This is a genomic window from Lentzea cavernae (assembly GCF_014653695.1).
Classification (GTDB): domain Bacteria; phylum Actinomycetota; class Actinomycetes; order Mycobacteriales; family Pseudonocardiaceae; genus Lentzea; species Lentzea cavernae.
Window position 1 is genome coordinate 716,309 of the sequence record NZ_BNAR01000003.1, and the last position, 57,671, is coordinate 773,979.

51 protein-coding genes and 2 tRNA genes (2 of these 53 running past the window's edge) are annotated in these 57,671 nt (G+C 69.5%); 24 read left to right on the forward strand and 29 right to left on the reverse strand.

The genetic code is table 11. From position 1 onward, the window contains the following. Positions 1 to 381 carry the 3' portion of a phosphatase PAP2 family protein gene (locus tag IE307_RS13720; protein ID WP_308436359.1) on the forward strand. 201 nt of this gene lie to the left of the window's left edge, so only the last 381 of its 582 coding nucleotides appear in the window; its start codon lies beyond the left edge, outside the window; it ends in the stop codon at positions 379 to 381. Here the strand turns inward: IE307_RS13720 and IE307_RS13725 are convergent. From IE307_RS13725 to IE307_RS13735, 3 genes are all read right to left on the reverse strand, one after another. Then, complete coding sequence (locus tag IE307_RS13725) at positions 374 to 1,666, reverse strand: serine/threonine-protein kinase (RefSeq protein WP_229904663.1); 1,293 nt, start codon at positions 1,664 to 1,666, stop codon at positions 374 to 376. The two genes, IE307_RS13720 and IE307_RS13725, sit on opposite strands and share 8 nt — an antisense overlap. 217 nt (positions 1,667 to 1,883) lie before the next feature. Next, positions 1,884 to 2,303: an SsgA family sporulation/cell division regulator gene (locus tag IE307_RS13730; protein ID WP_191298252.1), complete on the reverse strand. Its 420-nt coding sequence runs from the start codon at positions 2,301 to 2,303 to the stop codon at positions 1,884 to 1,886. A 121-nt stretch (positions 2,304 to 2,424) separates the two neighbouring features. Next, on the reverse strand, positions 2,425 to 3,351 hold the full coding sequence (locus IE307_RS13735) for a DMT family transporter (protein WP_229904664.1): 927 nt from the start codon (positions 3,349 to 3,351) through the stop codon (positions 2,425 to 2,427). 81 nt (positions 3,352 to 3,432) lie between these two features. On the opposite strand from IE307_RS13735, the gene IE307_RS13740 reads away from it, so the two are divergent. Continuing rightward, positions 3,433 to 4,335: a LysR family transcriptional regulator gene (locus IE307_RS13740; RefSeq protein WP_191298253.1), complete on the forward strand. Its 903-nt coding sequence runs from the start codon at positions 3,433 to 3,435 to the stop codon at positions 4,333 to 4,335. A 12-nt stretch (positions 4,336 to 4,347) separates the two neighbouring features. On the opposite strand, the gene IE307_RS46715 is transcribed toward IE307_RS13740, so the two are convergent. From IE307_RS46715 to IE307_RS13770, 6 genes are all read right to left on the reverse strand, one after another. Next, the gene (locus tag IE307_RS46715; RefSeq protein WP_229904665.1) at positions 4,348 to 5,994 is read right to left on the reverse strand and encodes a serine/threonine-protein kinase; all 1,647 of its coding nucleotides are present in this window, start codon (positions 5,992 to 5,994) and stop codon (positions 4,348 to 4,350) included. A 126-nt stretch (positions 5,995 to 6,120) separates the two neighbouring features. Next, the gene (locus tag IE307_RS13750) at positions 6,121 to 7,449 is read right to left on the reverse strand and encodes a serine/threonine-protein kinase (protein ID WP_229904666.1); all 1,329 of its coding nucleotides are present in this window, start codon (positions 7,447 to 7,449) and stop codon (positions 6,121 to 6,123) included. Positions 7,450 to 7,596: 147 nt separating this feature from the next. Beyond that, positions 7,597 to 8,448 (reverse strand): hypothetical protein, encoded by an 852-nt coding sequence (locus tag IE307_RS13755; RefSeq protein WP_191298254.1) that lies wholly within the window; start codon positions 8,446 to 8,448, stop codon positions 7,597 to 7,599. Between the two features lie 206 nt (positions 8,449 to 8,654). Continuing rightward, positions 8,655 to 9,479, reverse strand: coding sequence for a hypothetical protein (locus IE307_RS13760; RefSeq protein ID WP_191298255.1), 825 nt, complete (start codon positions 9,477 to 9,479; stop codon positions 8,655 to 8,657). Between the two features lie 172 nt (positions 9,480 to 9,651). After that, complete coding sequence (locus IE307_RS13765; protein ID WP_191298256.1) at positions 9,652 to 10,509, reverse strand: hypothetical protein; 858 nt, start codon at positions 10,507 to 10,509, stop codon at positions 9,652 to 9,654. A gap of 104 nt (positions 10,510 to 10,613) precedes the next feature. After that, complete coding sequence (locus IE307_RS13770) at positions 10,614 to 10,940, reverse strand: hypothetical protein (protein WP_191298257.1); 327 nt, start codon at positions 10,938 to 10,940, stop codon at positions 10,614 to 10,616. Between the two features lie 70 nt (positions 10,941 to 11,010). On the opposite strand from IE307_RS13770, the gene IE307_RS13775 reads away from it, so the two are divergent. Further along, positions 11,011 to 12,063, forward strand: a complete 1,053-nt coding sequence (locus tag IE307_RS13775) for an arginase family protein (protein ID WP_191298389.1) — start codon at positions 11,011 to 11,013, stop codon at positions 12,061 to 12,063. 19 nt (positions 12,064 to 12,082) lie between these two features. On the opposite strand, the gene IE307_RS13780 is transcribed toward IE307_RS13775, so the two are convergent. Beyond that, positions 12,083 to 12,346, reverse strand: coding sequence for a chorismate mutase (locus IE307_RS13780; protein ID WP_191298258.1), 264 nt, complete (start codon positions 12,344 to 12,346; stop codon positions 12,083 to 12,085). Positions 12,347 to 12,565: 219 nt separating this feature from the next. Between IE307_RS13780 and IE307_RS13785 the strand changes: the two genes are divergently transcribed. Together IE307_RS13785 and pcrA are read left to right on the forward strand one after the other, a co-directional pair. After that, positions 12,566 to 13,051: a hypothetical protein gene (locus IE307_RS13785; RefSeq protein WP_191298259.1), complete on the forward strand. Its 486-nt coding sequence runs from the start codon at positions 12,566 to 12,568 to the stop codon at positions 13,049 to 13,051. A 60-nt stretch (positions 13,052 to 13,111) separates the two neighbouring features. Further along, positions 13,112 to 15,427, forward strand: a complete 2,316-nt coding sequence (gene pcrA, locus IE307_RS13790) for a DNA helicase PcrA (protein ID WP_191298260.1) — start codon at positions 13,112 to 13,114, stop codon at positions 15,425 to 15,427. Between the two features lie 1,914 nt (positions 15,428 to 17,341). On the opposite strand, the gene IE307_RS13795 is transcribed toward pcrA, so the two are convergent. Then, entirely contained in the window at positions 17,342 to 18,058 is a 717-nt protein-coding gene (locus IE307_RS13795) for a M23 family metallopeptidase (protein WP_229904668.1), read from the reverse strand. A gap of 281 nt (positions 18,059 to 18,339) precedes the next feature. Beyond that, complete coding sequence (locus tag IE307_RS13800) at positions 18,340 to 19,320, reverse strand: esterase/lipase family protein (RefSeq protein ID WP_229904669.1); 981 nt, start codon at positions 19,318 to 19,320, stop codon at positions 18,340 to 18,342. Between the two features lie 125 nt (positions 19,321 to 19,445). On the opposite strand from IE307_RS13800, the gene IE307_RS13805 reads away from it, so the two are divergent. From IE307_RS13805 to IE307_RS13850, 10 genes are all read left to right on the forward strand, one after another. Continuing rightward, a complete protein-coding gene (locus IE307_RS13805) occupies positions 19,446 to 21,125 on the forward strand; it encodes a hypothetical protein (protein ID WP_191298262.1) in 1,680 nt (559 codons plus the stop codon). A 212-nt stretch (positions 21,126 to 21,337) separates the two neighbouring features. After that, positions 21,338 to 22,504, forward strand: a complete 1,167-nt coding sequence (sucC, locus tag IE307_RS13810) for an ADP-forming succinate--CoA ligase subunit beta (RefSeq protein ID WP_089915033.1) — start codon at positions 21,338 to 21,340, stop codon at positions 22,502 to 22,504. A 5-nt stretch (positions 22,505 to 22,509) separates the two neighbouring features. Further along, on the forward strand, positions 22,510 to 23,397 hold the full coding sequence (sucD, locus tag IE307_RS13815) for a succinate--CoA ligase subunit alpha (protein WP_090005237.1): 888 nt from the start codon (positions 22,510 to 22,512) through the stop codon (positions 23,395 to 23,397). 239 nt (positions 23,398 to 23,636) lie between these two features. Beyond that, positions 23,637 to 24,365, forward strand: a complete 729-nt coding sequence (locus IE307_RS13820) for a DUF5336 domain-containing protein (protein WP_191298263.1) — start codon at positions 23,637 to 23,639, stop codon at positions 24,363 to 24,365. A gap of 118 nt (positions 24,366 to 24,483) precedes the next feature. After that, positions 24,484 to 26,034 carry a cell division protein PerM gene (locus IE307_RS13825; protein ID WP_191298264.1) on the forward strand — a complete coding sequence of 517 codons (1,551 nt, stop codon included), beginning with the start codon at positions 24,484 to 24,486 and terminating at the stop codon, positions 26,032 to 26,034. 45 nt (positions 26,035 to 26,079) lie between these two features. Next, the gene (purN, locus tag IE307_RS13830; RefSeq protein ID WP_268250371.1) at positions 26,080 to 26,697 is read left to right on the forward strand and encodes a phosphoribosylglycinamide formyltransferase; all 618 of its coding nucleotides are present in this window, start codon (positions 26,080 to 26,082) and stop codon (positions 26,695 to 26,697) included. Continuing rightward, the gene (purH, locus tag IE307_RS13835; RefSeq protein ID WP_229904670.1) at positions 26,694 to 28,277 is read left to right on the forward strand and encodes a bifunctional phosphoribosylaminoimidazolecarboxamide formyltransferase/IMP cyclohydrolase; all 1,584 of its coding nucleotides are present in this window, start codon (positions 26,694 to 26,696) and stop codon (positions 28,275 to 28,277) included. Before purN ends, purH begins: the two co-directional genes overlap by 4 nt. Before the next feature lie 402 nt (positions 28,278 to 28,679). Then, positions 28,680 to 29,450, forward strand: coding sequence for a DnaE2-dependent mutagenesis accessory factor ImuA' (imuA', locus tag IE307_RS13840; protein ID WP_229904671.1), 771 nt, complete (start codon positions 28,680 to 28,682; stop codon positions 29,448 to 29,450). After that, positions 29,447 to 30,949 (forward strand): DNA polymerase Y family protein, encoded by a 1,503-nt coding sequence (locus tag IE307_RS13845; protein WP_229904672.1) that lies wholly within the window; start codon positions 29,447 to 29,449, stop codon positions 30,947 to 30,949. Before imuA' ends, IE307_RS13845 begins: the two co-directional genes overlap by 4 nt. A 60-nt stretch (positions 30,950 to 31,009) precedes the next feature. Continuing rightward, positions 31,010 to 34,297 (forward strand): error-prone DNA polymerase, encoded by a 3,288-nt coding sequence (locus tag IE307_RS13850; RefSeq protein ID WP_191298266.1) that lies wholly within the window; start codon positions 31,010 to 31,012, stop codon positions 34,295 to 34,297. A 2-nt stretch (positions 34,298 to 34,299) separates the two neighbouring features. Here IE307_RS13850 and IE307_RS13855 read toward each other — a convergent pair whose 3' ends face one another. Next, the gene (locus tag IE307_RS13855) at positions 34,300 to 34,998 is read right to left on the reverse strand and encodes a hypothetical protein (protein ID WP_191298267.1); all 699 of its coding nucleotides are present in this window, start codon (positions 34,996 to 34,998) and stop codon (positions 34,300 to 34,302) included. Positions 34,999 to 35,189: 191 nt separating this feature from the next. On the opposite strand from IE307_RS13855, the gene IE307_RS13860 reads away from it, so the two are divergent. Together IE307_RS13860 and IE307_RS13865 are read left to right on the forward strand one after the other, a co-directional pair. Beyond that, positions 35,190 to 36,053 carry a Scr1 family TA system antitoxin-like transcriptional regulator gene (locus IE307_RS13860; RefSeq protein ID WP_191298268.1) on the forward strand — a complete coding sequence of 288 codons (864 nt, stop codon included), beginning with the start codon at positions 35,190 to 35,192 and terminating at the stop codon, positions 36,051 to 36,053. Then, on the forward strand, positions 36,032 to 36,247 hold the full coding sequence (locus IE307_RS13865) for a DUF397 domain-containing protein (protein ID WP_229904673.1): 216 nt from the start codon (positions 36,032 to 36,034) through the stop codon (positions 36,245 to 36,247). Before IE307_RS13860 ends, IE307_RS13865 begins: the two co-directional genes overlap by 22 nt. Before the next feature lie 197 nt (positions 36,248 to 36,444). On the opposite strand, the gene IE307_RS13870 is transcribed toward IE307_RS13865, so the two are convergent. The 3 genes from IE307_RS13870 to IE307_RS13880 form a co-directional block, all read right to left on the reverse strand. Continuing rightward, positions 36,445 to 38,370: a DUF8189 domain-containing protein gene (locus IE307_RS13870; RefSeq protein ID WP_191298269.1), complete on the reverse strand. Its 1,926-nt coding sequence runs from the start codon at positions 38,368 to 38,370 to the stop codon at positions 36,445 to 36,447. Positions 38,371 to 38,533: 163 nt separating this feature from the next. Further along, positions 38,534 to 38,605, reverse strand: a tRNA-Arg gene (locus tag IE307_RS13875). A 213-nt stretch (positions 38,606 to 38,818) separates the two neighbouring features. Continuing rightward, complete coding sequence (locus IE307_RS13880; RefSeq protein ID WP_229904674.1) at positions 38,819 to 39,391, reverse strand: dihydrofolate reductase family protein; 573 nt, start codon at positions 39,389 to 39,391, stop codon at positions 38,819 to 38,821. A gap of 63 nt (positions 39,392 to 39,454) precedes the next feature. Here IE307_RS13880 and IE307_RS13885 point away from each other — a divergent pair, with 63 nt between their 5' ends. Next, complete coding sequence (locus IE307_RS13885) at positions 39,455 to 40,024, forward strand: TetR/AcrR family transcriptional regulator (protein WP_191298270.1); 570 nt, start codon at positions 39,455 to 39,457, stop codon at positions 40,022 to 40,024. Here the strand turns inward: IE307_RS13885 and IE307_RS13890 are convergent. Genes IE307_RS13890 through IE307_RS13900 form a run of 3 tightly spaced genes read right to left on the reverse strand, consistent with a single transcriptional unit; the run spans position 40,014 to position 42,086 of the window. Continuing rightward, a complete protein-coding gene (locus IE307_RS13890) occupies positions 40,014 to 40,307 on the reverse strand; it encodes a DUF3017 domain-containing protein (RefSeq protein WP_191298395.1) in 294 nt (97 codons plus the stop codon). The genes IE307_RS13885 and IE307_RS13890 overlap by 11 nt on opposite strands. A 13-nt stretch (positions 40,308 to 40,320) precedes the next feature. Continuing rightward, complete coding sequence (locus IE307_RS13895; protein ID WP_191298271.1) at positions 40,321 to 41,169, reverse strand: bifunctional methylenetetrahydrofolate dehydrogenase/methenyltetrahydrofolate cyclohydrolase; 849 nt, start codon at positions 41,167 to 41,169, stop codon at positions 40,321 to 40,323. Next, positions 41,166 to 42,086 (reverse strand): DMT family transporter, encoded by a 921-nt coding sequence (locus tag IE307_RS13900; RefSeq protein WP_191298272.1) that lies wholly within the window; start codon positions 42,084 to 42,086, stop codon positions 41,166 to 41,168. The genes IE307_RS13895 and IE307_RS13900 overlap by 4 nt, the downstream gene beginning before the upstream one ends. A 138-nt stretch (positions 42,087 to 42,224) precedes the next feature. On the opposite strand from IE307_RS13900, the gene IE307_RS13905 reads away from it, so the two are divergent. Further along, the gene (locus IE307_RS13905) at positions 42,225 to 44,903 is read left to right on the forward strand and encodes a TNT domain-containing protein (protein WP_191298273.1); all 2,679 of its coding nucleotides are present in this window, start codon (positions 42,225 to 42,227) and stop codon (positions 44,901 to 44,903) included. 66 nt (positions 44,904 to 44,969) lie between these two features. On the opposite strand, the gene IE307_RS13910 is transcribed toward IE307_RS13905, so the two are convergent. Then, positions 44,970 to 45,569: a pentapeptide repeat-containing protein gene (locus IE307_RS13910; protein ID WP_229904675.1), complete on the reverse strand. Its 600-nt coding sequence runs from the start codon at positions 45,567 to 45,569 to the stop codon at positions 44,970 to 44,972. A gap of 95 nt (positions 45,570 to 45,664) precedes the next feature. Between IE307_RS13910 and IE307_RS13915 the strand changes: the two genes are divergently transcribed. Both IE307_RS13915 and IE307_RS13920 read left to right on the forward strand, forming a co-directional pair. Continuing rightward, positions 45,665 to 46,645: a malate dehydrogenase gene (locus IE307_RS13915; RefSeq protein WP_191298274.1), complete on the forward strand. Its 981-nt coding sequence runs from the start codon at positions 45,665 to 45,667 to the stop codon at positions 46,643 to 46,645. Between the two features lie 24 nt (positions 46,646 to 46,669). After that, positions 46,670 to 47,485, forward strand: a complete 816-nt coding sequence (locus IE307_RS13920; RefSeq protein WP_191298275.1) for an inositol monophosphatase family protein — start codon at positions 46,670 to 46,672, stop codon at positions 47,483 to 47,485. On the opposite strand, the gene IE307_RS13925 is transcribed toward IE307_RS13920, so the two are convergent. From IE307_RS13925 to IE307_RS13960, 8 genes are all read right to left on the reverse strand, one after another. Continuing rightward, a complete protein-coding gene (locus IE307_RS13925) occupies positions 47,482 to 47,673 on the reverse strand; it encodes a DUF1918 domain-containing protein (RefSeq protein ID WP_191298276.1) in 192 nt (63 codons plus the stop codon). The genes IE307_RS13920 and IE307_RS13925 overlap by 4 nt on opposite strands. A 95-nt stretch (positions 47,674 to 47,768) precedes the next feature. Next, complete coding sequence (locus tag IE307_RS13930) at positions 47,769 to 48,116, reverse strand: DUF8711 family protein (protein ID WP_191298277.1); 348 nt, start codon at positions 48,114 to 48,116, stop codon at positions 47,769 to 47,771. Between the two features lie 45 nt (positions 48,117 to 48,161). Continuing rightward, positions 48,162 to 49,133 carry an ABC transporter ATP-binding protein gene (locus IE307_RS13935; protein ID WP_191298278.1) on the reverse strand — a complete coding sequence of 324 codons (972 nt, stop codon included), beginning with the start codon at positions 49,131 to 49,133 and terminating at the stop codon, positions 48,162 to 48,164. Further along, the gene (locus tag IE307_RS13940; protein WP_191298279.1) at positions 49,130 to 49,927 is read right to left on the reverse strand and encodes an ABC transporter permease; all 798 of its coding nucleotides are present in this window, start codon (positions 49,925 to 49,927) and stop codon (positions 49,130 to 49,132) included. Before IE307_RS13940 ends, IE307_RS13935 begins: the two co-directional genes overlap by 4 nt. Beyond that, a complete protein-coding gene (locus IE307_RS13945) occupies positions 49,920 to 50,630 on the reverse strand; it encodes an ABC transporter permease (RefSeq protein WP_229904676.1) in 711 nt (236 codons plus the stop codon). The genes IE307_RS13940 and IE307_RS13945 overlap by 8 nt, the downstream gene beginning before the upstream one ends. A 112-nt stretch (positions 50,631 to 50,742) precedes the next feature. Next, entirely contained in the window at positions 50,743 to 52,119 is a 1,377-nt protein-coding gene (locus IE307_RS13950) for a serine/threonine-protein kinase (protein ID WP_229904677.1), read from the reverse strand. 38 nt (positions 52,120 to 52,157) lie between these two features. Next, entirely contained in the window at positions 52,158 to 53,063 is a 906-nt protein-coding gene (locus tag IE307_RS13955; protein WP_229904678.1) for a hypothetical protein, read from the reverse strand. A gap of 109 nt (positions 53,064 to 53,172) precedes the next feature. After that, on the reverse strand, positions 53,173 to 53,739 hold the full coding sequence (locus IE307_RS13960) for an HhH-GPD-type base excision DNA repair protein (RefSeq protein WP_191298282.1): 567 nt from the start codon (positions 53,737 to 53,739) through the stop codon (positions 53,173 to 53,175). A gap of 255 nt (positions 53,740 to 53,994) precedes the next feature. Here IE307_RS13960 and IE307_RS13965 point away from each other — a divergent pair, with 255 nt between their 5' ends. Continuing rightward, the gene (locus IE307_RS13965) at positions 53,995 to 56,097 is read left to right on the forward strand and encodes an ATP-binding protein (RefSeq protein WP_191298283.1); all 2,103 of its coding nucleotides are present in this window, start codon (positions 53,995 to 53,997) and stop codon (positions 56,095 to 56,097) included. 10 nt (positions 56,098 to 56,107) lie between these two features. Here the strand turns inward: IE307_RS13965 and IE307_RS13970 are convergent, their stop codons facing one another. Beyond that, the gene (locus IE307_RS13970) at positions 56,108 to 57,223 is read right to left on the reverse strand and encodes a J domain-containing protein (protein ID WP_191298284.1); all 1,116 of its coding nucleotides are present in this window, start codon (positions 57,221 to 57,223) and stop codon (positions 56,108 to 56,110) included. 106 nt (positions 57,224 to 57,329) lie between these two features. On the opposite strand from IE307_RS13970, the gene IE307_RS13975 reads away from it, so the two are divergent. Together IE307_RS13975 and IE307_RS13980 are read left to right on the forward strand one after the other, a co-directional pair. Further along, a tRNA-OTHER gene (locus IE307_RS13975) sits at positions 57,330 to 57,403 on the forward strand. 74 nt (positions 57,404 to 57,477) lie between these two features. Continuing rightward, on the forward strand, positions 57,478 to 57,671 hold the start of the coding sequence (locus tag IE307_RS13980) for an MmcQ/YjbR family DNA-binding protein (RefSeq protein WP_191298285.1). The gene runs 211 nt beyond the window's last position; the window shows 194 of its 405 coding nt (coding positions 1-194); its start codon is at positions 57,478 to 57,480; the stop codon falls past the right edge of the window.

A 57,671-nucleotide genomic window follows, 5' to 3' on the forward strand; every position in this document is an offset into this window, starting at 1 on the left:
CACGTCACGAACCGCGAGGGCAGGGTCGTTCCCCTGGTCACGGCGGGCGCGTCGCTGGCGGCCGGCACGGTGATCATGTTCCTGGGCGACGCGCCGCGGAACATGCTCGCGCTGGCGGGCAGCATGTTCGCCTCGCTGATCGTCAGCATGGCGATCACGTTCGGGCTGAAGTGGAAGATCTCGCTGCACGCCGCCGTGGCGTGGGCGGCCGTGGTGACGCTGGTGATCGTCTACGGGCCGTGGTGGCTGCTCCTCGCGCTGCCCGCCGCCCTGGTGGCGTGGTCCCGCGTCGAGCTGGGCGACCACACGACGGGCCAGGTGCTGGCCGGGTCGGTGATGGGCGTGGTCGTCGGCGGCGGCACGTTCTGGCTGCTCAGCTGATCTGCGTGATGCTGGTGATCTTCATTTCGTTGTTGACGGCGGCGACCTCGGCCTCGTAGACGCCGCTCTTCTGCTCGCCCAGGTCCGTCTGCAGCGCCAGGTTGAAGGTCACCACCCAGTTCGGGCCGTGCGAGCGGATGGGCACGCGGGACTCGGAGCACTGGACCGAGGTGTAGCCCTTCCAGCGCGCCACGTACTTCTCCTGCGGCTCGGTCGCCCGTTCGTAGAGGTTGTGCCACGCCACCTCGGGGTGGGCGGGGAGCTGGCTGTAGTGCCCGAGCACGAACCCGGAGGCCTCGGCCGCGGTGAAGTAGCGGGGCTGCTCCTGCGGCTGGAAGTTGCCCTGGTTGACCGGGTCGTCACCGTCTCCGGTGCCGCCCCAGTACGCGGCGGCCGCGCCACCACCGATCGCCAGCAACGCGATGACCGAGAGGATCACCAGGATCCGCTTGTTCGGCGCCTTGAGCCTGCGCTCCGGCTGCTGCGGGATCTGCAGGGGCTGCGACGGCTGCGGCTCCGAGGCCAGCAGGTCGGCGGCCTCCTGCGCGGTCGGCCTGTCCTTCGGGGCCTGCGAGAGCAGCCGCATGAGCAACGGGGTGAGCTCGCCCGCGTTCTTGGGATCGCGGAGCTGGCCGCTGGCCGCGCGGTAGATGAGGCCGAAGCTGTTGTCGCTGGGACCGAAGACCGACTCGCCCTCGATGGCCGTGTAGATCATGGCGCCGAGCGAGAACACGTCGGACGCCTCGTCGGGCTGCTCACCGCGCGCCACCTCGGGTGCGAGGTAGGCGGGGGTGCCCGAGATCATGCCGGTGTCGGTCATCGTGCCGTCGCCGGTCGCCTTGGAGATGCCGAAGTCGGTGAGCTTGACCGTGCCGTCGTGGCCGATCAGGACGTTGCCGGGCTTGACGTCGCGGTGGGCCAGTCCGGCGGCGTGCGCGGCTGCCAGCGCCGAGGCGACCTTGGCCCCGATGCTCGCCGCCTGGGCCGGCTTGAGCGGCCCGCGCTCGGCGATCAGTGCGGAAAGGCTGTGCGACGCCAGGTACTCCATGACGATCCACGGCTCTTCTTCGTCGCTGCCCACGACGTCGAACACCGCGATCGCGTGCTGGTGGTGCAGTCGCGCGGCGTTGCGGGCCTCCCGCATCGCGCGCTGGTGGTCACCGGTGATGAGCTGCTTGACCGCCACCTCGCGGGCCAGCACCTCGTCCCGTGCTCGCCACACCACTCCCATCGCACCGCTGCCGATGCGCTCGAGCAGCGTGTAGCGGCCCCCGATGGTTGTCACACCCTGAGACTAATCAATCGCGGAGACGAGCATCCGGCGTTCCCCTCTCGCGCTGTGGTGCGGATCGCGCCGAACGAAGTCACCGGTGGGGACTTGCGTCTGGAAACTCGTTCGGTTCTTCCCGGTGGTCTCCGGTGACGAGCTGGTCGGCCACGCTGCCCCGCGTGCCGGCACCTCGTCCCGCGCCCGTTCGACCACCCCGGACCTCACCCGCTGACTAGTCGATCGTCGAGACCAGCTTCTGCAGCTCGCGGTCGAAGTCGATCCACAGGTCCTCCTCGCCCGGCTGGACGACGTCGTAGGAGCTGTCCAGGAACTCCGCCACGTCCTCGGCGACGGCGCTGAGGATGGCGAAGCCGGTCGGCGCGTTCAGCTCGACCAGGACGCGCTCCGGGTCGTCGGACGCGGGCCGGACGAGGATGTCGCCCTCACCGGACGGCGTCAGCAGGCCGTCGGCCAGCAGGTCGCGGGCGAACATCCACTCCACGCGGCCGGAGCCCGTGAAGAAGTTGACGGCGACGGCGTAGGGGTCTTCCGGGTCGTAGACGAGCTCGGCCTCGACCGGCGCGGGAGCCACGCCGGGTGCGAGGAGCTGAAAAGTCGTCCGGGTGGTGACCTTCAGGTTCTCGTTGTTCATGTCGATGTCCTTTCCAGACTGGTCTCCATGTCCGCTCACAAAGAGGAGACGGCCAACCAGCTCGATAAGGACGCGATTCGTCTCGGAACCATCCTATTGGGGGAGACGTGCGTCTCACCCTTCAGCGTTTGACCAGGTCGCGCGTCTCGTTTGGTGAGACGGTCTGACCTGCCGAGACGGGCTTCCTCCGGGTCAGCGCGACGCCCACGAGCACCACCAGCATGCCGACGACGACCCTTGCGTTGAGTTGCTCCCCGAGGAAGATCGCTCCAAGGAGCACCGAGACCACGGGCAAGAGGTAACCGACGGTAGTCGCCGTCGTGGCGCCCTCGTCGGCGATGACGCGGTAGTTGAGGATGAACGCCGCCCCGGTGCCGAACACGCCGAGGATGATGACGGCGACGACGCCGACCCAGTGCAGGTGCAGCGGCTGCAGGCCGCCGAACGGCGTCGCCAGGACCAGCATCCCCATCGCGGTGGTCAGCTGCATCGCGGCGAGCTGCGTCGAGGTGGCACCCGTGTTGACCAGGTAGCGGCCCGCGTAGGAGTAGCCGATGGCGTAGCTCGCGGCGCCGATGAGGCACAGCAGCGCACCCCAGCTCGCGATGCTGTTGGCCGACTGCCACGGCGCGAAGATCAGCAGCACGCCCGCGAAGCCGAGCCCCAGACCGAGCATGCGCACGAAGTCGCTGATCTTCTCCGAACCGAGCACGAGGCCGATGGCCAGCGCGAACAGCGGTGTCGTGGAGTTGAGCACCCCGGAGACGCCCGAGTCGACCGTCTGGCCGCCGAACGCGAATAGCGTGAACGGGATGGCGCTGCCGAACAGCGCCACGAAGAGCATGTGCCCCCAGATCCGGCGGTCGCGCGGCAGGGACATCTTCGCCAGTGCGAGCACGACGAACAGCACGACCGCCCCGAAGAACGTCCGCACGAGCGAGATCTGCAGGGGCGCGAGACTGCCGAGCGCGAGCTTCATCCACAGGAAGCTGGATCCCCACAGCAGGGCGAGCACGCCCATCCTGATCAAAGTTCCGCGTTGGTTCACACGTCAACCATGCGCCCTCCAACACGTGAAAACAATTTAATTGTTGTGCTGAACCTTTAAGCGCAGCTGTAAGGTCGAGGCATGCTGGACGTGCGACGAATGCAGGTGCTCAGGGCCGTGGTGAGCACGGGTTCCATCACCGCCGCGGCGACGAACCTCGGCTACACCCCGTCCGCGATCTCGCAGCAGGTCGCGGGCCTGGAGAAGCAGGCGGGACTGCCGCTGCTGGAACGCGTCGGCAGGGGCATCAGGCCCACCGCGGCCGGCCGTCTGCTCACCGAGCACGCCGGCCGCCTCGCCGAACAGCTGGCCGAGGCCGAGAGCGCCCTCACGGCGTTGCGCAACGGCTGTGCCGGCACCCTGCGCGTGCGCTACTTCGCCACGGCCGGCGCGGCGCTGGTGCCCCCCGCCGTGGCGACGTTCCGGGCCGAGCGCTCGGGGGTCGAGCTCGACCTGAAGCTCACCGAACCGACCGACCCGATCGTCGAACTGGCGGCGGGCCGCGCGGACGTGGCGATCACCGTCCTGGAGCCCGACGCCCCCGCCTTCGAGGGCATGGTCACCCGGCACCTGCTCGCCGACCCGTTCTACGCCGTCCTGCCGCGCGGGCACGCCCTGGCCCGCAAGCGCGTGCTCGACCTCGGCGACCTGGCGGACGAGCCGTGGATCGACGCGGACTGCGGCGCGTCCGGACCGTGCGCGGACCTCGTGAGGAACGCGTGTGCGGGCGCCGGGTTCTCACCGCAGGTCGCCGTCGAGAGCGATGACTACGCGACGGCGCAGGGCTTCGTGGCGGCCGGGCTGGGCGTCACGATCATCCCGCGGCTCGGGCTGGGATTCGCGCACCCCGGCGTCGTCCTGCGCAAGGTGCGCAACCCCGAACCCGTCCGGCACATCCACGTCGTCTACCGCGAGGACGCCGCGTGGAACCCGGCAGTGTTGACGCTGGCGGAGGCTTTGGAAAAGGCCGCGCGGGCTAGCTGACCCGCGCGGTCGTCACGCGCTGCCGAACGGCTTGTCGTAGCTCAGCAGGAAGTTCGGCGAGCGCCACTCCAGCGACACCTGCCGCTGCATCGACGACTTCGACCCGTCCTTCTTCTCGACCTCGAGGGTCACGACGAAGTAGTAGGGCTGCCGTTCCTCGACGTTGGTGACCTTGGCCTTCTTGATGCCGCCCCAGAACGTCTTGAAGCCGTCCATGCCGCCTGGGTACTGGCCCTGGAAGTTGCCGTTGCCCATCGCCCAGGCGTCGTTCGGCTTGCTCGGGGCGAGCTGGAAGTAGTCCTCCAGCAACGTCTTCTTGTCGTCGTCGGTCGGCGTGTCGGTCCACTGACCGGCCTTGCCCGCCGACTTCGGCGGCGTCGACGCACCCGTCGTGTCGTTGCCCTGGGTCTGCTGGGTCGTCGTGTTCGCGCCCGCGTTGTTGTTGCCGTTCCCGTTGTCACCGGTGTCGGAGAACATGCTCGCGAACATGATGCCGACGACCGCGGCCGCCACGATCGCGAGTGCGGTGTAGACCGTCGACTTCTTGCTCTTCGCCGAGGACAGCGGCGACGGCCTCGAGGGCTTCGGGCGCTGCGAGTACTGGGGAGCGGCGGCCGGGCGGTGGTTCGACGGCCCCTGCTGCTGCGTGGACACGGCGCGCGGCGGCGTGTGCATGTCGACCCGCGTCGCGTTGGGCGGCGGCGGTGGCTTCTGCTGAGCCTGCGGGGGCGTCAGCGCCCTCGTGGCGGCCTGCTGCTGCGGCTGCTGCACCGGCGCGCCGCGCCACGACGGCGGGTGCGTCGGCGCGACCACGGCGGGCGTGAAGGCGGGAGCGGCCTGGCCGTTCGCGACGGCGGCGAGCGCGTCACGGGCCTCGGCCATCGTCGGGCGGTCTTCCGGCTCGGCGCGCAGCAGGCGCATCAGCAGCGCGGTCAGCGGGCCGGCGTTGCGCGGCGGGTTGACCTTGCCGGACGCGACCTTGTGCAGCAGCGCGATGGTGTTCTCGCTCAGACCGAACGGCGGTTCGCCCTCGATCGCGGCGTACAGCGTGGAGCCCAGGGAGAACACGTCGGACGGCGAACCGGGGTCGTAGCCCTTGGCCACCTCGGGAGCGAGGTAGGCGGGGGTGCCCGCGAGCATGCCCGTCGCGGTGACCGTGACGTCACCGGTCGCGCGGGAGATGCCGAAGTCCGTGATCTTGACCGTGCCGTCGTCGCCGAGCAGCACGTTGCCGGGCTTGATGTCGCGGTGCACGATGCCGGCGTTGTGCGCGGCGGCCAGCGCGGAGGCGACCTGCATGCCGATCGACGCCACGTCCCGCGGCGGGAGCGTGCCGCGCTCGGAGAGCACCGCGGACAGGCTCTTCGACGGCAGGTACTCCATGATCAGCCACGGCTGGCTGTCGTCCTCGGCCACGTCGTAGACGGCCACCGCGTGCGGGTGCTGCAGACGTGCCGCGATGCGGCCCTCCCGCATGGCCCGTCTCTTCGCCTCGTCCGTGTCGGCTTCAGCTAGTCCGGGCTGCAGGAGCAGTTGCTTGACCGCGACGGTGCGGTGAAGACGTTCGTCGTGTGCCGTCCAGACGACGCCCATGGCGCCGCTGCCGATCCGCTGGCTCAATCGGTAGCGACCAGCGACCAATCGGCCATCGTCGGTCACAGTTGCTCCCCGCTGTGCGGTCACTTGCTCTCTGTTCAACGGCTGATCACACCTTCGGGTTCACATCACCCCATTAGGTGCGGGTACCCACCTTACGAGATTTCTACGACGTGTTGACGCTTAGCCCTACGCGCCAGGGGGCGGCGGCGGTCCACTCGAGCTCGCCGGCGGCGAAGACGGCGGCTTTGTCGTGGTCGTTGTCGTGGTTGTCGTCGTCGTAGTGGTCGTAGTGGTGGTCGTGGTTGTGGTGGTCGTCGTCGTTGTAGACGTCGTTTGTTGCGTTGTCGTTGCCTCGGGCGTGGTCGTGGTCACCTCGGGAGCCGAAGTCGTCGGCTCCACCGTCTGCGACGAGCTCGCGGGCGGTGCCGAGGGCGTCTGGCGCTCCTTGTTGAACACCCCGAGTGCGACCATCAAACCACCGATGACCAGCAACAACGCCAGAACCACCGCGGCGATCACCAGCGGCCGGTTGTTCTCCGGACCCCTGGCCGGCGCCATCGGCGGAGCCGTGCGCTGCGGAGGGGTGCGGGGCACCGCCCGGACCACGCGGGTCCGTTCGGGCTCCACGATCGTCGTCGGGTCGGGACCCGCGACCACCGCCAGCCCGTTGAACGACGGCGAACGCCCGTGCGCGACGGCGTTGAGGATCTCGCGCGCCTGGGTCATCGTCGGCCGGTCGTCCGGTTCGAAGTTGAGCAGGTACAGCAGCGTGTCGGCGAGCGGGTGGTCGACGGTGGGCGGGTTGATCCGCCCGGCCGCGACCGCGTGGAGAACACCGAGAGTGTTCTCGCTCACTCCGTAGGGCGGCTCGCCCTCCATCGCGGCGAACAGCGTGGAGCCGAGCGAGTAGACGTCGGAGGCCGGCGTCGGGTCCTGGCCGCGCGCGATCTCCGGCGCGAGGTACGCGGGCGTGCCGGCGATCAGGCCGGTCTTGGTGACCGTGATGTCGTCGGACGCGCGCGAGATGCCGAAGTCGGTGATCTTGACGACGCCGTTCTCGGCGATCAGCACGTTGCCGGGCTTCACGTCGCGGTGCACGATCCCCGCCGCGTGGGCCGCGGCCAGCGCCGCCGCGCACTGGGAACCGATGCTGGCGACCTCGATCGGGTCCATCGGCCCGCCCTCGGCCAGCGCGTCCGCGAGGCTGTAGGACGGCAGGTACTCCATGACCAGGCACGGGACGCCGTCTTCCTCGACGACGTCGTACACGGCGATGGCGTTCGGGTGGTGCAGCTTGGCGGCGATGCGGCCCTCGCGCATGGCGCGCTGGATGGCCTCGTCCTGCTCGGCCTCGTCGAGGCCGGGCGCGAGCAGCAGCTGCTTGATCGCGACCTCGCGGCCGAGGCGTTCGTCGTGGGCGCGCCAGACGATGCCCATCGCACCGGAGCCGATGCGGTCGAGGAAGCGGTACCGGTCGGCGATCAGACGGCCGTCCGAGGTGCCGGACGTCGTCACAAGCCCACCTCGGGGGTGCTCGAAGGCGTGACTGCGGCTTCGGCAGCAGATCCCACGCTCGTGCTCCTCGTGCGGTAGTCAGCGGGTCGACCGGAATGCCCGCACAGGGTACCTGTCGAGGGGCGTCGCCGAGCTACCTGTCGTACGTCAGTTCGCCGGGGCGAAGAAGTCGAATCCGCCGACGGTGTCGCCCACGGTGTTCAGCACCGGGTCGAGCAGACCGAGGTCCACGCTCACGTCGACCGGGTTGGACGTCGTGGGCAGCGGGGTCTCGGACTTGGGCGGCGTCGAGGTCCCGCTGCTGGGCGGGGTGGTCGTCGACGAGCTCGGCGGCGGTGGAGGGGTCTCGCTCGACGGCGGCGTGCTCGGCTGGCTGGTCTCGGTGGACGTCGACGGGGTGGTCGGCGTCGAGGTCTCCGAGGTGGGCTGCTGCGTCGGCTGCTGCGTCTGGGTCTGCTGCGTCGGGCGCTGCGGCTGCTGGGTCTGGACGTACGGGGCGACGCGGGTGGTCTCCTCCGTCGTCGGCGCGGCCTGCTGGGTCTCGCTCGCGTCGGACTGCTGCGTCTTGTTCGACGGCAGCTTCACGACGCCTTCGGTGCCCGCGCTCGCGCCGCGGGCCTGGGCGCGCTCGTCGAACCGCACCTCGGCGAGCGGGCGCTCGTCGGGAGAGGACAGCCAGGAGGAGGCGGCGAAGGCCACGGAACCGCAGATGATCACGCCACCGCTGGCCGCGGCGGCCAGCTTGCCGACGGTGAACCCGCCGCGCTGGGTGTCGTCGGAGCGACCCTCCCTGCGCAGCAGCTCGGTGATGTGCAGCTCCTTCATGGGCTGCTTCTTCTTGCCGCCAGAAGCCTTGACCGGCTTGAACTTGACGGTTTCCTCGAACGCCTCGGGGGTGATGTCGTCGGTGATCACGGGGATCTCGACGGTCTCCGCCTCGCGGCGGGCGATCAGCTCGGCGACGGACAGCTGCCCGGTCGACTCAGCCGTACCGCTCAACCGCCGACGATGGTCCTCAATCGACACCGCTCGTTCACCCTTCCAAGTTCGCGTACGCGCACTGGCGGAGACATGGATACCGAATCGTGACCCGAGATGTAACCCCTATGGGGGAATTTTCACGATCGAAACCCGGTTTTCGCGACGAGCGGTCACCGTTCGACTGCGAACGGCGAAGCAGTTGGGCGCGACCTAACTTCCAGTGCCTAGCTGCGCTGCGCCGAAAGGACTTCAGTCGCGACGATGCGCGGCTGGCTCGTGCTCGTCAGCCGGAAGAGCTGCTCGATGCGCAGCCAGCTGCCGTCCGCCTCCTGCATCGACACGACCGCGAGCACCGAACCGTCCGGGCGCACCGACGTCTGGTCGACGTTCACCGTCCTGATGGCGCCCCAGGACTTCACGAACTCCGCGGGGTTCGCGCCGACCAGTTCCGGCGAGAGCAGCTTGGCCGCGGAGCTGGGCTTGGTCGTGAGCAGCTCGTAGAACTTCTTCACCACGTCGACCTGCGGCACCGGGCCGACCGAGACCTCGGGCGTCGGCGGTTCGCTGGTCTGCAGCAACAGCTCGGAGGGCTGGGGCATCGGGGCCGCCGCGGCGGCGGGGGTGGTCCGCGCCGGCGGGCGCTCGTTCGGCAGCTGGGCCGACAGGACGTCGGGGCGCAGCGCGCTCGACCCCGACAGCACCGCGGGGCGTTCGTACACGGGGACGCCGACGTTCGCCGGGCGGTTTCCGGCGAGGACCGCCGCTCCGGCGACGGAGGAGACGAGCACGATCGCGCCGGCGAGCAGACCCGCGGCCCTCGCGGTGCGGCTCGACCTCGTGCGGCGGCGACGGCCGGGGGTGACGGGGATCACCGCGGTGGTCGCGGTCATGTTCTCGGTCGGGCCGAGCAGTGAGGTGACCAGAGCGTCGGTGGCGGCTTCCTCCGTCGAGAGGATGCGCATCGGGCCAGGCTGCTGCTTGATCAGCTCAGCCACGCTGATCGAGCCGTCGCGGGTGTGTCTCCGCCCGGTCGTCGCGGGACGCTGCACTGCTCTGGTCCTCCGTACTGTCCGTGTACACCTGAAGACGTACCGTGGTCGCGCGGGCAGACGCCAGTGTCTTGGTGGACTTCACCCGTCCGTGGCGACCAGTGGTGTTCAGGATTCGCTCGATGGTGCTACTTACTACGTTCGGTAGCTCCGGCCCGGACCTTTAGCCGCTTCAGCCGCCGGTCTTCAACCGTTCACCGTTGATCAGCGGCAGGTCGCCGAGCGTGAAGCTCAGCTCGCGCTTCTCGGTGCTGACCGAGCCGTCCTTCTTCGTCACCTGCAGCAGGCTGACGGTGAGGCCCTTGCCCGGGTCGACGGCGATCTCCTTCACCTCGATCAGCGAGATGTCGGCGAGCCTGCCCTCGAGCAGCGCGTCGGCGTTCGAGCGCACGGTCTCGGTGGTCATGGCGAGCGCCGTGTCGGCGTTCGTCGCCATCGCTCGGTAGAAGTGCTCGGTCTGCTCGGCGATCTTGCCGCCGTCGACGACGGGGGCCTGGGTGACGGGCACGGTCGTGACGACCGGCGGGGCCGTCCCGGACGGCTTGGGGGCCGGCGCGGACGCCTGACCGCTGGTGCCGGGGGCGCTGCTCGACCCCGTGCTCCTGCCCGTGCCGGGTACCGGGGCGTTCTCGCCCGTCTTCGCGGCCGACGGCCTGGTGCCGGTGGCCGAGGGCGTCGTGACGCCCGTGGGCAGCTCGGAGATCATCGGCACGTCCGAGGGGTAGCCCGGCAGCCCGACCGTCTCGACCTCACCGCCCCCGCCGACGAGCTTGGCCGCGGCGACGCTCAGGCCGACCAGCACGAGCACCGACGAGACGACGGCGAACCAGGCCGCCCGCTTCCAGGTGCGCGGCGGCGTGACCGAGGCGGGCACGAGGCCGATGTTGAACTTGCGCAGCCCGTCGGTGTCCTGCAGCGGGTCGATCTGGCGGCGGCGCGGCAGGGGGATGCGGTCGCCCCCGACGACGGGCCGCGCTTCCAGCGGCTGCGGCCCGTCGTCCAGACGATGTTTGCCCGGCAGTTCGTCCATCCCCGACACCCCTCTGCGACGCAGTCAGAGTAGGGCCGTTCGGAGGTGTCGAACCAACCAGAAGGGGGCGTTCAGGACGAGTGACACTCTTTTGTGTGAAGTTCCTAGCGCGGCGGAAGTTGCGCTTGACCGCTGTTCAACTGCTTGCGCGTGCTCTGCACGCCGTTGAGGGCGGCCAGACCGCTGCCGCCCGCGATCAGCGCGCCGATCACGTCGGCGCCCAGCGAGTCGCCTCCCGTGATCAGCAGACCGATCACCGCGCCCGCGGTGGCCAGGATCGCGGTCTTCCAGCGGCTGCGGACGAACTGCGAGACGGGCGCTCCGGAGAGGCCCTTCTTGTTCGCGGCGGACCCGAGCAGGCCCAGGTATGCGTCGTGCGCCAAGGCGGCGAGCAGGCCGGCGATGGCGATCAGTGCTGCGATGAGGCCCATGCCTCCAGTGTGCCCCCAGAATTTTTCGGTGGACCATCCGTGATCGCCCTGATATCCGATTCGGGTGGACATGTTCTGGCACGACGACTGCCTCGAGCACGACGCGGGTGAGGGCCTGTGGGAGCTGCCCGGCTCCTGGCCGTGGCTGGACGTCGCCGAACCGCACCCGGAGAACGCGGCACGGCTGCGCACGTTCCGGCACGCGCTGACACATGGACCGGTGGCCCCGCACCTGAGGTGGCACGAGGGGCGGCATGCGTCCGTTGACGAGCTCCTGCGCGTGCACACGGCTGGGTACTTGGACTCGTTGCGCGTGTCGGAGCGTGTGGCGCTGGAGGTGAATACGGTCGTGGGACCGGAGACGTGGCGTGCGGCCTCAGCGGCGGCGGGCACGGCGTTGGCGGCGCTGGAGTCCGGTGCGTCGCTGGCATACGCGCTGGTACGGCCGCCGGGACACCACGCACAGCCGGACATGGCGGACGGCTACTGCTTCGTGAACAACGCGGCCCTGGTGGCGGAGACCGCACGGCGTGAGGGCAAGCGTGTCGCCGTCCTGGACTGGGACGTGCACCACGGCAACGGCACGCAAGAGGTGTTCTACGACCGGCCGGACGTGCTGACCATCTCGGTGCACATGCGGCACGGGGCGTGGGGCACGAACCACCCGCAGACGGGCGCGCCATCAGAAGTGGGCGCCAACGGCAGGAACGTGAACATCGAGCTGTCACTCGGTGCGGGCGACACGACGTACATGCGCGCGCTCGACGAGATCGCCTTCCCTCTGTTGCACGACTTCGAGCCGGACCTGCTGGTGTGCGCGTCCGGGTTCGACGGATCGGCGTTCGACCCCAACGGCCGTCACAACCTCACGGCGGACGGGTACCGCGAGATCGGCCGGCGGGTGGCGTCGTTCGGGCGGCGGGTCGTGCTCACCCAGGAGGGCGGCTACCTGCGCGGGTACTCGGCGCTGTGCCTGCACGCGCTGGTGGAGGGCCTGCTGGGGCTGCCGGAACCGTTGCTCGAGGACCCGCTGGCCTACGTGCCGGACGACTCGCAGCTCGCCGACGCGGACTTCGGCCACGTCCGCGCCGCACTGAAGCCTTTTTGGCCCGGCGTCCTGTGACGCCGGGCCTGGCTCTCCCCTACCTGCCGAGCGGGCCGCGGCCCATCTTGAGCAGGATCATCGCGAGGTCCTTGCCCTCGGGGCCGAGCGGCCGGTAGCGGTTGAGCACGTCGATCTCGCGGTTGTGCACGATCTTCGTGCCACCGGCGGCCATGCGCGCCGCGCCGATGACCTTGGACACCTCGACGCGCCGTTGCACGAGGCGGAGGATTTCCGCGTCGAGGTGGTCGATTTCCTCGCGCAGCTGGTTGATGTCGGGTTCGGTGGTGGTATCCATCGTCATGACCTCTCGAGTACTTCGAGTCCCGGCCCGGAAGCAGCGAAGCCCCGGTGTCCGAGGACTCCGGGGCTTCGCGGTGGCTTTGTCTGCGCTAGACGACCACGGGAGCCGGAGTCCGGATCCCGTAGAAAAACTCGAAGAACGTCGCGCGCACGGACCTAGTGTGCCACAAGAAGCCGACCTAGGCTGCTCCCGTCCCATCGACGACCGTTTGGGGTCACAGTGAAGCGCGTACTGGGTGTGGCTTCCGCACTGCTGCTGTCAGCGTCCGCCACTTCCGCCAGTGCGGCGGAGTCGAGGTGGGCCAGCGTCGAGATGACGCCGTCGGAGGGGTGGACGGTCCTGCAGACCGGCTACTGGTCGATGCGCGGCGGCTTTCAGGGCACGTTCGACGTCAACATCACCAACCGGTCCGACCGCGACGTCTCCGACCTCCACCTGCACATCTCGCTGCCGCCCGCCAAGCTGGCGGTCACCGGCTGGGAGGGCGACTACTGGAGGTGCTGGAACGTCGAGGGCGGCGCCGGCGCCGAAGGTGTGCACTGCGCGGCGGACTTCCTCGCCGTGCCGGGCGAGGCGTTCCCGACGCTGAAAGTTCACACCAAAGGGCTCGAGCACCACACCGACTCGATCGACCTCTACGCCGAGTCCCGCGGCGCGGAACCCGCCCACGCGGGGGTTCCCTACCGCATCGATCTGAGCACCTGATCGAACACATGGTCGGGCGGTACCGGATTCGTCGGTGCCGCCCGGTACCGTGGATGGACGATGAGCGCCTTGTTCGACTTGCCCTCAAGTCCCCCCGTTTCCCGCGCGGGTCACCTGCTCGACGATCTGAACCCCGCGCAGCGTCGTGCCGTCGAGCACGCCGGTTCACCCATGCTCGTGGTGGCCGGCGCGGGCTCCGGCAAGACGCGCGTCCTCACCCGGCGGATCGCGTACCTGCTCGCGGCACGTGACGTGCATCCCGGCGAGATCATGGCCATCACGTTCACGAACAAGGCCGCCGCCGAGATGAAGGAGCGCGTCGCCGACATGGTGGGCGCCCGCGCCCGCTCGATGTGGGTGTCGACGTTCCACTCCATGTGCGTGCGCGTGATGCGCCGCGACGCGAAGACCCTCGGCATGTCGTCGAACTTCTCGATCTACGACAGCGACGACACGCGCCGCCTCATCACCCTCGTCGCCAGGGACCTCGACCTGGACCCGAAGAAGTACGCGGCCCGCACCCTCGCCGTGCACATCTCGAACCTCAAGAACGAGCTGATCGACCCCGAGACCGCCACGGCCCAGGCCACGAACGACCTGGAACGCCGCGTCGCCGAGGTCTACACCGTCTACCAGCGCCGCCTGGGCGAGTCGAACTCGCTCGACTTCGACGACCTCATCATGAGGACCGTCGAACTGCTGCAGCGCTTCCCGGAGGTGGCGGAGCACTACCGCCGCCGCTTCCGCCACGTCCTGGTCGACGAGTACCAGGACACGAACCACGCGCAGTACACCCTCGTGCGCGAGCTCGTCGGCAAGGCGGGCGGCGAGATCCCCCCGGCAGAACTGTGCGTGGTGGGCGACGCGGACCAGTCCATCTACGCCTTCCGCGGCGCCACGATCCGCAACATCGTGGAGTTCGAGCGCGACTACCCGGACGCCACCACGATCCTGCTGGAGCAGAACTACCGCTCCACCCAGAACATCCTGACCGCCGCCAACGCGGTGATCTCCCGCAACCCGAACCGCCGCGACAAGTCGCTCTGGTCCGACCTCGGCGAGGGCGAGAAGATCGTCGGCTACGTCGCGGACAACGAGCACGACGAGGCCGCGTTCGTCGCGAACGAGATCGACCGCCTGGTGGACGGCGGCGAGGTCAACAACTCCGAGATCGCCGTCTTCTACCGCACCAACAACCAGTCGCGGGTCTTCGAGGAGATCTTCATCCGCCTCGGCCTCCCGTACCGCGTGGTCGGCGGCGTCCGCTTCTACGAGCGCCGCGAGGTCCGCGACGCCCTCGCCTACCTGCGCACCCTGGCCAACCCGGAGGACACGGTCTCGCTGCGCCGAATCCTCAACGTCCCCAAGCGGGGCATCGGCGAGAGGGCGGAAGCCTGCGTCTCGGCCTACGCCGAACGCGAACGCATCAGCTTCGCCGCAGCCCTCCGCGAGGCGGTCGTCGACCGAGTCCCGATGCTGAACCCGCGCTCCCGCAACGCCATCGCAGGCTTCGTCGAGATGATGGACCAACTCGGCGAAATGGTCGCCCGCGAGGACGACGTCGCCGACATCCTCGAAGCAGTACTCGAGAAGACCGGCTACCGCACCGAACTGGAAGCCAGCGAGGACCCCCAGGACCACACCAGGGTCGAGAACCTCAACGAACTGGTCACCGTCGCCCGCGAGTTCACCGAACTGGAACTCCCGGAAGGCGCAGACCCGGTCCCCTCCCTGCCGGCCTTCCTGGAACGCGTCTCCCTGGTGGCCGACGCCGACTCCATCCCGGACGCCGACTCCGACGGCGTGGTCACCCTCATGACCATCCACACGGCCAAGGGCCTCGAGTACCCCGTCGTCTTCAGCACGGGCTGGGAAGACGGCGTCTTCCCCCACATGCGAGCCCTAGGCGACCCAGCAGAACTCGCAGAAGAACGCCGCCTCGCCTACGTAGGCATCACCAGGGCCCAACGCCGCCTCTACCTCTCCAGGGCCCTCGTCCGCTCCGCCTGGGGCCAGCCCTCGGCCAACCCGGCCTCCCGCTTCCTGGACGAGATCCCCCAGGACCTCCTGGACTGGCGCCGAGTGGAACCCTCCCGCTCAGGCCCGGCAGCCGCCACCACCTGGGGCCGCTCAGCCTCAGGCGGCATAGCCTCCCGAGGCCTCTCCCGCCCGGCCCCGGGCAAGGCGGGCTGGAAGGACGCCCCAGCCCTCAAGCTGGAAGTGGGCGACCGCGTCACCCACGACAAGTACGGCCTCGGCCGCGTGGTGGCAGTCGACGGCGCGGGCGGCCTGCGGGCAACCGCGACCATCGACTTCGGCGGTGCCGGCACGGTCCGCCTGATGCTCATCGGCAGCGTCCCCATGACCAAGCTCTGACAATCCCACGCCGCCCGGCAGTTCGGACGGCGAAGCCTCGGGCTTCGGCGGCGGAGCTGCGCGGGGCCCGAGGTGGGAGGGTGAGACGGTTCGGCCAGGTGGTCCGGGGAGATGGTCCGGACCGAGCGACGCGGGCTGGGTGACGCGGGCTGGGTGACGCGGGCCGAGTGACGCAAACCGGGCGTGCAGCCGTGCGGTGCAGCCAGGTGGCGCGGACTTACCGCGGCAAGCCGGGCAGTCTCGGGCGATGTAGCCAGGTGGCGGTGCCCGGCGATGCCGAGCCGGGTGGCGGTGCTGGCCGACATGGAGTCGCGGGCAGTGCGGGCCGGGCAGTGCGGGCCGGGCAGTGCGGGCCGGGCAGTGCGGGCCGGGCAGTGCGGGCCGGGCAGTGCGGCCAGGCGCTGCGGAGCGACCGCACCCATGCCCACGCTCACGCAGGCGTCCTCTCCGACCCAGGACCCCCCGCGACCCAACATAGCGAGCAGGTCTGACACTCCCAGCGAAGCCGAAGGCGAGCAGTCAGACCACAAGCCCAAGAACCAGCACCCACCAGCCAGCGATGCCGCAGGCGAGCCGTCCTTACCAAGAGGTCCAGGTGGGGTGGTTTCGTCACGAGTCGTGCCACAGCACTTGCTGCATCAGAGGAGGGGTGTCAAACGGACACGCTCTTCGTCCGTTTGACACCCCTCCTCTGATGTGGCCCGCTCCTGGCACGGCTTGGGACGAAACCACCCCACCACCGCAACCAACCAAGCAACGCGCATCCGCCCAACGCAACAGGCGTGCCATCAACCCGCGCACGGCGCAGGCCCGGTTTCAGATCAGATCGGCGGGGTCTGGGGCAGAGCCCCAGGAATCAGCAGAAACGAACCGCCCGCAACCCAACCACCTACGAACAACAACCCGCCACCCGCCAACGCAACAGAGCAACGCCCCCAGCAACAAGCGCAACCAAACACGACGATTTACGGAACCCCACCGACTCACCATCCGGCCGAACCCCCACCCCCATCCCCACCCCCCTGACCAGCACTTCCCCGCCCCCCAAAAGATTCCAAAAAAATCCAGCAAAACCAGCGCAACGACCACCCACCACGTACGTCTATGTGGGTGTCGCAAGCAGCACAGCCAGGAAACGCTCGGGGCGAATCCAGGCACGAAGAGCAGCCTGCGGACGAAGGGGAGCGAAGGGACGGCGGGGGCCCAACTTCGCGGCGAAGTGCGGCCGGACCGAACGGGAGAGCGGTCCGGCCGCGCTGTCCACGCAGAACCATCAAGTCCGCCTCGGACAGTCGCTACAGGACCGCCGGCACGAGCCGAAGTCCCCACACGACCCGGACACACGGCCACAACCGCCGGGCACACGCGCAACCAGCCGACCACACACGGCTGAAACGAAGATCGACGCAGGTCAACCCCACTGCGTTCAAAAATTGTCAGACCCCCGGAGCATCATCTACCGCATGAGGTCACAACCCCAGCGGGAGAGCTCACGATGGATCACGTACTGGCCGGCGCCCTGCACGAACGTGTGTTCGCAATCCTCAACCAGCTGGAATCCCCGGAAACCACGAAGCTGGTCGAAGCCTGGCGCGCTGTGCTCAGCCACCACGCACCGACGGAGAGCGGGGCCTGCAGTGCATGCGGCCCGCGCTGGCGCAGGCACATGTGCTCGGTCTGGCGCGTAGCAGCCGCCTACTTCGCCCGCCCGGACCAAGAGCGCGGCTAGAGCGACGCTAGAGCCGCCTGAGGCGTTTCAAACACCCGAACCCACGCGAGGAGGTGGGCACGCCGTAGAACGCCCGTCAGAAAGCTGCTGAGCCGTAGTTCAGTAGAACCCGAACCAGATCCGGCAGTCCAAGACCGCATACAACCCGCCAGATCTGGCAACCCCAGACCTGGCAGCCGGGAAACTCAGACAGTCACACCGCGAGCGTTCAACCACGTGAGCGGGTTGATCTTCTGGCCGTCCGGGTTCCACACCTCGAAGTGCAGGTGGGGGCCGGTGGAGAAGCCGCGGTTGCCCATGCGGGCGATCTGCTGGCCCGCCTTGACCTGCTGGCCTTCGCGGACGCCGATGGTGTCCATGTGGCCGTAGACGGTGATGGTGCCGTCGGAGTGCTGCACGCGGACCCAGAGGCCGAAGCCGGAGGCGGGGCCTGCCTCGAGGATGACGCCGTCTGCGGCGGAGACGATTGGGGTGCCGATGGGGCCCGCGATGTCGATGCCGAGGTGCATGGTGCCCCAGCGGCCGCCGTAGCCGGAGGTGAACTCGCCGGCGGCGGGGCGGACGAACTTCGGGCGCTTCTTCTCGGCCTCGGCGACCTCGCGCTCGGTGGTGAGCTGCTGGCTGCGCAGGAGCTTGGCCGCTTCGGCGGAGCCCTCGGCCGTGGTCTTGGAGACCGCGAGGATCTGCGGGGCGGAGGCGGTGTCGCCGCCCATGCCGTCGAACGTGGCGGCGCCATCGGAGTGGTTCGCGAGTTGGACGTCCGCGCTGTCGTCAGCGGCGGCCTGTCCGATCTGGCCCGCGCCTGCTGCGGCGAAGGCGCCTACTGCGACGGCGGCGACGACGATGCGTCCGCGAAGCGCCGACGGTGGCGGGGGGAGCCGGTGAGAGCTGACCGGGCGCACTGATGCACGGTCGACTGCCTCTTCAAGCGCAGCACTGCGTTCATGGCCGCCGGGGGAGCGGTGGTGACTCAAAGCTTGCCCTTCCGCCTTCGGGGAGCCTGGTCGCATGGACTGCCGGGCGGGGGATTCCCGGTGAGTCAGGATTCGGGGTTCTGACTCGGTGTCCTTCTGTGATCAGACCGTGACAACGGACCGGGGGACTGTAACGACGGGAAGCCTCAGAGGGCAAACCCCAGTTCGTTACGTCCTCCCAATGGGCGGCCACCAGCGGGTTTTATCTGTCAACTGTGACGGTCGGTCATGCCGGACGGCGGAAACGCCTCACCGCCAGCGGCGATGGGGTGAGTTGACAAGTCATCCGATCGGGTGATGGCAGTCACAACGACGTGAAGAGTCCTCGTGTCAACAGGCAAAGAAAGGTGACCTGAATCACGTATCTGGTGCTCTTCGACGAGCAACGACGAGTGCTCCAGCCGGGCGTTGCGCTGGGGGACGATGACCTGATCCATCTCCGACCAGACCACGACGAAGCGCGTGCGGCACGGGCGGCAGGGCTCGGCGAGTTCGGCCAGGAGTTCGGAGCCCGGCCGCAGCTGCCGGGTCAGCGGAGTCGGCAGCAAATACGCGGCGAGCGTGCCGTTGTGAGGCGTTCCCAGTGTTACGAGTGTGCGAACGCGTGAGTCACCGTGCAGCCGTTGTACGTAGTACCTGGCAATGAGCCCGCCGAGCGAATGGCCGACCACGTGCACCTGATCGGAACCGGTCTGCTCGCAGATCCGCTCGATGTGCGCGCCCAGCAAGGCGGCCGAACGGCGGACGTCACCGGTCAACGCCGTCAGCACGCTGTAGTTGATGGCGTGAACCACCCCGAAGCCCCGCCTTCGCAGTGCCCCCGACAGCACCGCGAAGGCGGAGCGGTTGTCCCCGATGCCATGCACCAACACGATCGGGGTGCCCGCGGCCTCCATGGCCGAAACCACCAGGCCACGCTGCATCGGGGGCAGGCCGTCGGTGCGGTAGTGCCGGTACTGGCCGTCCGGGCGCAGCTGCTCGGTGATGGCGCCCCACGGGTAGAGCACCGCGTGGGCAGTCAGCCAGGCCGCCTCCATCGCGACCCCGCGCATCCCGCCGGGCGTGACCATCGCCCGCAGCGCCACCTTCACTTCCTCCGCGACGTCGCGGGCGGTGTGGACGCCCCATCCGGCGCGGTCGAGAGCAGCGTCGGTCAGACGCGTGATCCACGACCGGCCCGTGTCGCTCATGTGAGCGACGTTAAGTGATGAAGTCACGCACCAGGACTACCCGGCGGATGTTTTCCACATGCGAACGAAATTCATCTCAGTAGGCCCCACGTGACCCTTTCCCTCTATTGCTAGGTTCGCCCGCGATGACTCGCACCGAGCTCGAGAACCAGACCCCTGCGGCCGCCAGGCTGCGCACGTCGTGGGCCCTCGCCGCGGCAGGCTCCCTCCTGCTGGCCCTGGGCCCGCTGCTCGGCGTGGTCGACGGCGCGGAACCCGCCTTCACGTCGTGGCCGCTGCTCGCCCTGCTGGCGCTGTTGCCGCCGGTCGTCGCGGGCGTGCTGCTGATGCGCGGCCGCCCGTTCGTGGCGGCGGGGCTGATCGCCGCGGCCGGCGTCTTCGCGGTGGGCCGGCTGCTGAGCGACCTGCTGATCGTCTTCGACGCGATGGAGGTGGCGCGGCCGGAGCTGTTCCGGCCGACGACCCTCGTCGCCGTCACCCCGTCCACGGGCGTGTGGCTGCTGGTCGCCGGGCACGTGCTGGTCATCGCCGGTGGTGCGCTCGCCGCGGGCCGGGCAGGCATGCCCGCGGACGAGTCGGAGCCCCCGACCCTGGTGGCCCTGCCCGTGCTCATCGCCGCGGTGGCCACCGTCGGGCTGCTGGGCAAGCCGTTCGTCTCCGCGGACCCGTTCCAGCTCGACCGCGGGCCGTGGGACCTGCCGGTGCTCGGCCTGGTCGGCGGACTGCTGATCGCCCTGGCCGCGCCCCTGGCCACCGCTCTCGCCGCCAGCTCGCCCGACCCGGACACCCGCGAGGGCGGCACGCTCGGCGTCTCGCTCTCCCTGCTGGCCGTGGTGCTGCCGCCGCTGGTCGTGACCGCGACCGCACCGGGCCTGGGAGTGGCGGCCGGCCCGCTGATCGCGTTGTTCGCCGCGCTCGCGCTGCCCGTCGTGCCCCTGCTGGCCAGGCTGGTGCGGCTGTGGAGCGGCAAGCGCGACTCCACGCGCGACCTCGCTCTGCCGTCCGTTCAGCGCATGCACGTGGCGGCGGGTGTCTTCAGCGTTCTCGCCGCCGTCGCGATCCTGCTCGGCACGGTTCTCCCGCAGCTCGTCCTCACGACGGGCGGCGCGGCCCCCGGACTGGCGTCGGCGAACCTCCTCTGGCCCGCCGGCCTGGCGTTCGCGGTGATCGGCTGCGCCCTGTTCGTCCCGTCCGTCGCCGGTGCCGTCCGCCCCGCCCTGCTCTTCGGGTACTTCGCGATGCAGCTCGCCGCGGCGGGCGCCGTCGAGCCGGTGCTGGCCGCGAACCAGGCCGGGATCGCGCAGCCGGGCGCCGGCTTCTGGCTGATGGTCGTCGAGTTCCCGCTGGGCCTGCTCGCGCTGATCTGCGCGGGTCTGGCCGGCGCCGTCGAGCGGGAGGACACCGACGCCGGCAAGCGGCAGGAGGTGCCGGTGGCCGAACTGGGCGCGGTGCTGCTGGCCGGGCTCTTCACGGTGGGCGCGTTCGCGTTGCCGACGGTGCGCGGCGACGGCTACACGGCGCCCACGCTGGTGCCGGACAGCGACCCGGTCGTCTCCGTGGTGCTGCTCTCCTGCCTGCTGTGGCTGATCGTCGGCGCGGTGGTCGCACTCCGGTCGCGGCCCGCTCGCGGGGCCGGGGTGTTCGCGGGCGCCGCGCTGCTGCTCGGCGTGCGCGCGCTGGAGCTGCCGCTGACGGGGGACAAGGTGGCGGGTGCCACGGCCGCGCCCGGCACGTGGCTGGCGCTCGCGGCCGTGGTCGCTCTCGTGGCCGCGGCCGGTCTCATGGGTGCTCGCTCGACGCGCTGAAACGTGACGTAGAGGCGCTTTGCTCTGTATCGCGCGCACGTGCGTGATCGACCTCACCGCCGTTGAGACCGACCTCACCGGTGGTGACGTGCGAGCGGTACCCGCAGGTCGATAGTGTCTGGGCCCAGCCGCGTCAAGTGGGTTCGCTTGGCCCCTTGAGGACCACCCAGGCGCGGTGTTGTGTTCCGACACCGACGTCGCAGGAGACCCGAGTGGACCTGTACGAATACCAGGCGAAGGACCTCTTCGCCGCCCACGGCGTCCCGGTACTGCCGGGCGATGTGGCCACCAACCCCGCCGACGCCAAAGCCATCGCCGCGAAGTTCGGCCAGGCCGTCGTCGTCAAGGCCCAGGTCAAGACCGGCGGCCGCGGCAAGGCCGGTGGTGTGAAGCTCGCTTCCACCCCGGAGGAGACCGAGGAGAAGGCGACCGCCATCCTCGGCCTCGACATCAAGGGGCACATCGTTCACCGCGTTCTGGTGACGCCCGCCTCCGACATCGCGGAGGAGTACTACTTCTCCTTCCTGCTCGACCGCGCCAACCGCACCTTCCTCGCCATGGCGAGCGTCGAGGGCGGCATGGACATCGAGGAGGTCGCCGCGACCAAGCCCGAGGCCCTCGCGAAGATCGCCATCGACGCCATCAAGGGCGTCGACGTGGCCAAGGCGACCGAGATCGCCGACGCCGCGAACTTCCCGGCCGAGGTCAAGGACCAGGTCGTCGACACCATCGTGAAGCTCTGGGAGACCTTCGTCTCCGAGGATGCCACGCTGGTCGAGGTCAACCCGCTGGTCCGCGACCCGCAGGGCAAGATCGTCGCGCTCGACGGCAAGGTCACGCTCGACGAGAACGCCGACTTCCGCCACCCGGCCCACGCCGAGCTGGTCGACAAGGCCGCTGAGAACCCCCTCGAGGCGAAGGCCAAGGAGAAGGGCCTCAACTACGTCAAGCTCGACGGCGAGGTCGGCATCATCGGAAACGGTGCCGGTCTGGTCATGTCGACGCTGGACGTCGTCGCGTACGCCGGTGAGCAGTACGGCGTGAAGCCCGCGAACTTCCTCGACATCGGTGGCGGCGCGTCCGCCGAGGTCATGGCCAACGGCCTGGACGTCATCCTCGGCGACGAGGCCGTCCGCTCGGTCTTCGTCAACGTCTTCGGCGGCATCACCGCGTGCGACGCCGTGGCCAACGGCATCGTGAAGGCGCTGGAGATCCTCGGCGACTCGGCCACCAAGCCGCTCGTCGTCCGCCTGGACGGCAACAACGTGGAGGAGGGCCGCGCGATCCTCGCCGAGGCCAACCACCCGCTGGTGACCGTTGTCGACACGATGGACAACGCGGCCGCCAAGGCCGCCGAGCTCGCGGCTGCGGGGGTCTGAGTCAGATGGCTATCTTCCTCAACGAGAACAGCAAGGTCATCGTCCAGGGCATGACCGGTGCCGAGGGCACCAAGCACACCAAGCGCATGCTCGCGTCCGGCACGAACATCGTCGGTGGCGTGAACCCGCGCAAGGCGGGCGAGAAGGTCGACTTCGACGGCACCGTCCTCCCGGTCTTCGGCACCGTCAAGGAGGCCATGGAGGCCACCGGCGCGAACGTGACCGTGATCTTCGTCCCGCCGGCCTTCTCGAAGGCCGCCGTGGTCGAGGCGATCGACGCCGAGATCGAGCTGGCCGTCGTCATCACCGAGGGCATCCCGGTGCACGACACCGCCTACTTCTGGGCGCACGCCGTCGCAACGGGCCACAAGACCCGCATCATCGGCCCGAACTGCCCCGGCATCATCAGCCCCGGCAAGTCCAACGCCGGCATCATCCCCGCGAACATCGCGGGCAGCGGCAAGATCGGCCTCGTGTCGAAGTCGGGCACGCTGACCTACCAGATGATGCACGAGCTGCGGGACTTCGGTTTCTCCACCGCGATCGGCATCGGTGGCGACCCGATCATCGGCACCACGCACATCGACGCCCTGGAGGCCTTCGAGGCCGACGAGGAGACCGTCGCGATCGTGATGATCGGTGAGATCGGTGGCGACGCCGAGGAGCGCGCGGCCGCGTACATCAAGGAGAACGTGACCAAGCCGGTCGTCGGCTACGTCGCGGGCTTCACCGCTCCCGAGGGCAAGACCATGGGCCACGCCGGCGCCATCGTCTCGGGCTCGGCGGGCACCGCGCAGGCGAAGAAGGAGGCCCTCGAGGCCGCCGGCGTCAAGGTCGGCAAGACGCCGTCCGAGACCGCCGACCTGATGCGCGAGATCATGCAGGGCCTCTGACCTCGGCCTGAAGGCGGAAACCGGTGACGCCGGTTCCCGCCACCGGCGAATCCCGCTCCGGGGGACGTCCCGAGTGTCATGGCACGCAGAGCAACACGAGGACCGGATTCCGAGTACTTTCGGAGTCCGGTCCTCGCTCCTTTGGCGGAACCGGCATGATCGGTCCATCGTCTTAGTAGCGGGTGCAGAGCACTGCTAGCGTCACTCGACGCACCCTGGTTTGAGGAGGAGACCTCGACATGTCCGTGCCTTACGGCGCACCCCAGCAGCAGCCGCCGGGTCCGGCACAGCACCAGGCAGCGCCTTCGGCCCCTGGGGCCCCCGGTGCCAACAACATCAACCTGACCGTGATCCTCCCGCTGGTCGCGGCGGGTCTCGGCCTCGTCGCGTACTTCATCGCGTTCGCGGACGACGTCAGCAGCGGCAGCGTGACGTACCTGCTCGCGGCGGGTCTGCTCGCCGGCCTCTCGGTGCTCCCGAGCACCCCGAAGGGCTTCGTGCCGGTCGCCGCGATCCTGGCGGCCGTGCAGACCCTGCTGCAGCTGCAGGTCATCATCAAGTCCCCGTCCGTGCAGGGCCTGGACATCGTGCTGCTCATCGTCGCGCTGCTCGAGACGGCCGCGGTCGTGCTCGCGTTCCTGCTCGCCGAGGGCATCGTGAAGTTCGAGCCGAAGCCCGCGAACCCGTACGCGGGTCAGCAGCAGCAACAGGGGCAGCCGGGCGGCTGGAACCCGCAGTCCGGCGCGTTCCCGCAGCAGGGCCAGCACCCGCAGCACGGCGCCCCCCAGCAGGCCCCGCAGCAGCAGGCGCAGGGCCAGCAGTTCGGCCAGCAGCAGCAGTTCGGTCAGCAGCCGCAGCAGCCCGCACAGCCGGGGCAGCCGCCGCAGCAGACCAGCTTCATGCCGCAGCCGGGCCAGTTCGGCTCGCCGGGCACGCCGCCCGGCGGCTTCGGCGGACCGCAGCAGTAAGGTCCGCACACCGTTCGACCTCAGGGGTGGTGCCGGTTCTCCGGTGCCACCCCTGTCGTATGACCCGGCGTGCCTGCCCCGAATGGCCCAGGCGGCCTGACACAGTGGAGAAGTGCCCGTGCTGCAACGCGATGTGACCCGCGAGGTCAACACCGTGCGCCCACCGGAGTTCTCGCGGTCCGAACGCCTGCGCGTGCTCGTCGCCGCCGCGGTCGGGTCGGTGGTCGTCGGGTACGCCGCGGTCGCCGCCGTTCTCGCGCTGATCTCCGCGACGGCCACGTACGCCGAGTTCTCCACGTCAGGGGTGCTCAGCGCCGCCGCTCCCGCTTGGCTGGCGGCACACCACGTGCCGTTGCGCTTCGACTCGGGCCAGCTCGGCGTGCTGCCGTTGCTGCCCACGGCGTTGCTGATGCTGCTGATCGGCCGCACCGCCGCGGGCACCGCCGACCGCCTGGGCTTGTACGAACCGCTGCAGGTGCGCGGGGTCGTGCTCAGCATCGCCGGAGCGCACGCCGTCGTCGGCGGGGCGATCGCGCTGGTGATGGGTGAAGGTGTCGTGCGCGCCACACCAGCCGTGGCGTTCTTCGGGTGTGCTGCGGTGTCCGCGCTCGCGGCCACGCTCGGCGTCGCTCGCCGCTGCGGTCTGTACGAGGTGGTGTTCGACAAGCTCGACCCGGTGGCGCTGCACGGGCTGCGCGCCGGTTTCATGGCGTTGTTCGCGCTGGTCAGCGTCGGTTCGCTGGCGGTGGCGGCCGGGCTCGCCGCGTCGTGGCCGACGACCAGCGGGCTCTTCGCGGGCGCCGGGCCGTCGTTCGGCGTCGGCCTCGGCGTGTTCCTGCTGTGCCTCGCCTACCTGCCGAACGCGATCATCGCGGGCTTCTCCTACGTCGTGGGCGCCGGCTTCTCGATGGGCGGCGTCGAGGTCTCCCCGCTGCACTTCGTCGGCGGTCAGGTACCCCCGGTGCCGCTGCTGGCGGCCATGCCGGAGCACGAGTTCGTGTGGAGTCCCGCCCTGCTGGCCGGTGGCGCGGTGATCGGCGTGCTCGTCGGCTGGACCTGCCGCAAGGTGTCCGACCGGCCGACGTCACGGCTGCGCGCGGTGCTGGTGGCCGCGATCACGGCGGGCGTGGGCAGCCTCGTGCTCGCCGCGACGGCCGGTGGACGTCTCGCCGGCGGCGCGTTCGACCCCGTGACGGTGCCCGCGGGCCTGCTCGCGCTGGTCGTGGCGCTGTGGGTGCTGGTGCCGGGCGCGCTGGTGGCCTGGCTGGCCGGCAACCGGGCGAAGGCCGCGGTGGCCGCCGGCAGCACCGAGTTCGTGGAGCCGGACTACGACGAGGACGCCGAGGCAGCCGACCCGGACGTGGTGTTCGAGGACGACGAGCTCACCGACCAGTTCGAGCAGCTCGAGGTCGTGGACGCCGACGAGTTCGAGGTCGACGAGGACCTCGAGGACGACGACCACTACGACGAGGACGAGTACTACGAGGACGAGCCGGAAGACGTCGAGGACGCCGAAGACGTTGAGGCCGCAGAGGAAGACGACGCCGAACCGGACGACGAATCGGACGGCGAGGAGGACCCCGCCGAGGAAGACGATCTCGACGCGGAGTTCGACGAGATGCTCGGCATGGAGCCGGAGGAGGACCTGGACGGCAAGCCGGGACGGTGACGTCATAGGCTGCTCCTGAGCTGCTGCAACGACCAGGAGTAGACGCTGAGCACCGAACTTCGGCTTCCCACACCGGCGCGCGTCGTCGTACTCGTCTCCGGTTCCGGAACCCTCATGCAGGCCTTGCTGGACGCCGACCTCCCGATCGAGGTGGTGGCCGTCGGAGCCGACCGCGAGAACATCGAGGGCCTCAAGCGCGCCGAACGCGCCGGGGTGCCGCACTTCGCCGTGAAGCTGCGCGACCACGCCGACCGCACGGCCTGGGACGAGGCGCTGACGGAGGCCGTCGCGGCGCACGAGCCCGACCTGGTCGTGTCCGCCGGCTTCATGAAGATCATCGGCGAGCGGTTCCTCGCCCGCTTCGGCGGCCGGATGATCAACACGCACCCCGCGCTGCTGCCGTCCTTCCCCGGCGCGCACGCCGTGCGTGACGCACTGGCCTACGGCGTGCACGTCACCGGATCGACGGTGCACCTGGTCGACGCGGGCGTCGACACCGGGCCGATCCTCGCGCAGGAGGCCGTGGTCGTCGAACCCGGCGACACCGAGGAAACGCTGCACGAACGCATCAAGGTCGTCGAACGCCGGCTGCTCGTCGAGACAGTCGGCCGACTCGCCCGCGAGGGCTGCACCGTGAACGGACGAAAGGTGAGCATTCCGTGACGACTCCTGGGAGCACTCCCGCCGAGAGGCGACCGGTCCGCCGGGCCCTGATCGGGGTCTCCGACAAGGCCGGCCTGCTGGAGCTGGCCACCGGCCTGCACGCGGCCGGAGTCGAGATCGTGTCCACCGGCGGCACCGCCAAGGTGCTGGCCGACGCGGGCGTCCCCGTGACGCCGGTCGAGCAGGTCACCGGGTTCCCCGAGTGCCTCGACGGCCGCGTGAAGACGCTGCACCCGCGCGTGCACGCCGGTCTGCTCGCGGACCTGCGCAAGGACTCGCACGTCCAGCAGTTGCGCGAGATGGACATCGCGCCGTTCGACCTGCTGGTCGTGAACCTGTACCCGTTCACGCAGACCGTCGCGTCGGGTGCCTCCCCGGACGACTGCGTCGAGCAGATCGACATCGGCGGCCCCGCGATGGTCCGCGCGTCGGCGAAGAACCACGCCAACGTCGCGGTCGTCGTCGACCCGGCCCGCTACGACTGGGTGCTGGAGAACGTCCGCGAGGGCGGCTTCACCATGACCGACCGCCAGCGCCTGGCCGCGGACGCGTTCCGCCACACCGCCTCCTACGACGTGGCCGTGGCCTCGTGGATGGGCAACGTGCTGGCGCCCGACGACGAGGGCAGCGGCTTCCCCGGCTGGGTCGGCGCGACCTGGAACCGGTCGAACGTCCTGCGCTACGGCGAGAACCCGCACCAGAGCGCCGCGATCTACGCGCAGGGCGACGGCCGAACCGGCCTGGCGTCGGCGAAGCAGTTGCACGGCAAGGAGATGTCGTACAACAACTACCTCGACAGCGACGCCGCGTGGCGTGCCGCGTGGGACCACGAGCTGCCGTGCGTGGCGATCATCAAGCACGCCAACCCGTGCGGCATCGCGGTGTCCGAGCTGAGCATCGCGGACGCGCACCGCAAGGCGCACGAGTGCGACCCGCTCAGCGCGTTCGGCGGCGTCATCGCGTCGAACAGCGAGGTCACCATCGAGATGGCCGAGTTCGTCTCGGAGATCTTCACCGAGGTCGTCATCGCACCGTCCTACGAGGACGGTGCGGTCGAGGTGCTGCAGCGCAAGAAGAACGTGCGCGTCCTCGTGGCCGAGGCCCCGGCTCGCGGCGGTGCCGAGATGCGCCCGGTGTCCGGTGGCCTGCTGCTGCAGCAGCGCGACGCCATCGACGCCTCCGGTGACTCGCCGGCGAACTGGACCCTGGCGGCGGGCAAGCCCGCGGACGAGAAGACGCTGGCGGACCTCGAGTTCGCGTGGCGCGCCATCCGCGCGGTGAAGTCGAACGCGATCCTGCTGGCGAACGACGGCGCCACCGTCGGCGTCGGCATGGGCCAGGTCAACCGGGTCGACTCGTCGCACCTCGCGGTGAAGCGCGCGGGCGAGCGGGCCAAGGGCGCTGTCGGCGCCTCCGACGCGTTCTTCCCGTTCCCGGACGGCCTCGAGGTGCTGCTGGAGGCCGGTGTGCGCGCGGTCGTGCAGCCCGGCGGTTCGGTGCGCGACCCCGAGGTCATCGCGAAGGCCGAGGAAGCGGGCATCACGCTGTACCTGACGGGCACGCGTCACTTCGCCCACTGATGACTCGTTGCTGACAAGGGGCCGCTTCCGTCGGGGGAGCGGCCCCTTTCGCGTTCAGGGCTTCGCGCACTCGCGCGTCAGCGGGGCGCGTGTTGGTCTTCTCGGGTGGCTGCGGAGGGCTCCAGCCCGGTCGCGGCCGGTAGCCCTGCTGCGCCGTCCGGATCCCATCGTGCGGACGGGGCCGGTTCGCGGTTTCCCCAGTTCCCAGCAGCTCTGAGGAGCTTTCCGGTGCACGTGACCGTGTCCACCAAAAGGGTGACGCCGTGGCATTGACACAGGGGTGCGTCCACGCGCTACGATCATCTCGTTCGTTCGAACAAGAGTTCGAATAAGCAAGTCGCCGAACTTCCCGCGGCGGCCGTGCACAGGGGTGCGCACGGTCCGAGACGGGAGGTGGGTGGAGTGTCGAGGTCGGCAACGGCGTCGTTGGCCGCGCTCGGGGTGAACCCGGCCAGCGAGTTGACCAGCACCACCACCGACCACGCCACGGGGCGGGTCCTGCCGGTTCGCGGGGAACTGGCGGGCCTGCTCCCGTGGGGCGGCTTGCGGCGTGGCAGCACGGTGTCGGTGGGCGGATCGACATCGTTGCTGCTCGCCCTGCTGGCGGGCGCGACCGCGGACGGCTGCTGGGCCGCCGTGGTCGGCCTGCCCCAGGTGGGAGTGCTGGCCGCGGCCGAACTGGGCGTCGCGGTGCAGCGCCTCGCGCTGGTCCCCCGTCCCGGCTCCGATCCGGGCCCGGTCATCGCCGCCCTGCTGGACGGCATCGACCTGGTCGCCGTCGCCTGTCCCCTTCCTCCCTCGCTGGCCCGCCGCCTGACCGCGCGTGCCCGCCAACGCCGTGCCGTGCTCATCGTCGTCGGCTCCTGGCCCTCGGCGGACGTGGAGCTCACGGCCGAGTCCGTGAGCTGGAACGCGCTGGACGACGGCGCGGAAACGTTGCGGCGTCAGCAGATCGCCGTGCGCAGCGGTGGCCGCGGTTCGGCGGGGCGTCCGAAGAACGTGGTGCTGACGTTCGGCGAAGAAGAAATCGAGCTCCCGCTGGTGGCCGGTGAACCGGTCCGCTCCGACGAGCCGGCTGATGCCGGTCCGGGCCGGGCAGGCCAACTGGCCACCAGGCGGGCTGAAGCAGTCGAACGCCTGGTCAAGCTCGCGCACAAGGGTCCCACCGCGTGAAGGACACGCGTCTGCTCACCGTCTGGTGCCCCGACTGGCCCGTCGTCGCCGCCTGCACCGCCGCCGGCACCGCCCTGCACGTGCCGGTGGCGGTGGTCGACGGCAACGAGATCGTGTCCACGTCGGCCGTGGCGCGCAAGGAGGGGATCCGCCGCGCCATGCGCAGGCGCGCGGCGGAGGCGATGTGCCCCGAGCTCGTCACCTTCGAGCACGACCCGCAGCGCGACGCCCGGTTCTTCGAGCCCGTCGCGGAGGCCGTCGAGGAGCTCGCGCCCGGCATCGAGGTCGTGCAGCCCGGGCTGGTCGCGGTGCCGGCGCGGGGGCCGGTCGGCTACTTCGGGTCCGTCGAGCAGGCGGCGGAACGGATCGTCGACCACGTCGCGACCCGCGCCGGTGCGGAAGCGCAGGTGGGCGTGGCCGACAGCCTGTTCGCGGCCACGAGAGCCGCGCACCGCAACGTGGTCGTGCCGCCGGGCCGGACAGCGGAGTTCCTCAGGCCGTTGGGCGTGCACGAACTCGACGCACCAGACCTGGTCGACCTGCTCAGAAGGCTCGGCCTCAAGACGCTCGGCGCGTTCGCGGACGTGCCGGAGAACGCGGTGGCGTCGCGGTTCGGCGGCCCGGCGACGAGGCAGCACCGGCTGGCGCGCGGGTTGCCGGAGCGTCCGCTCGACAAGCGCAGACCCGCACCGGAGCTCGCGGTCACCGAGACCTTCGACGACCCGGTCGAGCGCATCGACTCGGCCGCGTTCGCCGCGAAGATCCTGTCGGAACGGCTGCACGAGAACCTGGCGGCCAGGAGCCTCGCGTGCACGCGGCTCGGCATCCACGCCCGCACGGAGAACGGTGAGGAGCTGCAGCGGGTGTGGCGGGCCGCGGAACCGTTGACACCACGGGGAATCGCGGACCGGGTGCGCTGGCAGCTCGACGGCTGGCTGACCCGCGAACGCCTCACCTCCGGCATCCGCACGCTCACCCTCGAACCGGTCGAGGTCGTCGACGGCACCGCGCTCCAGCTCGGGCTGTGGGGCCACGACGACGAACGCGCGGTGCGGGCGTTGCTGCACGTCCAAGGCCTGCTCGGCCCCGACGGCGTGCTCACCGGGGTGCTCGACGGCGGCAGGGGACCGCAGGAGCAGGTCAGGCTCGTGCCGTGGGGCGACGAACGGGTCCCGGCGAGGAACCCGGACCACCCGTGGCCGGGCCGGCTCACCAGGGCGCCCGCGACGCTCGCCGACGACCCCGCAGAACTGAAGGACGAGAACGGTGGCGAGGTCGGCGTGACCGGCCGCCTCGAACTCACCGCACAGCCGAAGAAGCTGACTGTCAAAGGGAAAACGCGCGAGATCACCGCGTGGGCCGGGCCCTGGCCGGTCGACGAGAGGTGGTGGGCGCCGGACAGGCACCGGGCCGCGCGCATCCAGGTGCAGACGAACGACCAGGCGTTCCTGCTGATCCGCAGGGACCAGAGGTGGTTTCTGGAAGGGGTGTACGACTGATGCAGGACGACTACTGGGATCTGCTGGAGACCTTGATCCCGTTGCCGCGCAAGGAACCTGATGGGCTGGAATAACCCGCCCGTCCGCTGGGGGGAGCTGGAACGCGCGCTCTCCGGCAAACCCGCGAAGCAGAAACCCGACGGCGGCGACAGCCCGGCGTGGTCGTGGCGCCGCGACCGGTACACCGCCCCGCCGGGTTTCCAGCTGCGCGCGGACGAGATGGCGGTCACCCGCAAGCGCGTGCCGTACGCGGAGCTGCACTGCCACTCCAACTTCAGCTGGCTCGACGGCGCGAGCCACCCCGAGGAGCTGGTCGAGGAGGCGCAACGGCTCAAGCTCGACGCCATCGCGATCACCGACCACGACGGCATGTACGGCGTGGTCCGCTTCGCCGAGGCGGCCAAGGAACTGGGCATGCACACGGTGTTCGGCGCCGAGCTGAGCATCGGCCTGACCAGGCCCGCCAACGGTGAACCGGATCCCGAGGGCGACCACCTGCTCCTCCTCGCGCGCCAGCAACCCGGCTACCACGCCCTGTGCCGCACGCTCACCACCGGCCACCTCGAGGAGGGAGCGGAGAAGGGCAAACCCGTCTACGACGTCGACCAGATCGTCGCCGACACCAAGGGCGACGTCGTCGTGCTCACGGGCTGCCGCAAGGGAACCGTCCGCAGGGCGTTGACGAGGGAAGGCCCGGAGGCGGCGTTCGAGGAGATCGTCAGGCTCACCGACATGTTCGGCAAGGGCCGCGTCTACGTCGAGCTGACCGATCACGGCCTGCCCGAGGACAGCAGGCGCAACGACATCCTCAACGCGATGGCGCAGAGGCTCCAACTTCCCGTAGTGGCAACGAATGCCGCGCACTACGCGACCCCGAACCGCGGCAGGCTCGCCGCCGCGATGGCCGCCGTGCGCGCGCGGAGCAGCCTCGACGACATGGCCGGCTGGCTGCCGCCGTCACCCGCCGCGTTCCTGCGCAGCGGCGAGGAGATGTTCCACCGGTTCCGCCGCTTCCCCGGCGCCGTGCACAACGCCGCGTTGCTCGGCATGCAGCTGGCGTTCGACCTGCGGCTGGTCGCGCCGAAGCTGCCGCCGTTCGACGTGCCGGAGGGCCACACCGAGATCACCTGGCTGCGCGAGCTCACCTACACCGGTGCCCGCCGCCGGTACCCCGACGGCAGCGAGAAGGCGTACCGGCAGATCGAGCACGAGCTGAAGATCATCGAGCAGCTCGGCTTCCCGGGCTACTTCCTCGTCGTGCACGACATCGTGGACTTCTGCAAGCGCAACGACATCCTCTGCCAGGGCAGGGGCAGCGCCGCGAACTCCGCGGTGTGCTTCGCGCTCGGCATCACCAACGTCGACGCCGTCCGCTTCGACCTGCTCTTCGAACGCTTCCTCGCCCCCGCCCGCGACGGCCCTCCCGACATCGACGTGGACATCGAGTCCGACCGGCGCGAGGAGGTCATCCAGCACGTCTACTCGAAGTACGGCCGCCGGCACGCGGCGCAGGTGGCGAACGTCATCACCTACCGCGCCCGTTCCGCGGTGCGCGACATGGCCCGCGCACTCGGCCACTCACCGGGCCAGCAGGACGCGTGGAGCAAGCAGATCGACAGGTGGGGCCCGCTCGGCACCACCACCGACGACTGCGACATCCCCCGCGACGTGCTGGAACTGTCCGCACAGCTGGAGAACTTCCCGCGCCACCTCGGCATCCACTCCGGCGGCATGGTGATCTGCGACCGCGCCGTCAGCGAGGTGTGCCCGGTGGAGAAGGCGCGCATGGACAAGCGCACGGTCCTGCAGTGGGACAAGGACGACTGCGCGTCCATCGGCCTGGTGAAGTTCGACCTCCTCGGCCTCGGCATGCTCTCCGCACTGCACTACGCCATCGACCTGGTCCGCGACCACGAGGGCGTCCTGGTGGACATGGGAACGGTGGACCTCGCCGACCCCGCCGTGTACGAGATGCTGCAAAAAGCCGACTCCGTCGGCGTCTTCCAGGTGGAGAGCCGCGCCCAGATGGCGACGCTGCCGCGCCTGAAACCCCGCGAGTTCTACGACCTGGTCGTCGAGGTGGCCCTGATCAGGCCGGGCCCCATCCAGGGCGGCTCGGTGCACCCGTACATCAGGCGCCGCAACGAGGTCGAGAAATGGGACTACGACCACCCACTACTCGAGAACGCCCTCAAGAAGACCTACGGCGTACCGCTGTTCCAGGAACAGCTCATGCAGATAGCGGTCGACGTGGCCGGCTTCACCGCAGCCGAAGCCGACGAACTGCGCCGCGCCATGGGCGCCAAACGCTCGACCGCCCGCATGGAACGCCTCCGCGACCGCTTCTACGAGGGCTGCGCGGCCCAGGGCATCGACTCCGAACTGGCCGGCCGCATCTACGCGAAACTGCTGGCGTTCGCCAACTTCGGCTTCCCGGAATCCCACGCCCTGTCCTTCGCGCACCTGGTCTTCGTGAGCGCGTGGTTCAAGCTCTACCACCCGGCAGCCTTCTGCGCGGCCCTGCTCCGAGCCCAGCCGATGGGCTTCTACTCACCGCAGTCACTGGTCATCGACGCCCGCCGCCACGGCGTGACGGTGCACGGCCCGTGCGTGAACAAATCACTTCCCTGGGCAGGCCTGGAACCCTTCGAGGGCGAGCAATCCGTCCGAATCGGCCTGTCCGCCGTCCGCGGCATCGGTGAGGCGGATGCCGAAAAGATCGTTGCCGCCCAACCGTTCCGCGACATGGAGGACTTCGGCACCCGAGTACAACTCACCGCCACCCAGGTAGAAGCCCTCGCCACAGCAGGCACCTTCTCCTGCTTCGGCCTCGAACGCCGCGAGGCCCTCTGGGCAGCAGGCGCGGTGGCCGCCATCCGCTCCGACCGCCTGCCCGGCACCGTCGTCGGCGTAGACGCCCCCGCACTACCCGGCATGGACGACGTCGAACTGGCCGTCGCGGACGTCTGGGCCACAGGCCTCTCCCCGGACAGCTTCCCGACCCAGTTCGTGAGGTCCACATTGGACTCCGTGGGTGCGTTGCCGGTGACCGCGCTGGGAGACGTCGAGCCCGGCACGCGAGTGCTGATCGGCGGCGCGGTCACACACCGGCAGCGCCCCGCAACGGCGGGCGGGGTCACGTTCCTCAACATCGAGGACGAGACGGGGATGGTGAACGTCGTGTGCTCGCCGGGGTTGTGGGCGAGGTACCGGCGGGTGGCGCGGAGCAGCGGCGCGATGCTCGTGCGGGGCGTGGTGGAGTCGGCGGACGGGGTGGTCAGCGTGCTGGCGGACCGGTTGCAGCACCTGGACCTGCGGATCCCGTCGAAGTCACGGGACTTCCGCTGATCTCACGCGCTCCTGTCGTTGCGCGGCGTGTGCACGCGCCTCGCAACCGGTGGTCGGAGCAGACGTACCCAGGCCTGGGCCTTCGTCTCCTTGTTCGACACGTCCACCTGGCGGTACGCCTTGGCGAGGCTGAGTTCGCTGTGCCAGACGACCTCGTCGAAGAACCACGCGGAGCTGATGATCGCCAGGACCGCCGAGGAGTTCGCGAGGGTGCTTCTTACGACGTCAGAGTCGAGGATGCGGAAGGTGTGGTTGATCGCGGATCCGGTCACGCCGTGCTGGTCGTAGTTGACCTCGCCGGCGTGCAGGGCGAGCCGCAGTCGTATTCGCTCCTGCGGAGGGTGGAGCCGGTTGTGTGCCGTTAGGGCTTCGACTAGCGCGTTCGGGAGAAAATCGGCGAACAGTCTCTTGCGCACGTCCGCAGAAGCGAGCACGAGCACGCCATCTCCTCGGTCCTCGCGGCGGCTCGACGACCAGGGGATGCCGGCGGTGTCGAACGCGGAGTGCATTGCCTTGTACATGCCGTGCCGGATCCGCACCTGGTTGGTGTTGTTCCGGTGATGCTGCCCGAACCCCGCGATGTCGGCGGCGACGATCGTGCAGTGCGCTGTGTTCAGCAGCAGGCGTTCGTCGCCGGCCTCGACGAGCAGGTCGCTGTTCCCCCGGAGGTGCACCGACTCGGGTAAGGGCCCGCTCGTCATAGCCTCTCCCCTTACACCTACGGGTGGCAGCGGACTGCGACCTCATGCCGACGATAAGGCGATGGTTCGCGCCTCCGCCAGGGCAACCTCGTGATTGTGCGGTTACCGTAACCTAAGATGTATTCGGTTTGGTCTACCGCGTGATATACCTGGGCGATTCACCTGAGTAGGTGCCGCCGAAGGGGGAGATCATGCCGAAGCCGGCGTCACCCGTCGTAGCGGGATGGGAGCTCGCGTTCCGGCTGCGGGAGCAACGCGAGCTGAAGAACGTGGACGTCAAGACCATCACAGACGCGCTCGGTTTCACGCGGAACTACTGGTCTGCGGTCGAGAACGAGCGCAAGCTCCTCTCCGAGGAGAACTTGATCGCGGTCTTGGACCTGCTCGAGTTCGACGTGGGTGTGCGGCAGAGACTGCTCGATCTGCGCGTGGCTGCCAAGGAACGTGGCTGGTGGACGCGGTACGGGAACCTGCTCGACAACGATCTTCAGCGGTTGATCGGTTTGGAGGCCGGAGCCGAGACCATCCGGTACTACGAAAGCCTGATCATTCCTGGCATGCTCCAGACGGAGGAGTACGCCAGGGCCATCATGGAGCCTGATGACACAATCCGGTTGATCGATGTCAACCAGCGCGTTGAAGTCCGCGTTCGGCGTCAGCAGCGACTCACCGGGGAGGCACCGCTACGAGTGGTCGCCATCATCAGCGAGGCGGCGCTTCGCCAGCAGATCGGTGGACCTGCTGTACTGCGTCGTCAGCTGGAGCACCTGGCGCGAAGCATCGAGGAGAACCAGACCGGACTCGAAGTCCGAATCGTTCCCTTCACCGCGACTGCGTGCGGGCTGTTCGGAGCGGCAACCATCCACCTGCTCCACTTTCCCGAAGACAGGCTGCCGGTCGTGCTGTTCCAGGAAACCGTCACGACCAGGGACATCACGTCTGACCTGGTGCGAGTAGCCGAGATCAGCAGCACCTACGACGGTGCTATGGAGCGCACTCTGAGCCCGCTGAAGTCGTTGGCCATAATTCGTCAGTGCATCAAGGAACTGGATTGATCGGCGAGGTAGCCTCGACGTCGCCTCGGGAATGGCTCACGAGCAGCTACTCCAACGCTTCTGGAAGTTGTGTCGAGGTCAACGTCGGCGTCCGCGGTGTCATGGTTCGCGACAGCAAGGACCGACGCGCCGACCAACCCGTCATGAGCGTCTCTACAGCTGCTTGGAACTCCTTTTTGGAACAGATCTGCTGAACGCTCTGCTGCGATCGTCGTCCCTCGTCAGGATCGAACCCGCACCGCTCTCGCATTGACCACTCTTCCAAGACCGTTGCACAACGTGCTCGGCCAATCCTTCTCAGTCCGGTGCGGTATCGCGGGCGACGGGAGGAATCCCGAGCACCTGCGACCGTCGACCGGCCGGGCACGAGCGTGCCCGGCCGGCACTGTCACTAGCTGCCGCAGACCTGCCAGGCGCCGAACGCGCCCGCAGCACCGACCGCCGTCTGCTTGCGCTCGTACAACTTCGCGTCCGGCCCAACCACAAGCACCCGAACCAACCCCATGGCGTCACGCACAGCAGCAGGCCCGATCTCCGCATACCCGCCAAGATCCTCCCAAGGCGCGAAGGCATCGCCGGAAGTCTGCCGCGCCAAGCTGATCCCATACCCGTCATTGCGCGCAAACACCAACACCCGAGCCTGCGAACCAGTACCGGCAGAAACCGCCGAAACCGGCCCAACACCACCCTGCCCACCAATGTGAGCCAACGGGCTGAACGTGCCATTGGCCGTCAGCTCAGCAACCGTCCCCATCACCCCGTCGGTGTGCTCCCGGACGAGCAGTCGAACCTTGCCCCCGTCCACCGCCACAGCAGGCGCATGCGTGCACTCGACCGCACCGATGGACTTGTAGGTGAGCGACCCGCCCTGGTTCTGCTCCCAGTGGTTCACCGCGCCGTTGGCGTCGGCGAACAGGTGCAGGCGCCCAGTCGGCGAGGTGAAACCGACAGGCGGGGACACGACCATGCCCGTGTTGCCGGACAACGAGATCCAGCCGCTGAACGTGCCGTCGGGGTTCTGCCAGGCGTTGCTGACGCCGTTGGCCTGGTTGGCCGCCAGCAACTCGAGGCCACCGTCGCCGTTGAGCACGAGGCTCGGGGTGCCGAGGGCGGATGAGGCGCCGTCCGGGTTGCCCACGTCGGTCCAGGTGTCGAAGCCGCTGCCCGGTGAGGACTGACCCGCGACGAGGATCGAGCCGGTGTCGAGGTCCAGGACGGCGATGTGCACGAGGCCGGAGCCGTTGAGCGCCACGGCGACGCCCGGTGCGAACGTGCCGGCGCGCAGCAGGACCGGGCCGGTCCAGGCGCCGTTCACGGCCTGGTGCCACCACATGATCGAGTCGCCGGCGGCGACGAACGCGTGCAGTGTGCCGCTACCGTCCACAATGGACCAAGGAACCGACACGGGCCAGCGGTGGTAGTTGTGGAACACGTGCTGGTCGAAGGTGCCGCCGGTGACCGGGTCGTGTTCGGCGTAGGCCTGGTAGGCCTCGGACTTCGGTCCGGCCAGGGCGGGCGGCACGTTCACGGGTGACGCGGTGATGTTGTAGCAGCGGTATCGCGTGAGGAGCACGAAGCCGCGGTCGTTGGTGCCCTCGTAGGCCTTGACGGCCTTCGTTGCGAACCTGGCCGCGTGGACGTGGTCGTCGTGCTCCTCGATCTGGCCCGGGAAGCCGTTGTTCGGTGACGGGTCCTGGGTGCGGATCGTCGTCGGCTGGAACTCCTCGAGCAACGCGAGCAGCACGTTGTTCAGGTCGGCCTGGTTGTACCACTGCTGGACCTGGACGGGGCCGCCCGTCGGCCTGATGACCGGGGCGACGTGGTTGGGGTCCTCCCAGAGCTTCTTGAGCGCGTCTTTGTGGTCGGGGAGGCTGTCGCCGCCGTCGGGCAGGTCGAGGTAGAGCAGTTGCACGTTCGGGGCGCCGACGAGGGTGTCGACCTCGAGGACCATGGTCGCGACCTCTTTGGTGCCGCGGGTCCAGTTGTTCGGCTTGCCGGCGAGCTTCGCGTAGGCGGAACGCTGGCCCTCCTGCACGCTGGCGCACAGGTCTTCACGGGTCAGGCTTCCGTGGCCCTCGTTCTGGTCCGCTGTCAGGACGATCGTCCGCACCGGCAGTCCGGAGAGGACGGACGGCTGGATGTCCGGGTTGATGAACAGCAGGTCGTCGTCCGTGTGCGCGATGATGTTCACGAAGCTGCCCGCGGTGGGCAGGTTCTGCGGTGCGGCGGCGAAGGCGATGCCGGTGTTCGAGATGGCGGTCGCGGCAGCGGCGGTCGCGCCTGCGACCAGGACTGTGCGACGGCTGATGCAGGTCATGAGAATCCCCCCAGATTCCGTTTGGTGAAGCTGACCACAGGACGCGCGACACCGGGGGAAGTTGCACACCGGGGTGGTGTTGTCTGGTCGGATGCCCGCGAGTCGAACGCGGTGTGTCCTCATCCCAAATGAGGTGGGTTGCCGTCTCCCTCGCATCCGCGAGTGCCCCTGCCAGGAGTCGAACCTGAATCTCGGCGTTCGTAGTGCCGCACTCTCTCCATTGAGCTACAAGGGCGAATAAAAATGCACAGCAAACAAAGAGAGCCGCCCTGATCGGTTTCCCGACGGGCGGCTCCCCGGAGTGGCCTGACAATATGCCACTACAAGGAGCTCACCTGCGCGAACGGTCGCGACGACGGTCGGAGCTGCTGCGTGCTGGTCATCGCGTTCCCCTTTCGGCTCGGTGTGTGGCACAAGTATTGCGGCGGGCCGGGCCGCCGTCAATCATTTAATTGCGCTCATAGGTCATGAACGAAACTCCGCTCTCGAACAACCGTGCGTCGGTGCGCCGGAACTTCCTGATGTCGGCCTTCCCGTCGAACAGCGGAATGCCGCGGCCGAACACCACCGGGTGGATCTTGAGCAACAGCGCGTCGATCTCGGGCAGCAGTTCGGCCGCCAGTTTGCCGCCGCCGCACAGCCAGATGTCGAGGCCGTCCTCCTCCTTCAGCGCCCGCGCCCGCCCGGTGACGTCCTCGCGGATCACCTCGACGTCGGACGGCGTACCGGTCACCTGCGTGGACACGACGAACTGGCGCAGGTGCGCGTACGGCGAGGCCAGGCCGCCGGGGACCTGGTAGGTGTGGCGGCCCATCAGCACGGTGTCGAAGTGCTGGTTCGGCGCGTCCGCCAGCCCGAACGGCTCGCGCATCTGGGTGGGCAGCGTCTCCGGGTAGTGCGCGTTGATGCCGGCCATGTGGTCGCCCTCGAAGACGAACCCGTCGAAGGTCCCGTCCTCGGCCGCGATGAACCCGTCGAGCGTGACGGCCACGTAGTACACGAGCTTTCGCAAAACGATCATCCCCTCAGCTCTTAACCACGACAACTGTAGTACTATGACTGTAGTGGTTGTCAAGGAGGAAATGTGGTCCGGAACGAGGCACGGCGAACCGCTCTGCTGGACGCGGCGATCGACGTCCTGGCGGAGGAGGGCGCGCGGGGGCTGACCTACCGCGCGATCGACGCGAAGGCGGAGGTGCCCGCGGGCACGGCGTCGAACTACTTCGCGAACCGCGACGAGCTGATGTCGTCGGTGATGACGCGGGTGCACGACCGGCTGATGCCGTCGGACGAGTCCGTCGCGCAGTCGCTGTCGCTGCCGCGCGACAGGTCGCTGACGGTGAAGTTCATGCACGACATCATCAAGCGCGCGGACGCGGACAAGGCCTGCTACCTCGCCATGATGGAGCTGCGCCTGGAGGCCACGAGAAGGCCGGAGATCCGTGCGGCGCTCACGAGGACGATCGCTGGCAACATCGAGGACAACGTCGCGTTCAACGAGGACTCGAAGCTGCCGGGCGACCGCATGACCGTCATCTCGCTCTACTTCGCGATGACGGGGCTGATCTACGAACGGCTCACGCTGCCGGACGTGGTCGCGCCCATGGACCTCGACGAGCTCGTCGAGGTCATGGTCGACCGCGCTATCGGCTGAGGGGCCCGCCGGTGATCGTCAGGGCGACGGCGATCACCACGACGCCCAGCGTCGAGTACAGGAACGCGTCCATGCCGCGCCCGCGGATCTTGATCAGGCCCGCCTGCTCGTCGGTCACGAGGATCCGCAGCACGGCCGCGACCAGCAACGACACGCCGAGCAGCACGGCGCCCTGCCGCCAGTGGTACTGGAAGATCCGCACCAGGCCGAGCGCGCCGACCCCGAGCACCAGCGCGAACGGCAGGTGCTTGCCGGGACCGGAACGCCAGCGCTGTTCGCCCATGAGCGCCTGCGCGTCAGACCGCTGCACGGGCGCGCTCGGCGGCTTCGACGGTGTTGGTCAGCAGCATCGCGACGGTCATCGGGCCGGCGCCACCGGGGATCGGGGCGAGCCAGCCCGCGACCTCGCGCACCTCGGGGGCCACGTCGCCGACGAGGCCCGCCTCGGTGCGGGTGATGCCGACGTCGACCACGGCCGCGCCGGGCTTGACCATGTCCGCGGTGATCAGGCCGGGGCTGCCGGCGCCCGCGATCACGATGTCCGCGCGGCGCACCTCGGCCGCGAGGTCCTTGGTGCCGGTGTGGCACAGCGTCACGGTGGCGTTCTCGGAACGGCGGGTCAGCAGCAGGCCGATCGGGCGGCCCACGGTGACGCCGCGGCCGACGACGGTGACGTTCGCGCCCGCGATCGGCACGTCGTAGCGGCGCAGCAGCTCCACGATGCCGCGCGGGGTCGCGGGCAGCGCCGCGTCCTCGCCGAGCACGAGCTTGCCGAGGTTGACGGGGTGCAGGCCGTCGCCGTCCTTGGCCGGGTCGATGCGCTCCAGGATCGCGTTCGCGTTCAGGTGCTTCGGCAGTGGCAGCTGGACGATGTACGCGGTGACCTCGGGGTTCGCGTTCAGCTCGTCGATGACGGCCTCGAGCTCCTCCTGCGTGGTCGACTCGGGCAGGTCTCGGCGGATCGAGGCGATGCCGACCTTCTCGCACGCGCGGTGCTTGCCCTTGACGTACGAGTGCGAGCCGGGGTCGTCGCCGACCAGCACGGTGGCCAGACCGACCGAGCCGGGCAGCGCGGCGACCCGCGCCTTGAGGTCCTCGAACAGCGCGTTCCGGGTTTCGTTGCCGTTGAGCAGCGTCGCAGTCACGCCCTCATCCTCCCACTGGGCAGCGCGGCGACGCCCACCGACACCAGCGTCAGCGCCACGCCGATCGCCGTCGGCAACGCCAGGTGCCCGCTCACCACGTCGAGCAGCACGGCCCCGATGAGCTGCCCCGACACGCCGCACAGCCCCACCATCAACACGCCGATGAACCGCACGGACGTGATCGCGCCGCCGACCCCGACGATGCCCAGCAACCCGCCCAGGTAGAGCCACCAGTCCGACGGGAACGCGCCGGGCACACCGCTCCACGTCACGGCGTTGACCAGCAGCAACGCCACCGTGCCCACGCTGAAGTTCACCAGGATCGTCGCCATCGAGTTCGCCGCGGCCTCGCGCACCAGCCCGTTCACCGCCTGCTGCCAGCCCATCAGCAGGCCCGCGACGAGCGGCAGCACCGCGAGCCACAGCGCGCCCGGCGACGTGAACTGGTGCGACACGGCGATCGTGACGGCGATAACGCCGACGGCCGCTCCGACGACACGTGTCTTTGTAATCGGCTTCGGCTCACCGGGCCCGACCCCGAGGTTGTCCATGACCATGCTGCTCACGACCTGTCCGATCACGACCGCGACCGTGAACACCGCCACACCTATGGTCGCGACCGCGAGCCCCTGCGAGCCCACGAGCACCGCGCCGCTGACGCCTCCGACGCACTCCCACCACCGGATGCGGCGGTGGCGCAGCGCGTCCCGCAGCCGCAGGAGGCCGTCCCGCCCGGACTGTCGCGCCAGGACGACCGCGAGCAGCACGAACCACCCTCCGGCGAAGGAGATCAACGCCGCCAGCAGCCCGTTGCCGAGCGACTGCGCGAGCGATCCGTTGACGCGCGCCTGCACCGCGATCGCCACTCCGCCCGCCGCGGCCAGCAGACCGCCGGTCACCTGCGTGGACCGCGCCACATGTCCTCCACCCGCGCCAAAAGTGTTCTTGATCAGCTTTAACCTTGCACGTCGACCGCGTTATGGTCGGGCCTCCACCGTTCGGCGCAGTGGCGGGGGACGTGTGCGATCCGGCGAGTTGCGGGGGAAGATGTTGGCGTGTCCGAGCCGAAGCCGTTGAACCCTACCGAGCAGGACGCTCTGGTTAAGCAGATCGGCCTGACTCTGATGCGGGCCGCACCAGAGGACTGGCGAAGCGTGATCGCCCAGTACCGCGCCACCGGCCGGTACTTCGAACTGGAGGCCGAGCTCCGGCTGCAGGACGGCAGCAAGCGGGCGTGGCAGGCGCCGCAGGAGGTGGCCTCGCTCTTCGCGCGGCTGCGCGCCGGCATGCACCGCGAAGGCCGTGGCAGCTGGACCAACGCCCGGTACCAGCTCGACCACCCCTCCAGCTACAACCTCGACTTCGACCGCGCGGAGCCGAGCTGGCAGACGCCGCCTCCGCAGCAGGCGTACGTCGACGAGATGCGGTTCTTCCCGCGTGCCGAGGAGAACGTCCCGGACTGGCTGCGCCGCAGGCTGAACCCGCCGACGCCGGTGTTCCGGACGGTCCGCGTGTTCGACGGCGCCGGACCGAACGGTCGTCCGTCGGTCAACCGGCCGCCGGTGCCGGAGCCCGAGGTCGCGCCGCTGCTCACGTACCTGTCGAACGCGCCGGTCGCCGTGGCCGGGCGCGGCTTCGACAACGACGTGCTGCACCCGGACGCGCCGCCGGTCGTGCCGTCCGGGTTCCAGACGGACGGCGTGTGGATCTGGCCCGCCGGAGTCGCGTACTACCTGCGCAAGTACGGCGTGCCGCCCGAGCCCGAGCTGGTTGAACGCGCGCGTGCCGCCGGGTTCGCCCTGCCCGAGGTCTCCGAGGAGTCGAGGCTCGGCGCCGCCGCGAACCTGGGCGCGCCCGCCGCGCCTCCCGGCACCGTGGTGCCGGTCCCGGTCGAGCCCGAACCGGAGCCCGAGCCCGAACCCGCTGGGGCCGACGAGACGCAGTTCGTCACGGCCCCGAAGTTCGACGCGCCGAAGCCGGAGCCCGCCAAGTTCGAGGCGTCCAAGTTCGAGGGCTCCGAGTTCGACGCGGACGAGGAGCCGGAGGAGGAGTACGACTTCGAGCCGCTCTACCCCGAGCAGCGCGCCGTCGAGGTCACCGCCGAGCAGCCGCAGGTCAGGCCGGAACCCGACCTCGGGGAGACGATCGCGGTGGCCTCACCGCCGCTGGGCGTGGACGGCCCTCCCTACCGGGTCGTCTTCGACTCCGACGGCGTGCCCGCCACGGTGGACGAGAGGACCCTTCGCGACACGTACGGCGCGGGCATGGACCTCTTCGCCCCGCACCCGAGCGACCTCGTGGAGGAGCCGGAGCCGGTCGCGGAGGTCGTTCCCGAGCCCGTCGCCGCGGAACCGAACGAAACGGTTCCCGAGGACGAACGTCAGGACGTGGACGTTCCCGAGGAACCCGAGATCCCCACCGCGGGGCCGGACGAGCCCGTGCTCCTCACGCACCAGCACGAGTCCGAGCTCACCGACCACATCGAGGCCGAGACCGAGGAACGCCCGCGCGACGCCATGCAGGACACGATGGCGTGGAGCCCGGTCCTCGACGAGCCGCTGGAGAGCCCGGCCGAGGTCACCGAGGAGCACCCGGTCGTCGCGGTGACCGACGACGAGCCCGATCTCGCCGAAGAGGAGATCGAGTCGACGACGTCGTTCGAGGCGACCAAGTTCGACGAGGAGTTCGACAGCCGGTTCGAGTCGCAGCTCGACTCGCACTTCGAACCCGAGCCGGAGGTCCTGCCGGTCGCCCCCGCGGCTCCCGTCGTCTCCGCGCCTGCGCCGACGCGCTCCGAGGAGACCACCCAGTTCGACGCGGCGCTGTTCAGCGAACCCGAGCCCGAACCGGAGCCGGAACCCGAGCCCGAGCCGGAACCGGTCAAGCCGCCGCGGCAGGTCACGCCGGAGGAGGACCGCGAGCTGGCGGGCACCCGCCGCGCGCTGGACGACCTGAACGTGCCGCACGGCGTGTTCCGCATCGGCGGCGAGCCCGCCGACCGCACCTGGACGCTGCGCCTCGACGGCGACAGCTGGGAGGTCAGCTGGTTCGACCACGGCCCGAAGAACCCGGTGAGGTTCGACAAGGTCGAGGACGCGTCGGCGTACCTGGTTGGCAGGCTGGTGCTGGGCAACTTCCGCACGATCCCGCCGCGGGCGCCCCAGCGGCCGATGACGAACGGCTTCCGCGAGGAGCCTCGCCGTCCCGTTCCGCCGCCGCGCCCGCAGATGCCCCAGCAGGCCCCGCCGGCGCCGATGCCGCAACCGCAGGCCGCGGCCCCGACGCAGGTGCAGGCCGTTCCGCCACCGCCACCACCCGCACCGCAGCAGGCACCGGCCCCGTCGCCGGTCGCCGCCGCCGTGGCGCAGGAGGAGCCGTCGAAGCGGAAGTTCCCGATCTCGCCGCTCGCGGGCGAGCCGCCGCTGACGTTGTTCCGCCACAAGCAGATGTTCGAGCTGCCGGCGGGCACCGAGATCGACCGCTACGGCGACCAGACCGGCAACCTCGTCTACGTGGCGGGCACGCCGTTCCCGGAACGCAGCCTCGTGCCGTCGTGGATCAACCGCCCGTACCGCGTGTACCGGTTGCGCCGCCCGCTCGAGGTGCTGACCGGCGTGGCCGTGCCGTGGTTCGAGCAGCCGGGCGGCGGCACCGCCTACCTGCTGCCGAAGGCGGTCGAGGAGATGGTCGCGGACGGCGTCCTGGTGGAGATCACGGGATCATCTGACAACTAGCTCGTGACAGGGCAACGGCCCCGCGGCCCCCGTGAGAGGGGTGCGGGGCCGTTGCCTGTTGCGGGATCAGCTGACGACGAGTCCGTAGGCGGCCGCGAAGGCGACCGCCTGCTCGACGTCGATCAGGGCGCCGGCGAGCTTGGCCTGCCGGAGCCCGTTCGCGTCCACCTTCGCCCCGCGCAGGTCCGCGCCCTCGAGCTTCGCGTCCAGCAGCCGCGCGCCCATCAGGTCGGCGCCGCTGAGGTCGGTGTTGCGCAGGTCGGCTTCGCTCAGGTTCGTCTCGCGGAACCGCTGACCGCCGAGCTTCAGGTCGTACAGCGGCGCGCGCACGAACGACGCGAGGGTGAAGTCCACCTCGGTGAAGGTGACGGGCCGCAGCACGCAGTCGACGAAGTTCGACCCCATCAGGCTGCAGGAGTTGAACGCCGACCGGGTCAGCACGGTGCGGTCGAAGGTGCACTGCCGGAACGCCGTCGCCTGGTGCTTCGACTCGCCGAGGTCCGTCCGGGTGAAGTCGCACCGGGTGAACGTGCACCCCGTCGTGACGAGTTCGCGGAGATCGGCCTCGGTGAAGTCGCAGTCGGTGAAAGACCGCTTCTCCCAGTGCTGTCCGTGCAGGTTGGCGTCCGAGTAGTCCTCATGAACCTCTTCGAGCAGGTTGTCCACTCTCACACTCTTGCAGAGTCGCCGGGTTGGTAACGTGCGGGACGCCGGGCGACCTGCCCGACGTCAACGAGGACGATCGTCATTCGGGAAGGCTCATGACCCGCACGCCCGTGAACGTCACTGTCACCGGTGCAGCCGGCCAGATCGGCTACGCACTGCTCTTCCGCATCGCTTCCGGTCACCTGCTCGGCCCGGACACCCCGGTCAACCTGCGGCTGCTGGAGATCACCCCGGCGCTGAAGGCCGCCGAGGGCACCGCGATGGAGCTCGACGACTGCGCCTTCCCGCTGCTCAAGGGCATCACGATCACCGACGACGCGAAGACCGCGTTCGACGGCGTGAACGTGGCCCTGCTCGTCGGCGCCCGCCCCCGCACCAAGGGCATGGAGCGCGGCGACCTGCTCGAGGCCAACGGCGGCATCTTCAAGCCTCAGGGCGAGGCGATCAACGCCGGCGCCGCTGACGACGTGAAGGTCCTCGTGGTCGGCAACCCGGCCAACACCAACGCCCTCATCGCCCAGCAGCACGCGCCGGACGTCCCGCGCGAGCGCTTCACCGCGATGACGCGCCTGGACCACAACCGCGCCCTGTCGCAGCTCGCCAAGAAGCTGGGCGTCGCGGTCACCGACATCCAGAACATGACGATCTGGGGCAACCACTCGGCCACCCAGTACCCGGACCTGTTCCACGCCAAGGTGGGCGACAAGACCGCCGCCGAGGCCGTGAACGACCAGGCGTGGCTCGAGAACGACTTCATCCCGACCGTCGCGAAGCGCGGTGCGGCGATCATCGAGGCCCGTGGCGCGTCTTCGGCCGCCTCGGCCGCCAACGCCGCCATCGACCACGTCTACGACTGGGTCAACGGCACCGAGTGGACCTCGATGGCCATCCCGTCCGACGGTTCGTACGGCGTGCCCGAGGGCATCATCTCGTCGTTCCCCGTCCGCACCTCGGGTGGTTCGTACGAGATCATCCAGGGCCTGGAGATCGACGAGTTCTCGCGCGCCCGCATCGACGCCTCGGTCGCAGAGCTCGTCGAGGAGCGCGACGCGGTCAAGGGCCTCGGCCTGATCTGAGTTCCCCGTGGCAGTGTTGGGGACGTGCTGATTCCCTGGGACGTCCCCGCGCCACAGCTCTCTGATGACGTGCACCCCGCGCTCGCTGACGCCGCCCGTGCAGCGTCAGCGGCGTACGGGCGTGCCCGAACTCTGCACACGCGCCTCGAACTCCGCGAAGAAGTCGCGGACGGCGCCGACGGAACACCGACGATGCGCGTCGACCGCATCGTCGAGGACGCGATCCTGGAGTCGATCCACCGCAATCGCGTGAACCTGCTCTCCGAGGAAGCCGGGTTCGTCGACAACGGATCCTCGATCACCCTCGTCATCGACCCGGTCGACGGGTCCGCGAACGCCGCGTTCGGCGTCCCCCTATCGTGCTTCGCCGGTGCACTCGTGGAAGACGGCACGGCGAAAGAAGCTCTGACCACGTGGTTCGACACGGGCCGTGCGTGGCATGCGCACGCAGGAGTGCCGACGACGTTCCGCACCACCGGACGCACGACGCTCAAGGGCGCGTCCGTGTGCCTGATGCGACCCAAGACCGGCACTCAGGACGCGTGGCTGCGCATCGCGAACAAGGCCGACCGCATCCGCGTGCTCTGCACGACCTGCCTGGAGACCATGCTCGTGGCGGAGGGCACGGTCGACGCGTTCATCGATCCAGGGAGCGACACGCACCGGATCATGGACCTCGCGACGGCGCTGGTCACCGTCCCCGCCGCGGGCGGGGTGCTGGTCGACCTGCACGGGCGGCCGTTCACGTTCGAACCCGACCTGACCCACCGGTGGTCGGGCGTGGCGGCAGCGACTCCCCAGCTTGCCGAGGAGCTGATCGCGACCGTGCTGCAGGGCTAGACAGTGCCCCGCGACTCGACGACGCAGTCGGGTCCGGGAAACACCAGACCTTCGTGCCCGTCGTTGAAGCGGACGAGGTACGGCGGATGTCCGTCGTTCCCGCGCACTTCGAGGATTTCGCCCAGCCGCTCCTCGAGACCGATGGAGCGGCTGTGGACGTGGAGCCTGTCACCCACTGTTGCTTGCATGGGCTGCAACACCTCCGGTGTGCGGCGTGAGGCCTGCGCGATTGACGCGCTAAAGCCTAAGCCGTCACCGGAGGCGCGCAACAGGGCTCAAGTGCTCATCCACCGCAGGCGGCGGAGACCTTCGCGACGAGGTCGGCCTTCTGGGTCACCCAGTCCGCCGCGGAACCGACGTTCTGCATGCCGTTGGCCGCTTCCTCGAGAGCCTTCTTCACCTGCTCGTCCGGCGCGGAGTTCGCGAGGGTCTCGAGCTCCTTCGCCTTGGCCTGGGTGTCCTCCAGCGCCTTCTGCGGGTCGCTCATGTCCGGTGAGAAGCCCACCAGCGAGATCGCGTCGGCACACAGCTTCACCTTGTCCGCGGTGTTGCTGACGCCCTGGATCGTGTCGCACGCCGTCAAGCTGCCCAGCGCGATGACAGCGGCGGCAAGCGGTCCAATAACGCGCATTCGCGCTCCTTCTGCCCGATGTGTCCGGTTCTGTTGCTGACAACTCTACCGACGAACGTCTTGATCCAGTTGCCGTTGGTAGAGCTTGCGGATGACGTCGTCGATTTCCGGCTCCACGACGGCGAGGTCGTGGACCTCGACCTGCCGCACCACGCGGGTGATCAACTGCGCCGCCGTCGTCTCCGCTCTCCTGAACGTGAGGTGGTGCCGCAGCCCGTTGGCCTCGCTGCGCACCGCCGTCACTCCAGGGACGTCCGGAGCCGGTCCGGGTTCCCGGAGGTCGATGACGAGCTCGCGGTCCGGGGTGACCTCCGCCCGCAGCTCGTCCAGCGGGCCGTCGGCGAGCACCCGGCCGTGGTCGATCACCATCAGCCGCGGGCAGAGGCGCTCGATGTCGTCCAGGTCGTGCGTGGTGAGCAGCAGCGTCGTGCCGCGCCTGGTGTTGATGTCCGCCAGGAACTCCCTGAGGCGCTCCTTGGACTCCAGGTCCAGGCCGATCGTCGGCTCGTCCAGCACCAGCAGCTCCGGGGCGTGCAGCAGAGCCGCGGTGATCTCGCCGCGCATCCGCTGCCCCAGCGAGAGCTGCCGCACCGGGGTGAGCAGCGTCTCCTGCAGGCCGAGGAGTTCGACGCACTCGTCGAGGCGGGCCCGGTAGTCCTGCGCCGAGACCCGGTAGATGGACCTGAGCAGGTCGAAGCTGTCCTTGAGCGGCAGGTCCCACCAGAGCTGGCTGCGCTGCCCGAACACGACACCGATGCGCCTCGCGAGGTCGCGCCGCTGCTTCGACGGGTCCACGCCGCCCACCACGAGGTGGCCGCTGGTCGGCACCAGGATCCCGGTCAGCATCTTGATCGTCGTGGACTTGCCGGCGCCGTTCGGCCCGACGTACCCGACGGCTTCACCGGCCCGCACGTCGAACGTGACGCCGTCGACCGCCGTGACGGTCTTGTAGTTGCGCCGCAGGCCTTTGGACGTGGCGACCTTGAACTCCCTGCGGAGCTCCCTGACCTCGATCATGATCCCGTTCCCCGGTAGTGCCTGACCGCGAAGCGCCACACGAACCCGGCGACGACCGCCGCCAGTACCGCGACGAGCGGTGATGTCCAGCCGACCCAGCCGGGAAGGCCGAGCGGGTCTTGCTCCCCGAGCAGCGCGAGGCTCGGGTAGTACGCGACGAACGCCCCCGGCACTATGAACGCCATCAGCCAGCGCAGCGGGGCGGAGTAGACGTTGACCGGGTACGAGGTGAAGGCGCCGCTGCCGTAGGTGAAGGCGTTGGCGAACTCGCGGCCCTCCACGATCCAGAAGCACACCGAGCACGTCACGACCCAGATCGAGCTGAAGATGACCGCGCCGGCCAGCGGCGTGGCGATGGTCAGCGCGACCTTCGCCGGTGTCCAGGCGATGCTGACGTGCGCCAGCGCGTAGACCATCACGGCGAGCGCGCCGACGATGCGCCCTAGCCTGCGCAGGCGGACGTCCGACACCATGATCTGCGGCAGAGTGCCGAGCGGCCGCATCAGCAGCACGTCGAACGTGCCGGCGCGGATGTAGGTCGGCAGGTTGTCGAGCTGCCCGGCGAAGAGGTCGGCGATGCCGAACGCGATGCCCGCGAACGCGTACATCAGCAGCACCTCGTCCTTGCTGAACCCGCCGAGGGCGTTGACGTGGCTGAACAGCACGAGGATGACGACCAGCTCGACCCACTGCGCCAGCACCTGCGTGAGGAGGTCGAGCGCGAAGGACGCGCGGTAGGACATCTGGCTCCGCAGCCGCGCGCCGATGAGCCTCGGGTAGATCGTGTCAGCCACCCTGGACCACCACCTTGCGCACCGCGCGCCGCAACACCAGGTGACCGGCCAGGAGCAACGCCACAGCCCAGAACACCTGGTACAGAAGGATTCGCAGCGGATCTCCGTGCCCGAGGAAGATGTCGATCGGCGCCTGCATCAACGCGGGGAACGGGGTCATCCACAGCACGTCACGAGCCCACTCGGGGAAGAACGAGACCGGCACGGTGAGGCCGCACAGCAGGCCGGACGTGACGTTCCAGAACCCGTACAGCCCCCGGTTGTCGAGCAGCCAGAACGCGCTGGCGTCGATCAGGAACCGGCAGGCGAAGCTGACGACCAGCGCGACGACCGCGCTGACCAGGAACAGCGGCCACCGCACGGGGCTCGGCGGGAACTGGAACGGGAACAGCAGCATGCCGAACACCATCGGCGGCGCGAGCCTGGTCAGGAACGCGAACCCGCCGCGCCCCACGTCCTGCGCGAGCATCGCGCTCTGCAGGTGCCACGGCCGGTAGAGGTCTACTACCACGTCACCGGATCGCACGCGCTCGGCGAGCTCGTTGGTCCCCCACAACAGGACGAACCCGAGCAGCCCCTGCCCGATCCAGACGTACGTGTTGGTGGCAGCGATGTCGTAGTCCGCGATCTCGCCGTTCGCCGCCTTGAGCGCGGCGGCGAGGATGGCGACCCGCAGCAGGCCGAAGACCACGTTCGCGGTCATTCCGGCCAGCATCGCTTGTCGGTAGGTCGAGTACCTTCGGAATCCAGCAATGATCAAATCGGCGTGAACACGCACGTCGATCTACATTAGTGACCGTCGCAAGTGGATTTTCTCAGCTGCCGAACGCGCTGGTGACGACCTCTCCCGCCTCCGGCTGGGAGCCCAGGCAGAGGAAGTAGTTGCGCGTGCCGTCCTTGAACCCGACGGCCGTCATCTCCCAGCCCGTGGTGTCGACGGTCGGCCGCGAGTTCGCCTTCATCACCGCGGCGGTGCAGACGTCCTTCAGCTCGGGCGAGGCCATCAGCTCGTCGGAGTCGACCGCCGGGATCTCGCCGGAGAGCCAGCCGCCCGCGAACGCCTCCCAGTAGTGCAGGTCGGCGCAGCTGCCGACCTTCCGCGAGACGGCGGGCATGCCGCCGATGTTGGTGATGCCGCGGAAGCAGGTCGACTTGTCGATGCAGAAGCCGCTGTCGCACTTCTTGAGGTAGGGCGGGACGTCCTCGGCGCCACCGGGCTGCGTCTGCGTCGTCTGCGCTCCCGGGCCCTGGGCCACGGCCTTGTCCTTGTCGAGGAGGTTCCAGGTGAGCAGGCCAGCGACGATCACGACGACTCCGGCCGCACCGGCGACCAGCGGCCACTTCTTGCTCTTGGGCGGGGGAGGGACCGGCACGGTGGGCGACCGCATCGGGTCGATCAGCTCGTCCCGCAGCTGCGCGGCGCTCGGCGTCCGCAGGTTCGCGTCCGGGTGCAGCGCCCGTGCCAACGCCTCGTGCATCGCGGCCGGCACCCCCGGCACCGCGGCCACGGGCCGGCGCAGGATCTCGCCGAGCTGGTCGAACGACGTGATGGGCCACGGCACCGGCCGCGGAGGCTTGCCGGCGAGCAACGTGTAGAGCGTGGCGGCCAGCGAGTAGACGTCGGCCTGCGGCGAGGGCTCGGCCATCGCGAACGCCTCGGGCGGCGCGTAGCTGGGGCTCAGGGCGTCACGCGTGACCGTGCTGCCGCCCTGCGCGTCGAGCAGCGCCGCGAGCCCGAAGTCGGCGAGCTTCGGCGTGCCGTAGCGGTCGACGAGGATGTTGCCGGGCTTGATGTCTCGGTGCAGCACGCCTTCCTGGTGCGCCGCGGCCAGCGCGTCCGCGAGCTTGATGCCGAGGTCGCGCACCTGCTCGTGGTGCAACGGACCTCGCGCGTCGAGCTGGTCGGCGAGCGACCCGCCCGTGCACAGCTCCATGACGATGTAGGGCGTGCCCTGCTGCGTGATGTTCGCGTCGTGCACCCCGACGACGTGCGGATGCCCCGACAGCTTGGCCGCCGCCCGCGCCTCGCGCAGGAACCGCCGCCGGTCGCGCTCGTCCACGAGCACGCGGTTGTCGATCTTGACGGCGACGTCCCGGCCGAGTTGGGCCTGGTGGGCGGTGTAGACGGTGGCGAACCCGCCCGCGCCCAACGGTCTCAGTTCGGTCAGGCCTGGGATGTGGGGTGCGGTCACGCGCGGCAGCTTAGTTCCGCACCCCGACATTCCCGGTGCTAGGCCGTGCAGTTCAGTGAGCCGCTCCTGAGAGCGTGGCTGCTCGTGTTGTCGTCGTCCGCCCAGAGGACGACCTTCTTGCCGTTGACGCAGCTCGGCGAGATCGCGAAACCTTCGAGGTTGACGTTAGGCAGCCCCGACGGCCGGTTGTACGTCGCCGTCACCTTGAACCTGCCGCCACTGATGGCCAGCGTCGTCGTACGCCCGTTGCAGTGGTTGTCGCACAACGCCCACAGCTTGCCGCCGTCGAACTCCAGGTCCATCACCTGGCTCTGCCCGCTCGCGAACCTGCTCAGCAACTTCGCGCCCGACCCCTGCAGGGCGTACGCGTACACCTCACCGGTGGCCTCCAGCCCGACGAAGAACAACCCGCTGCCGTGACCGGGGTGGTCAGCGGGAACGTAGGTCTTGCCGCTGTCGTCCTTGAAGCCGTTCTGGGTGAGGAACGAGTCCGGCACCCACGAGATGGCCTCGGGCCCGTCGTTGGGATCGACCTCGGGCATGCCACCGAGCTCCCACTCCGCCACCGCGGCGCTGCCCGTGCCGTACTTGAGGACCTTCGGCGCACTGACGCCCCCGTCGTCGTTGTCCCGCTCCACAGCGACGAACAACCCGTCCGGCGTGCTCACAACCCCTTCGGCGTCAGGATCCCCCTGCCCGTCCGCGAACTCGAGCGACCGCTTCTGGTCCACCTTCCACGTGCTCCCGCTCGGCACGAGCCGGTACAGCGTCGACGGCCCGTTCTTGACCGCCCACACCACACCCGGACTCTCGAACGACACCCCGCTCAGGTTCGTGCCGAAGACGTTCGTCCCGTCCGCGTACTTCGTGGCGGACTCACCGGGCCACGAGGTGGCGGCCTGCGCCGGTGTGATCGCCAAACTCAGCGCGAGGACCGTCGACACGCCAATCGCCTTGATGCGCAACGCAAACGCCCCTTCTCTCACGGAGCGCTACTGCACCCCGTTCAAGCTGGCGGCGGATACCCAGTGCACCAGACGACGAACAGTCCGGCTACTTCTTCGCGGCGGCCTTCGCGGCCTTCTTGAAGTCGCGAACCTCGAGCAACGACTGCTGATCGCGCACGTCAGCGACGCTACGTCGGCTTCCTTCGTCCCCGTAGTGCCCGGCGGCCTCACGCCACCCACGAGGCTCGACGCCGAACTGTTTGCCCAGAAGTGCGAGGAAGATCTTGGCCTTCTGGTCCCCGAACCCGGGCAGCGCCTTGAGCCGCTTGAACACCGCGGCCCCGTCACCATCGGCCCAGATCCGCGTGACGTCCCCGTCGTAGTTCTCGACGACGAACTGCGACAGCGCCTGCACCCGCTTGGCCATGCTGCCGGGGAACCGGTGCACGGCGGGCGGCGTGGCCATGACCGCGGCGAAGGCCTCGGGGTCGGCCTCGGCGATGCGGCGCACGTCCAGGCCGCCCATGCGGTCGGCGAGGACCTTGGGGCCGGAGAAGGCCTTCTCCATGGGAATCTGCTGGTCCAGCAGCATTCCGGTCAACAGGGCGAACATGTCCGACGCGAGGAGTGCGTCCGCGTCGGGGTTCTGCGCGAGGCACACCGTGCGGGTCATGGCGGCAATCCTGGCACGACCGGCCAGTGGGGGCGCGCCGTGGTCGCGGCGGGAAGTTCGGCCACTCATATCGGTCCGAACGAAGTCCGCTCGCCGTTCGTCGATGAAAAACGCACGCATGCCGCAGTGGCGATCTCCAGCGGAGTCGTGGGGCCACTCTGTGGTCAGGGGCCGGGTATTGGGTGTTCGTATTCCATGTTCGGATGAAAGAACGAGGGGGCTCGTTGTGGGCAGGGGACTTTTCCTCTTGATCTCGTGACGGACGAGAACAGGGTCGATGGGGATGTGAAGGGGACGGTCGTGCAGGCCGGATCCATTCGGGGTGACGTGCACCTGCACGGATCGGCGCAGGTGGTGCCGGTGCCGCGGCAGCTGCCACCTGCGCCTTTCGTTTGTGTCGGGCGTGCGCGCGAACTCGATTTGCTGACCGGGATGATGGACGAGGCGGTCAGGGACGGGGCCGCCGTGGTGGTTTCCGCATTGGCCGGATCCGGTGGAATCGGCAAGACGTGGCTCGCCCTGTACTGGGCGCATCGGAATCTCGCGCAATTTCCGGACGGGCAGTTGTTCGTCGATCTGCGCGGACGGGATGCGACCGGGCAGCCGCTGTCCTTGAACGCCGCGGTGCGCGGGTTTCTCGACGCTTTCGGGATTGCCGCTGATCGCGTTCCGGTGGACGTCGGGGCGCAGCTCGGGATGTACCGGAGTCTGGTGGCGGGCAGGCGGATGCTCATCCTGCTCGACAACGCGCGGGACACGGCGCAGGCGGCGCCGTTGCTGCCGGGGAGCCCGACGTGCGTGGTGATGGTGACGAGCCGGGATCGGCTCGCGGGGCTCGTGCGGAACCACGGGGCCCGGTCGATCACGGTCGACGTGTTGCCGGACGCCGATGCGCGGGAGTTGCTGGGCGCGCTCATCGGTGCGCGGCGGGTGGCGGAGGAGGCGGAGGCCGCCGACGACCTGATCGCGTGCTGTGCGGGGTTGCCGCTGGCGTTGAGCCTGGTCGCGAGCCGGGCGACCGCCCACCCGACGTTTCCGCTGGCGGTGCTGGTCGACGAGTTGGTCGACGCGACGACGCGGTTGAGCGCGCTCGACGACGGTGAGGGCGCCACGAGTCTGTCCGCGGTGTTGTCGTGGTCGTACGAGGCGTTGTCGGCGGAGGAGGCGATGGTCTTCCGTGGGCTCGGTCTCGCCGGCGGCACCGACATCAGCCTCGCGGCGGTGGCCAGTCTCGCGGACCTGCCGCAGCACAGGGCGGCCGGTGTTCTTCGTGCCCTGGAACGGGTTTCGCTCGTGCACAAGCACATGCCGGGGCGCTACCGCATGCACGACCTGGTGGCGTTGTACGCGGAGGAACTGGCGTTGCAGGACGAGTCGCGGCACCTCGCGCAGCGCCGGCTGGTGGACTTCTACCTGCACACGGCGTCCTGCGGTGATCGGCTGCTCGACCCCGACAACCAGGAGGTCGCTCTCAGGCCGCCCGCACCGGGGTGCGTGCCGCTGGAGTTCGCCTCGCAGAACGAGGCGGTCGAGTGGTTCGACGTGGAGCACCAGAACATCCTTGCGGCGCAACAGGTCGCTGACCGCGAGGTCGTGTGGCAGCTGGCCTGGGCGCTGCACGCCTACCACTGGTGGCGGGGGCACCTGCACGACGACCTGATGGCGTGGCGGGCCGCGGCCGTCGCCGTGCAGGGCACGGCTGAGCTGCGGCCGAGGCTGCTCGTGCACCAGATGTCGGGCTTCGCGTACGCGAGGTTGATGCGGCACGACGAGGCGCAGTGGCAGCTCGGCCGGGCTCTGGTCGTGGCGGACGAACTCGGTGATCCGCACAAGCAGGCGGAGGTGAACCACGCCTCGGCGCACGCGGCGGGGCTGAGAGGGGACGTCGACCAGGCTCTGCGCCACGCGAAGGAGGCCCTGCGGTTCTACCGGGAGGCGGGGGCGTCGCTGCGGGAGGGGTGGGCGTTGATCCTCGTGGGGTCGTTCGCGGGCAAGCTGGACGATCACGCGCTCGCCTGGTCGTCCGCGGAGAAGGCGCTGGTCGTGTTCCAGGAGCACGAGTACGCGCCGGGGAAGGCCGCCGCGTTCAACGCGCTCGGCATGCTGGCCGGCGCCGCCGAGGACCACGGGTGTGCCATGGCCTACCACGAAAGCGCGCTCACGATCAGGCGCGAGCTGGGCAACAGCTACGCGGAGGCGGACACGCTCGCGCAGCTCGGTGAGACCTACACCGCGCTGCGCAGGACCGCTCGGGCGAGGTCGTGCTGGGGTGCCGCGCTGGCGCTCTACCGCGCGCAAAGCAGGAACGCGGACGTCGAACGGGCGATGCGCCGGCTCGACCTGCTCGCGGACTTGTGACCGCGCGGTCTCAGGCCCCGGCCACCCGGACCTCGGACACGACCTGGCGCACCAGCACGCGCAGGGCCTCGCGGTCGACGGTGGCCGGGTCGTCGGCCAGCCAGTCGCCGATCTCGGCGACGAACTGTTCCGGCGTCATCGGGGGCACGTCGAAGTCGAGGTCGTCGTCGCAGGTGACCTCGCCGGCGCGGCTCGGGTAGACGATCACGGCACCGCGGATGTCCAGCCACGGGAGGAGCTCGGCGAAGTAGTCGACGCTGTCGAGCAGTTGGGAGCCGCCGCCGCGGAACGGGTGGCCGTTGCGCCAGAGTTCGCCGTCCTCGTCGCAGTAGTAGTGGCCGGGGAGCCACGACTTCGACTCGATCAGGACCAGGCGGCGGCCGCACAGCAGGGCGTGGTCGACGTCGGTGAAGACCGAGCCCGGCCAGGCGAGGCCGTGGAAGATGCGCACTCCCGGTAGCTGGGTCATGTATTCCGTGAGCAATCCGGCGGTCAGCCGTTCGCGTCTGTTTTCACCCGGACGGCCGAAAATCGTGTTCCCGTCGTACTCGCCTGCGAACGCCCGTTCGGCCCGCGCGACCGCCATGTAGCGGCGCACCAGTCGGAACGCCCCGTAACCGGCGCCCGCCATCAGGGGCAGCCAGACGGCGAGGAGCAGGGGGGAGAGCGTCATCGTCAACGGGATGAGCAGGACGAACCACCCGCCGATCGCGGCCGCCGCGGGGGCGTGGCCGAGGCCGGTGGCGGGCACGTGGCGGACGCGCGCGCCCAGGTCGATGCGGTGCCACCACTCCATCGAACCGAGGTCGACGCGGGGGCGCGGTGCCATGTAGTTCGGGTCGTCGCCGAAGTCGCGCAACCGGCCCGTGTGGCCTGTTCGGCGAGGTCGCGGGCGTGCCTGCGGCCGGACGATCGTCGGCGCGGCGGCGGCCGGGCGGTCGTAGTCGGCGCGGCGGACCGGGTCCTTCAGCGTCTCGTAGGCCTCCTGGAGCAGGCGGAAGCCGCCAGACGTCCCACCCGCGTCGGGGTGCATGACCTTGGCTAGAGAGCGGTAGGCCGACTTGATCTCCGAGGCGCTGGCGCCCCGGTTCACACCGAGCAACTCGTAGTAGTCGATCCCTGGCACGACACCGTCCAGTTCGGGGTTGGTCCGTGAACCTTATTGGGTCCAACACTTTCGCAGGGCATACGGCCCGGACTTCGCCGACTAGTGTGGGACGGGCGGTGGCGATGGGGCCTGTAGCGCAGTGGTCGACGCGCCCTCCGGAACGGGGGGAGAACGCCGGTTCGAATCCGGCCGGTCCCGCTCAGAACGTTCTCGGGCTCCCGCATTTCCCCCGGTTCCTTCCAAGTCCTTTGTGGACGGTGCAGGATGGTCGGGTGGACGCACTCGAGAACCTGCGGCGCCTCTGCCTCGCACTGCCCGAGGTGACCGAACGGCCCAGCCACGGCGAGCCCACCTGGTTCGTCCGCGGCAAGAAGACCTTCGTGACGCTCGCCGACCACCACCACGACGACCGCAGCGCGTTCTGGTGCGCCGCCGGTCCTGACGTGCAGCAGACCCTGATGGCCCA

Bases quoted from the DNA above. Each gene is read 5' to 3' on its own strand.
- IE307_RS13800 (WP_229904669.1), bottom strand. From the start codon at position 19,320: ATGAGCGACACGGGCCGGTCGTGGATCACGCGTCTGACCGACGCTGCT.
- IE307_RS13765 (WP_191298256.1), bottom strand. From the start codon at position 10,509: ATGGACGAACTGCCGGGCAAACATCGTCTGGACGACGGGCCGCAGCCG.
- IE307_RS13935 (WP_191298278.1), bottom strand. From the start codon at position 49,133: ATGATCGAGGTCAGGGAGCTCCGCAGGGAGTTCAAGGTCGCCACGTCC.
- IE307_RS13780 (WP_191298258.1), bottom strand. From the start codon at position 12,346: ATGACGATGGATACCACCACCGAACCCGACATCAACCAGCTGCGCGAG.
- IE307_RS13770 (WP_191298257.1), bottom strand. From the start codon at position 10,940: ATGGGCCTCATCGCAGCACTGATCGCCATCGCCGGCCTGCTCGCCGCC.
- IE307_RS13805 (WP_191298262.1), top strand. From the start codon at position 19,446: ATGACTCGCACCGAGCTCGAGAACCAGACCCCTGCGGCCGCCAGGCTG.
- IE307_RS13880 (WP_229904674.1), bottom strand. From the start codon at position 39,391: ATGATCGTTTTGCGAAAGCTCGTGTACTACGTGGCCGTCACGCTCGAC.
- IE307_RS13820 (WP_191298263.1), top strand. From the start codon at position 23,637: ATGTCCGTGCCTTACGGCGCACCCCAGCAGCAGCCGCCGGGTCCGGCA.
- IE307_RS13890 (WP_191298395.1), bottom strand. From the start codon at position 40,307: ATGGGCGAACAGCGCTGGCGTTCCGGTCCCGGCAAGCACCTGCCGTTC.
- IE307_RS13925 (WP_191298276.1), bottom strand. From the start codon at position 47,673: ATGCAAGCAACAGTGGGTGACAGGCTCCACGTCCACAGCCGCTCCATC.
- IE307_RS13850 (WP_191298266.1), top strand. From the start codon at position 31,010: ATGGGCTGGAATAACCCGCCCGTCCGCTGGGGGGAGCTGGAACGCGCG.
- IE307_RS13870 (WP_191298269.1), bottom strand. From the start codon at position 38,370: ATGACCTGCATCAGCCGTCGCACAGTCCTGGTCGCAGGCGCGACCGCC.
- IE307_RS13915 (WP_191298274.1), top strand. From the start codon at position 45,665: ATGACCCGCACGCCCGTGAACGTCACTGTCACCGGTGCAGCCGGCCAG.
- IE307_RS13775 (WP_191298389.1), top strand. From the start codon at position 11,011: ATGTTCTGGCACGACGACTGCCTCGAGCACGACGCGGGTGAGGGCCTG.
- IE307_RS13740 (WP_191298253.1), top strand. From the start codon at position 3,433: ATGCTGGACGTGCGACGAATGCAGGTGCTCAGGGCCGTGGTGAGCACG.
- sucD (WP_090005237.1), top strand. From the start codon at position 22,510: ATGGCTATCTTCCTCAACGAGAACAGCAAGGTCATCGTCCAGGGCATG.
- pcrA (WP_191298260.1), top strand. From the start codon at position 13,112: ATGAGCGCCTTGTTCGACTTGCCCTCAAGTCCCCCCGTTTCCCGCGCG.
- IE307_RS13730 (WP_191298252.1), bottom strand. From the start codon at position 2,303: ATGAACAACGAGAACCTGAAGGTCACCACCCGGACGACTTTTCAGCTC.
- IE307_RS13960 (WP_191298282.1), bottom strand. From the start codon at position 53,739: ATGACCCGCACGGTGTGCCTCGCGCAGAACCCCGACGCGGACGCACTC.
- IE307_RS13855 (WP_191298267.1), bottom strand. From the start codon at position 34,998: ATGACGAGCGGGCCCTTACCCGAGTCGGTGCACCTCCGGGGGAACAGC.
- IE307_RS13860 (WP_191298268.1), top strand. From the start codon at position 35,190: ATGCCGAAGCCGGCGTCACCCGTCGTAGCGGGATGGGAGCTCGCGTTC.
- IE307_RS13945 (WP_229904676.1), bottom strand. From the start codon at position 50,630: ATGACCGCGAACGTGGTCTTCGGCCTGCTGCGGGTCGCCATCCTCGCC.
- IE307_RS13930 (WP_191298277.1), bottom strand. From the start codon at position 48,116: ATGCGCGTTATTGGACCGCTTGCCGCCGCTGTCATCGCGCTGGGCAGC.